The organism is Sphingomonas daechungensis (genome assembly GCF_014489495.1).
In the GTDB taxonomy this organism is placed as follows: domain Bacteria; phylum Pseudomonadota; class Alphaproteobacteria; order Sphingomonadales; family Sphingomonadaceae; genus Sphingomicrobium; species Sphingomicrobium daechungense.
In genome coordinates this window covers 1,285,970-1,342,301 of the sequence record NZ_CP060780.1, presented here as the reverse complement: position 1 = coordinate 1,342,301, position 56,332 = coordinate 1,285,970, and the positions used below count along the sequence as shown (strand labels likewise).

At 63.8% G+C, this 56,332-nt stretch carries 46 protein-coding genes and 22 pseudogenes (2 of these 68 cut by a window edge); 45 read left to right on the top strand and 23 right to left on the bottom strand.

Features of this window, described 5'->3' with window-relative positions:
- The 4 genes and pseudogenes from nusB to H9L15_RS07175 form a co-directional block, all read right to left on the bottom strand.
- Positions 1-97, bottom strand: the beginning of a protein-coding gene (gene nusB / locus H9L15_RS07185; RefSeq protein ID WP_187715664.1) for a transcription antitermination factor NusB. It extends 368 nt beyond the left edge of the window; only the first 97 of its 465 coding nucleotides appear in the window; it begins with the start codon at positions 95-97; its stop codon lies off the left edge, out of view.
- 267 nt (positions 98-364) lie between these two features.
- Positions 365-598: a hypothetical protein gene (locus H9L15_RS19490; RefSeq protein ID WP_317617616.1), complete on the bottom strand. Its 234-nt coding sequence runs from the start codon at positions 596-598 to the stop codon at positions 365-367.
- Between the two features lie 81 nt (positions 599-679).
- Positions 680-966, bottom strand: a pseudogene (locus H9L15_RS19485) (alpha/beta fold hydrolase); the annotation flags it as partial.
- 32 nt (positions 967-998) lie between these two features.
- Complete coding sequence (locus H9L15_RS07175) at positions 999-1,907, bottom strand: pirin family protein (protein WP_187715663.1); 909 nt, start codon at positions 1,905-1,907, stop codon at positions 999-1,001.
- Between the two features lie 267 nt (positions 1,908-2,174).
- Between H9L15_RS07175 and H9L15_RS17275 the strand changes: the two genes are divergently transcribed.
- The 3 genes from H9L15_RS17275 to H9L15_RS17265 are packed head-to-tail and all read left to right on the top strand — an operon-like array spanning position 2,175 to position 5,385.
- The gene (locus H9L15_RS17275; RefSeq protein ID WP_223276586.1) at positions 2,175-3,836 is read left to right on the top strand and encodes a beta strand repeat-containing protein; all 1,662 of its coding nucleotides are present in this window, start codon (positions 2,175-2,177) and stop codon (positions 3,834-3,836) included.
- A 26-nt stretch (positions 3,837-3,862) separates the two neighbouring features.
- Positions 3,863-4,189, top strand: a complete 327-nt coding sequence (locus H9L15_RS17270; protein WP_223276585.1) for a hypothetical protein — start codon at positions 3,863-3,865, stop codon at positions 4,187-4,189.
- Between the two features lie 17 nt (positions 4,190-4,206).
- Positions 4,207-5,385: an autotransporter outer membrane beta-barrel domain-containing protein gene (locus H9L15_RS17265; RefSeq protein ID WP_223276584.1), complete on the top strand. Its 1,179-nt coding sequence runs from the start codon at positions 4,207-4,209 to the stop codon at positions 5,383-5,385.
- Positions 5,386-5,391: 6 nt separating this feature from the next.
- Here H9L15_RS17265 and H9L15_RS07165 read toward each other — a convergent pair whose 3' ends face one another.
- Positions 5,392-5,679 (bottom strand): BolA family protein, encoded by a 288-nt coding sequence (locus tag H9L15_RS07165; RefSeq protein WP_187715662.1) that lies wholly within the window; start codon positions 5,677-5,679, stop codon positions 5,392-5,394.
- A gap of 59 nt (positions 5,680-5,738) precedes the next feature.
- Between H9L15_RS07165 and H9L15_RS07160 the strand changes: the two are divergent.
- From H9L15_RS07160 to H9L15_RS07150, 3 genes and pseudogenes are all read left to right on the top strand, one after another.
- Positions 5,739-6,286, top strand: a pseudogene (locus H9L15_RS07160) (J domain-containing protein).
- Between the two features lie 38 nt (positions 6,287-6,324).
- A pseudogene (gene nhaA, locus H9L15_RS07155) lies at positions 6,325-7,538 on the top strand (Na+/H+ antiporter NhaA).
- Entirely contained in the window at positions 7,535-8,569 is a 1,035-nt protein-coding gene (locus tag H9L15_RS07150; protein ID WP_187715661.1) for a histone deacetylase family protein, read from the top strand. Before nhaA ends, H9L15_RS07150 begins: the two are co-directional and overlap by 4 nt.
- Here H9L15_RS07150 and H9L15_RS07145 read toward each other — a convergent pair.
- From H9L15_RS07145 to sucC, 3 genes and pseudogenes are all read right to left on the bottom strand, one after another.
- A pseudogene (locus H9L15_RS07145) lies at positions 8,535-9,461 on the bottom strand (electron transfer flavoprotein subunit alpha/FixB family protein). The gene H9L15_RS07150 and the pseudogene H9L15_RS07145 overlap by 35 nt on opposite strands.
- Entirely contained in the window at positions 9,458-10,207 is a 750-nt protein-coding gene (locus H9L15_RS07140; protein WP_187715660.1) for an electron transfer flavoprotein subunit beta/FixA family protein, read from the bottom strand. The pseudogene H9L15_RS07145 and the gene H9L15_RS07140 overlap by 4 nt, the downstream one beginning before the upstream one ends.
- Before the next feature lie 21 nt (positions 10,208-10,228).
- A complete protein-coding gene (gene sucC, locus H9L15_RS07135) occupies positions 10,229-11,434 on the bottom strand; it encodes an ADP-forming succinate--CoA ligase subunit beta (RefSeq protein ID WP_187715659.1) in 1,206 nt (401 codons plus the stop codon).
- A gap of 215 nt (positions 11,435-11,649) precedes the next feature.
- On the opposite strand from sucC, the gene dinB reads away from it, so the two are divergent.
- From dinB to H9L15_RS07110, 5 genes and pseudogenes are all read left to right on the top strand, one after another.
- Positions 11,650-12,687, top strand: a complete 1,038-nt coding sequence (gene dinB / locus H9L15_RS07130; protein ID WP_187715829.1) for a DNA polymerase IV — start codon at positions 11,650-11,652, stop codon at positions 12,685-12,687.
- Positions 12,688-12,894: 207 nt separating this feature from the next.
- Positions 12,895-13,433, top strand: a pseudogene (locus H9L15_RS07125) (CarD family transcriptional regulator).
- 125 nt (positions 13,434-13,558) lie between these two features.
- Positions 13,559-13,867, top strand: coding sequence for a GIN domain-containing protein (locus H9L15_RS18720; RefSeq protein ID WP_187715658.1), 309 nt, complete (start codon positions 13,559-13,561; stop codon positions 13,865-13,867).
- Positions 13,798-14,280 carry a GIN domain-containing protein gene (locus tag H9L15_RS18715; protein ID WP_187715828.1) on the top strand — a complete coding sequence of 161 codons (483 nt, stop codon included), beginning with the start codon at positions 13,798-13,800 and terminating at the stop codon, positions 14,278-14,280. The genes H9L15_RS18720 and H9L15_RS18715 overlap by 70 nt, the downstream gene beginning before the upstream one ends.
- 34 nt (positions 14,281-14,314) lie before the next feature.
- Positions 14,315-14,965 carry a GIN domain-containing protein gene (locus H9L15_RS07110; RefSeq protein WP_187715657.1) on the top strand — a complete coding sequence of 217 codons (651 nt, stop codon included), beginning with the start codon at positions 14,315-14,317 and terminating at the stop codon, positions 14,963-14,965.
- Positions 14,966-15,192: 227 nt separating this feature from the next.
- On the opposite strand, the gene H9L15_RS07105 is transcribed toward H9L15_RS07110, so the two are convergent.
- From H9L15_RS07105 to H9L15_RS20280, 6 genes and pseudogenes are all read right to left on the bottom strand, one after another.
- On the bottom strand, positions 15,193-15,678 hold the full coding sequence (locus tag H9L15_RS07105) for a M48 family metallopeptidase (protein ID WP_187715827.1): 486 nt from the start codon (positions 15,676-15,678) through the stop codon (positions 15,193-15,195).
- Positions 15,579-15,965 carry a hypothetical protein gene (locus H9L15_RS07100; RefSeq protein ID WP_187715656.1) on the bottom strand — a complete coding sequence of 129 codons (387 nt, stop codon included), beginning with the start codon at positions 15,963-15,965 and terminating at the stop codon, positions 15,579-15,581. The genes H9L15_RS07105 and H9L15_RS07100 overlap by 100 nt, the downstream gene beginning before the upstream one ends.
- An 85-nt stretch (positions 15,966-16,050) precedes the next feature.
- Entirely contained in the window at positions 16,051-16,248 is a 198-nt protein-coding gene (locus H9L15_RS07095) for a hypothetical protein (RefSeq protein ID WP_187715655.1), read from the bottom strand.
- A gap of 9 nt (positions 16,249-16,257) precedes the next feature.
- Positions 16,258-16,722: a DUF898 domain-containing protein gene (locus H9L15_RS07090; protein ID WP_223276582.1), complete on the bottom strand. Its 465-nt coding sequence runs from the start codon at positions 16,720-16,722 to the stop codon at positions 16,258-16,260.
- Positions 16,719-17,117: a DUF898 family protein gene (locus H9L15_RS20285; protein WP_398286827.1), complete on the bottom strand. Its 399-nt coding sequence runs from the start codon at positions 17,115-17,117 to the stop codon at positions 16,719-16,721. Before H9L15_RS20285 ends, H9L15_RS07090 begins: the two co-directional genes overlap by 4 nt.
- Positions 17,054-17,314: pseudogene (locus H9L15_RS20280) on the bottom strand (DUF898 family protein); the annotation flags it as partial. The gene H9L15_RS20285 and the pseudogene H9L15_RS20280, both read right to left, overlap by 64 nt.
- A 120-nt stretch (positions 17,315-17,434) precedes the next feature.
- On the opposite strand from H9L15_RS20280, the pseudogene thrS reads away from it, so the two are divergent.
- The 4 genes and pseudogenes from thrS to H9L15_RS07065 form a co-directional block, all read left to right on the top strand.
- A pseudogene (thrS, locus tag H9L15_RS20275) lies at positions 17,435-19,463 on the top strand (threonine--tRNA ligase).
- A 123-nt stretch (positions 19,464-19,586) separates the two neighbouring features.
- Complete coding sequence (infC, locus tag H9L15_RS07075; protein WP_187715826.1) at positions 19,587-20,132, top strand: translation initiation factor IF-3; 546 nt, start codon at positions 19,587-19,589, stop codon at positions 20,130-20,132.
- Positions 20,133-20,134: 2 nt separating this feature from the next.
- The gene (locus H9L15_RS07070) at positions 20,135-20,353 is read left to right on the top strand and encodes a hypothetical protein (protein ID WP_187715652.1); all 219 of its coding nucleotides are present in this window, start codon (positions 20,135-20,137) and stop codon (positions 20,351-20,353) included.
- Between the two features lie 173 nt (positions 20,354-20,526).
- A pseudogene (locus H9L15_RS07065) lies at positions 20,527-23,294 on the top strand (TonB-dependent receptor); the annotation flags it as partial.
- Between the two features lie 223 nt (positions 23,295-23,517).
- On the opposite strand, the pseudogene H9L15_RS07060 reads toward H9L15_RS07065, so the two are convergent.
- A pseudogene (locus tag H9L15_RS07060) lies at positions 23,518-26,251 on the bottom strand ([protein-PII] uridylyltransferase).
- 366 nt (positions 26,252-26,617) lie between these two features.
- Positions 26,618-29,182: pseudogene (gene mutS, locus H9L15_RS07055) on the bottom strand (DNA mismatch repair protein MutS).
- Between the two features lie 174 nt (positions 29,183-29,356).
- Here mutS and H9L15_RS07050 point away from each other — a divergent pair.
- Positions 29,357-31,635: pseudogene (locus tag H9L15_RS07050) on the top strand (NADP-dependent malic enzyme).
- Here the strand turns inward: H9L15_RS07050 and H9L15_RS07045 are convergent.
- A pseudogene (locus tag H9L15_RS07045) lies at positions 31,632-33,720 on the bottom strand (RelA/SpoT family protein). The pseudogenes H9L15_RS07050 and H9L15_RS07045 sit on opposite strands and share 4 nt — an antisense overlap.
- Before the next feature lie 127 nt (positions 33,721-33,847).
- Here H9L15_RS07045 and H9L15_RS07040 point away from each other — a divergent pair.
- Positions 33,848-34,348: a winged helix-turn-helix transcriptional regulator gene (locus tag H9L15_RS07040; RefSeq protein ID WP_187715651.1), complete on the top strand. Its 501-nt coding sequence runs from the start codon at positions 33,848-33,850 to the stop codon at positions 34,346-34,348.
- A 51-nt stretch (positions 34,349-34,399) separates the two neighbouring features.
- Here H9L15_RS07040 and rpoZ read toward each other — a convergent pair.
- Positions 34,400-34,740, bottom strand: a pseudogene (gene rpoZ / locus H9L15_RS07035) (DNA-directed RNA polymerase subunit omega).
- A 128-nt stretch (positions 34,741-34,868) separates the two neighbouring features.
- Between rpoZ and H9L15_RS20270 the strand changes: the two are divergent.
- Positions 34,869-35,213: pseudogene (locus tag H9L15_RS20270) on the top strand (phospholipase D-like domain-containing protein); the annotation flags it as partial.
- A 122-nt stretch (positions 35,214-35,335) separates the two neighbouring features.
- Entirely contained in the window at positions 35,336-36,046 is a 711-nt protein-coding gene (locus H9L15_RS07025) for a phospholipase D-like domain-containing protein (RefSeq protein ID WP_223276581.1), read from the top strand.
- Here H9L15_RS07025 and H9L15_RS07020 read toward each other — a convergent pair.
- Positions 36,043-36,682: pseudogene (locus tag H9L15_RS07020) on the bottom strand (class I SAM-dependent methyltransferase). The gene H9L15_RS07025 and the pseudogene H9L15_RS07020 sit on opposite strands and share 4 nt — an antisense overlap.
- Before the next feature lie 157 nt (positions 36,683-36,839).
- On the opposite strand from H9L15_RS07020, the gene H9L15_RS07015 reads away from it, so the two are divergent.
- The 5 genes and pseudogenes from H9L15_RS07015 to H9L15_RS07000 all read left to right on the top strand — a co-directional run bounded on the left by H9L15_RS07015 (position 36,840) and on the right by H9L15_RS07000 (position 38,712).
- Positions 36,840-37,235, top strand: coding sequence for a DUF1489 family protein (locus H9L15_RS07015; RefSeq protein WP_187715647.1), 396 nt, complete (start codon positions 36,840-36,842; stop codon positions 37,233-37,235).
- A 69-nt stretch (positions 37,236-37,304) separates the two neighbouring features.
- A complete protein-coding gene (locus H9L15_RS07010) occupies positions 37,305-37,748 on the top strand; it encodes a thiaminase II/PqqC family protein (protein WP_187715646.1) in 444 nt (147 codons plus the stop codon).
- Positions 37,736-37,855, top strand: a pseudogene (locus H9L15_RS20265) (pyrroloquinoline quinone biosynthesis protein PqqC); the annotation flags it as partial. The gene H9L15_RS07010 and the pseudogene H9L15_RS20265, both read left to right, overlap by 13 nt.
- A 288-nt stretch (positions 37,856-38,143) precedes the next feature.
- A complete protein-coding gene (locus tag H9L15_RS07005) occupies positions 38,144-38,500 on the top strand; it encodes a hypothetical protein (protein WP_223276580.1) in 357 nt (118 codons plus the stop codon).
- A complete protein-coding gene (locus H9L15_RS07000; protein ID WP_187715644.1) occupies positions 38,497-38,712 on the top strand; it encodes a helix-turn-helix transcriptional regulator in 216 nt (71 codons plus the stop codon). Before H9L15_RS07005 ends, H9L15_RS07000 begins: the two co-directional genes overlap by 4 nt.
- Here H9L15_RS07000 and H9L15_RS06995 read toward each other — a convergent pair.
- Complete coding sequence (locus H9L15_RS06995) at positions 38,709-39,680, bottom strand: aldo/keto reductase family protein (RefSeq protein ID WP_187715643.1); 972 nt, start codon at positions 39,678-39,680, stop codon at positions 38,709-38,711. The two genes, H9L15_RS07000 and H9L15_RS06995, sit on opposite strands and share 4 nt — an antisense overlap.
- A gap of 95 nt (positions 39,681-39,775) precedes the next feature.
- On the opposite strand from H9L15_RS06995, the gene H9L15_RS06990 reads away from it, so the two are divergent.
- The 3 genes from H9L15_RS06990 to H9L15_RS06980 all read left to right on the top strand — a co-directional run bounded on the left by H9L15_RS06990 (position 39,776) and on the right by H9L15_RS06980 (position 41,652).
- The gene (locus tag H9L15_RS06990; protein ID WP_187715642.1) at positions 39,776-40,225 is read left to right on the top strand and encodes a GNAT family N-acetyltransferase; all 450 of its coding nucleotides are present in this window, start codon (positions 39,776-39,778) and stop codon (positions 40,223-40,225) included.
- Positions 40,226-40,351: 126 nt separating this feature from the next.
- Positions 40,352-40,975, top strand: a complete 624-nt coding sequence (locus H9L15_RS06985; protein ID WP_223276658.1) for an alpha/beta hydrolase — start codon at positions 40,352-40,354, stop codon at positions 40,973-40,975.
- Complete coding sequence (locus H9L15_RS06980; RefSeq protein WP_187715641.1) at positions 40,972-41,652, top strand: tetratricopeptide repeat protein; 681 nt, start codon at positions 40,972-40,974, stop codon at positions 41,650-41,652. Before H9L15_RS06985 ends, H9L15_RS06980 begins: the two co-directional genes overlap by 4 nt.
- Here the strand turns inward: H9L15_RS06980 and H9L15_RS06975 are convergent.
- Positions 41,637-42,389 (bottom strand): SIMPL domain-containing protein, encoded by a 753-nt coding sequence (locus tag H9L15_RS06975; protein WP_187715640.1) that lies wholly within the window; start codon positions 42,387-42,389, stop codon positions 41,637-41,639. The genes H9L15_RS06980 and H9L15_RS06975 overlap by 16 nt on opposite strands.
- 108 nt (positions 42,390-42,497) lie before the next feature.
- On the opposite strand from H9L15_RS06975, the gene H9L15_RS06970 reads away from it, so the two are divergent.
- Genes H9L15_RS06970 through H9L15_RS06955 form a run of 4 tightly spaced genes read left to right on the top strand, consistent with a single transcriptional unit; the run spans position 42,498 to position 44,502 of the window.
- Positions 42,498-42,914: a VOC family protein gene (locus tag H9L15_RS06970; protein WP_187715639.1), complete on the top strand. Its 417-nt coding sequence runs from the start codon at positions 42,498-42,500 to the stop codon at positions 42,912-42,914.
- Positions 42,914-43,642, top strand: a complete 729-nt coding sequence (gene gloB / locus H9L15_RS06965) for a hydroxyacylglutathione hydrolase (protein ID WP_187715825.1) — start codon at positions 42,914-42,916, stop codon at positions 43,640-43,642. Before H9L15_RS06970 ends, gloB begins: the two co-directional genes overlap by 1 nt.
- Before the next feature lie 46 nt (positions 43,643-43,688).
- Positions 43,689-44,090, top strand: a complete 402-nt coding sequence (locus tag H9L15_RS06960) for a hypothetical protein (RefSeq protein ID WP_187715638.1) — start codon at positions 43,689-43,691, stop codon at positions 44,088-44,090.
- Between the two features lie 10 nt (positions 44,091-44,100).
- Positions 44,101-44,502 (top strand): hypothetical protein, encoded by a 402-nt coding sequence (locus H9L15_RS06955; protein ID WP_187715637.1) that lies wholly within the window; start codon positions 44,101-44,103, stop codon positions 44,500-44,502.
- On the opposite strand, the gene H9L15_RS06950 is transcribed toward H9L15_RS06955, so the two are convergent.
- Positions 44,503-46,248, bottom strand: a complete 1,746-nt coding sequence (locus H9L15_RS06950) for an AMP-dependent synthetase/ligase (RefSeq protein WP_187715636.1) — start codon at positions 46,246-46,248, stop codon at positions 44,503-44,505.
- A 95-nt stretch (positions 46,249-46,343) separates the two neighbouring features.
- On the opposite strand from H9L15_RS06950, the pseudogene H9L15_RS18690 reads away from it, so the two are divergent.
- Together H9L15_RS18690 and H9L15_RS18685 are read left to right on the top strand one after the other, a co-directional pair.
- Positions 46,344-47,686: pseudogene (locus tag H9L15_RS18690) on the top strand (gamma-glutamyltransferase family protein).
- A 26-nt stretch (positions 47,687-47,712) separates the two neighbouring features.
- Complete coding sequence (locus H9L15_RS18685) at positions 47,713-48,072, top strand: gamma-glutamyltransferase (RefSeq protein ID WP_262984939.1); 360 nt, start codon at positions 47,713-47,715, stop codon at positions 48,070-48,072.
- Here the strand turns inward: H9L15_RS18685 and H9L15_RS06940 are convergent.
- Positions 48,069-49,098: pseudogene (locus H9L15_RS06940) on the bottom strand (quinone-dependent dihydroorotate dehydrogenase). The gene H9L15_RS18685 and the pseudogene H9L15_RS06940 sit on opposite strands and share 4 nt — an antisense overlap.
- Positions 49,099-49,193: 95 nt before the next feature.
- Here H9L15_RS06940 and H9L15_RS06935 point away from each other — a divergent pair.
- The 12 genes and pseudogenes from H9L15_RS06935 to H9L15_RS06880 all read left to right on the top strand — a co-directional run.
- A complete protein-coding gene (locus H9L15_RS06935; RefSeq protein WP_187715635.1) occupies positions 49,194-49,598 on the top strand; it encodes an SUF system Fe-S cluster assembly regulator in 405 nt (134 codons plus the stop codon).
- The gene (gene sufB, locus H9L15_RS06930; protein ID WP_187715634.1) at positions 49,595-51,076 is read left to right on the top strand and encodes a Fe-S cluster assembly protein SufB; all 1,482 of its coding nucleotides are present in this window, start codon (positions 49,595-49,597) and stop codon (positions 51,074-51,076) included. Before H9L15_RS06935 ends, sufB begins: the two co-directional genes overlap by 4 nt.
- Entirely contained in the window at positions 51,073-51,444 is a 372-nt protein-coding gene (locus tag H9L15_RS06925) for a hypothetical protein (RefSeq protein WP_187715633.1), read from the top strand. The genes sufB and H9L15_RS06925 overlap by 4 nt, the downstream gene beginning before the upstream one ends.
- Complete coding sequence (locus H9L15_RS06920; RefSeq protein WP_187715632.1) at positions 51,441-51,827, top strand: hypothetical protein; 387 nt, start codon at positions 51,441-51,443, stop codon at positions 51,825-51,827. Before H9L15_RS06925 ends, H9L15_RS06920 begins: the two co-directional genes overlap by 4 nt.
- A 1-nt stretch (position 51,828) precedes the next feature.
- Positions 51,829-52,570 (top strand): annotated as a pseudogene (gene sufC, locus H9L15_RS06915) (Fe-S cluster assembly ATPase SufC).
- Positions 52,567-52,863 carry a hypothetical protein gene (locus H9L15_RS06910; RefSeq protein WP_187715631.1) on the top strand — a complete coding sequence of 99 codons (297 nt, stop codon included), beginning with the start codon at positions 52,567-52,569 and terminating at the stop codon, positions 52,861-52,863. The pseudogene sufC and the gene H9L15_RS06910 overlap by 4 nt, the downstream one beginning before the upstream one ends.
- A pseudogene (locus tag H9L15_RS06905) lies at positions 52,860-53,605 on the top strand (SufB/SufD family protein). Before H9L15_RS06910 ends, H9L15_RS06905 begins: the two are co-directional and overlap by 4 nt.
- A gap of 8 nt (positions 53,606-53,613) precedes the next feature.
- Positions 53,614-54,796, top strand: a pseudogene (locus tag H9L15_RS06900) (cysteine desulfurase).
- Positions 54,793-55,248, top strand: a complete 456-nt coding sequence (locus H9L15_RS06895; RefSeq protein WP_187715630.1) for an SUF system Fe-S cluster assembly protein — start codon at positions 54,793-54,795, stop codon at positions 55,246-55,248. The pseudogene H9L15_RS06900 and the gene H9L15_RS06895 overlap by 4 nt, the downstream one beginning before the upstream one ends.
- 12 nt (positions 55,249-55,260) lie before the next feature.
- Positions 55,261-55,621 (top strand): annotated as a pseudogene (locus H9L15_RS06890) (HesB/IscA family protein).
- A 39-nt stretch (positions 55,622-55,660) separates the two neighbouring features.
- Positions 55,661-55,939, top strand: a complete 279-nt coding sequence (locus H9L15_RS06885) for a hypothetical protein (protein ID WP_187715629.1) — start codon at positions 55,661-55,663, stop codon at positions 55,937-55,939.
- A gap of 147 nt (positions 55,940-56,086) precedes the next feature.
- A protein-coding gene (locus H9L15_RS06880) for an HAD-IA family hydrolase (RefSeq protein WP_317617611.1) crosses the window boundary here: on the top strand, positions 56,087-56,332 show its start. Its footprint extends 327 nt past the window's final position; 246 of the gene's 573 nt are visible here — the first part of the coding sequence; it begins with the start codon at positions 56,087-56,089; the stop codon falls past the right edge of the window.

Sequence of the window (56,332 nt, the reverse complement as noted above, 5' to 3'; positions counted from 1 at the left end):
GCGCGATTGGGGTACCCTCCATCTCCTGCTGGTACAGGGCCTGCACGGCGGCAAGGCGCGCAGCGGAGCGCGAACGGGATCGAGCGGTCGTATTCATTTCTTGCGCTTAGCGGTGCTGGCTCAGGCGAGAAAGTCCCGAAGCGCGGCCGCCACCTGCTCGCTTGCTTCCCACGGCGCGAAATGGCCGGTCTCGGGAGCTTCACGACCCGCAGGTCGTCGACGAGGTCATCGAGCCCCTCGAGCTGCAGCGGAAGCAAAGCCGAGTCTTTCATCCCCCAAATGACCAAGGTCGGAACGTGAATCTTCGGAAACGCGCGGAGCAGGAAATCCGGCACCGGCATCGTAGCGTCCGTCGGCGGGATGATCAGCTTGCTGCCCGGTACCAGTTCAGCATCGGCAACATGCCGCCCGGCTGCGACCAATCCGCAATGTACCGCCGCTTCTCTTCCTCCGAAATCAGGCCAAGGTCGGCGTGCTTGGCGAAGCTCTTCTCGAAGAACGCCTCGTTGCCCATCGCTTCGATCGCCTTCTCCGCGCCGGGCGTGCGGAACCAGGTGATGTATTGGGACGCGGCGCGCTGACCGGCATCCTCGATCACGCTCTTCTGGAAGATCAGGGGATGTGGCGCGTTGACGATCGCGAGCTTGGTCAGCCGCGGGTCGTTGCGCAGAGCCGCGGGCCAGGAGATTGCCCCACCCCAGTCGTGACCGACGAGCGCAAAGCTCTCCAGCCCACCGTCTCGGCAAGGGCGAAGATGTCGTCGACCAGCTTGTCGGTCGCATAATCGCTTGCGTCCATTGGCCGGTCGGACCCGGCGAACCCGCGTTGGTCCGGCATGATCAGCCGGAATGTGTCTTCCAGCCGTGGCGCGACCTCGCGCCAGGTCCGGTGCGATTCCGGGAAGCCGTGAAGCAGAATGACCGCCGGCGCGTCCTCCGGACCCGCGAAAGCGACGTTGAGCGTCACGCCCGTGGACAGGCCGACCCGCCGAATCTCCGTCACGGATAGCTGACCGTCAGCGGCACCTCGGGCAACGGAATGAACTCGTCGTGGTCGTCGGGCGGAAGCGCGAACTCGCCTGCTCGCCAGGCCCGCTTGGCTTCGTTGATCCGGTCGCGACGCGAGGAAACGAAGTTCCACCAGACGTGGCGCTCACCGTCCATCGGCGCGCCACCGCACAGCATCAGCCGCGCGCCGCCTTGCGACGTCAGCAGCGGAAGAATGCCTGGTCGCAGCAGGGTCATATACCGTTGCGAAAGCGGCTCTCCGTCGATCGTCGCGTCGCCTTCGATCAGGTACAGTCCGCGCTCGTCCGCCGGGTGATCGATCATCAGCGCCGCGCCCGGGGACATAGTGATCGCGGCGTAAATCGTCGGCGAATGCTGGGTCACCGGAGACGCAAGGCCGAAGCCCTCGCCCATGATCAGCTGCAGGCGGACGCCATCGCCCTCCGCGACCGGCAGCGCCCCTGCGGCGGTATGTTCGAAACCCGGGTCCACTTCTTCCTTCGCCTGCGGGAGCGCCAGCCAGGTCTGGATCCCGTCGAGCGAAGGTCCGGCGGCCCGCTCCTCGGCCGGCGACCGCTCGGAATGCGAGATTCCGCGTCCGGCTGTCATCAGGTTCACGGCGCCCGGCTCGATCCGCTGAAACGTGCCGAGGCTGTCGCGGTGATCGATCGCGCCGGCGAAGAGATAGGTCACCGTTGCCAGGTTGATGTGCGGGTGTGGACGAACGTCGATGCCGTCCCCGACGCCGAGCCGTGCGGGGCCCATCTGGTCGAAGAAGATAAAGGGCCCGACCATCGTCCGCTGCTTGCTCGGAAGCGTCCGGTGGACCTTGAATCCGCCCAGGTCGTGGGTGACCGGGGCAATCGTCGCCGCAATGGCTGAATCGAGCGTGTCGTCCATGCCTCCCGCCCTACGCTTCCAAGCCGTCGCGGAGAAGTCCCGCGCAACTTTGCAAGTCATTTCATACCCTTAACGATTGTTCATGTGGCCTTCAGGCGGCCACGGCTTAGACCCACGCTGCTTGGGGGCGACAGGCGGCGGCCGCCGCTTGGCCCTTTCATTCCGTTTGGCTCGTGCCGGGAAACCCCGTTTCCCGGATCGCTGACTCACGTTCGAAAGACACGCCGGGGTTCGTGCGCCGCGGCAAGAAAAAAGGGCAATTTCCGCATGCGTCTTCTTCTTGCAACTACAGGTCTGGGGGCAATCGCAGCCGCAACGGCGGCAGTCCCGGCCAACGCTGAAACGGTCATCTCCACTGCAGTCACGACGCCGCAGTCGACCAGCGCTTCCGGCGACATCCGCATCTCGTCAACCGGTTCGGTCAAGCCAACCAGCGGCATCGGAGTCACACTCAACAGCAACAATTACGTGCGCAACGAAGGCACGATCCAGATCACTGGCGCCAACAATAGCGCAGGTATCGTCGCCAACCCGAGCGTGACTGGTGAAATCACCAACAGCGGCTCGATCACCATCGACGAAACGTACACTGCGACCGACACCGACAATGACGGCGACATCGACGGACTGTTCGCACAAGGGTCCGGCCGCTTCGGCATCCATGCGCTTGGCGCCTTCACCGGCAACATCACCAATAGCGGATCGATCACCATCGAAGGCAATCAGTCGGCCGGCATCGCTCTCGACGGCCCGTTGACAGGCAACCTGGTCAGCAGCGGCTCGATCACCATCCTCGGCAACGACAGCTATGGCATCAAGGCTGGGAACGTCAGCGGCAACGTCACCCTTTCGAAGGGTACGATCACGGTCCAGGGCGGCAACAGCGTCGGCGTCGCGCTGAACGGCAATATCGGCGGCGCGCTGGTCATTCAGAACACGATCCAGACCACGGGTTACCGCTACACCACCGTTCCGAACGACACGTCGAAGCTCGATGCCGACGACCTGCTTCAGGGCGGGTCGGCCCTCGTCATTGGCGGCAACGTCGCGGGTGGAATCCTCTTCGACAAGAAGCCCGCCGACAACATCCCCAACAACGATGACGAGGACGCCGACGGCGTTCCCGACGCGCAAGAAACCACCGCGACGATCATTTCGCTCGGAGCGGCGCCGGCGGTCGTCGTCGGATCGTCGACCCAGGCCACGACCATCGGCGCCGTCGCGAATTCGGGCGGGCGCGGGTTCGTCATGAAGGGCTCCGTGACTGCAAACGGCCTCTACAGCGGCGTCGCCGGCAACGGCATCGTGATCGGCGGACTTGGCCAGTCGGTGAACGTCACAGGCGGAATGACCATCTCCGGATCGGTCGGTGCCAGCGCGACCAACGCCAATGCCACCGGCATTCGCATCGGATCCGGAGCGACGGTGCCGGTGATTGAGGTTTCCGGATCGGTCGCGGCGGCTGGCGGCGGCACCGCATCCACCGGTGCAACGGCGATCGCGATCGATGCCGGCGCCAACGTCAGCACGATCAAAAACAGCGGCGCGATCCTTGCCGGCCGTGGCGGATCGGACGGAACGGCAACCGCGATCATCGATAATGCAGGCACCGTCTCGCTGATCGAAAACAGCGGCGCGATCAGCGTCGGCAATGCGGCGACGCTCGGCGACAAGGCAATCGCCTTCGATCTTCGAGCGAATGGTTCCGGCGTGACGGTCCGTCAGCTCGCCGTCGCGGCCACCGCGTCCGCGCCGACGATCGACGGCACCATGCTGTTCGGAAATGGGAACGACGTCTTCGATATCGCGGACGGCAAGGTCAACGGCACAGCGAAGTTCGGCGCCGGCAATAATCAGCTGCTGCTGTCGGGCGATGCGGTCATGAACGGGCGGTCGATTTTGGCGCAGGCTCCGACACGCTCCAGCTGAGCGGAACGTCGGCCTTCAACGGCAACGTGAATTTCGGTGGCGGTGCCGATACTCTGACCCTCACCGGCACGTCGATCTTCACCGGTCAGCTCAGCGGAAGCGCTGGTCTCGCGGTAAATCTCGGCGCGGGCACCAAGCTGCAGGCGACGAACCTCGGGACCGTCGGTCTGGCATCGCTGACGACCGGTGCAGGCTCAGGGATCGGGGTGACGATCGATTCCTCCACCACCAATCGACCCTCTACAACATCACGGGAGCAGCAAACTTCGGCGCGGGCACGTCCCTCGACGTCAAGCTTCTGTCGCTCGGCGGCGTCGCGGGGACATACAAGGTTATCCAGGCAGGCACGCTGACCGGCGCGGGCAATCTGGTGACTTCGGTCAACTCGATCCCGTTCCTCTTCGACAGCAGCCTGGTCACGACGACGCCCAACGAAGTGTCAGTGACCATCCGCCAGAAGACTGCGAGCGAGCTCGGCCTCAATGCGTCGGAAGGTTCGGTGCTCAACGCCGTCCTTGGCGCAGCGGACTCTGATCAGGGCGTCGCCGGCGTCTTCCTCGGAGCGAGCAACAGCACCGAGCTTCGGACGTCGCTTCAACAGATGTTGCCCGATCACAGCGGCGGTGCATTCGAGACCGCGACCAAGGGCTCGCGCCTGACCAACAAGATCTTCACCGACCCCGAAGCGCCTGTCATTCAGCGCGGCGCACTCGGCTTTTGGCTGCAGCAGGTTGCCTGGGGCAGCAGCAAGTCGATCGGCGCCACGTCGTCCTACGATGTCAGCGGCTGGGGCGCATCGGGCGGAGTCGAGACGAGCCTTGGGTCATTCGGGAACGTCGGAGGATCGCTCGCTTACCTTGCCGGGAGGGACAAGCGCGACGTTGCCAATGACGAGCTGGTCAGCAGCCAGTACGAAGGCGGCGTCTACTGGCGCGGCACCTGGGGCCCGATCCGAGCCTATGCGCGCGGCACGCTCGGCAGGCTGGACTTCGACGGGACGCGGTTCTTCAGCGGTGTGGTAAATGGCCAGACCGTCACACGTGAAGCGCAGGGCGAGTGGAAGGGCACCCTCTACTCGGTCGCAGCCGGCGTCTCCTACGACGCCCGGTTCGGCAATTTCTCGATCCGCCCAACCGCAACGATCGAGCATTTTTCGCTGAGCGAGAAGGGCTACACCGAGACCGGCGGCGGAACCGCGTTCGACCTGATCGTGGACAGCCGAAAGAGCGACGAGACCGCGGCCAGCGGAACCGTGGCGCTGGGCTATGAGATCGTCCGGGCGCGTGAAGCCGGCGACGGCTTCCTCCGTGTCGAGCTGGAAGGCGGGCATCGCCAGATCCTGAGCGGCAAGCTCGGCGCGACCACCGCTCACTTTGCCAATGGCACGCCGTTTACGCTGACTCCGGAAGATCGGACCAGCGGCTGGCTGGCCGGCTTCAGGCTGACGGGCGGCGGCGACGGACTGGCGGTCACCGGCGAACTCAACGCCGAGGACCAGCAGGACAAGGTCTCGCTTGGCGGCCGGCTCGGGCTTCAGTTCAGCTTCTAGCCTTCGTCAAGCCTCACCGGGTGCGCGCGCTCTGATCTGGAGCGCGTGCACCCGTTCCCGCATCAGGTCGCCAAGCGCCTTGTAGACCAGCCGCTGCCGATCGACCCGTGACTTGCCGGCGAAGGCGGCGCTTTCGATCTCAAGCGAGAAGTGGCTTTCGCCCGCGGCATTGTAGCCGCCGTGCCCGCGATGCTTCTCGCTGTAGTCGGTGAGCTGGATGAAAGTCGGCGAAAGCGCCGAATTGAGCCGCGCCAGCATTTCAGTTGCGACGGGTCCGGTAGCGGTCGTGTCCATCGCTCCTATATATGACGGCTGATCGAACGAGGAAGTGAGTGGCGTCCAATCATCCCAGAATGCATGGCCGGGTCGAAGGCGCGAGGGACCGTTGCGCGGTTCCCGGATGCGACCAGCCAGGCGAATTCAAGGCTCCGCTGCAAGCGGCCAATTTCGACGGTCCGGGACCTGGCGGTTCCTGTGCCTCGAGCACGTGCGCATGCACAACGCCAAGTACAATTACTTCGACGGGATGAGCGCCGAGGAGATCGCCGAGGCGCAGACGCCGTATGCGGGATGGGAACGCGCGACGAGGGCCTTCGCGCATGCCGGTTCCGATCCGGCGCCGTCGTGGAGCGATTTCGCGGACCCTCTCGACGCCATTTCGGGGCGATTCCGCCGGTCGCAGCCCCAAGCGGCGTCACGTTTCACGAAAGGCGAGCAGCGGGCCCTGTCCGTGCTCGGCCTTGGCGAGGACGCCGATCTGAAGTCGGTTCGAAGCCGCTATTCGAGGCTGGTCCGCCGCTTCCATCCGGATCGCAATGGCGGCGACCGAAGCCACGAAGCGCGGCTCGGCGAGGTGATTGAGGCTTACCAGCTTCTACGCAAGTCCGTAGCCTTCGCCTGACTCTTTCCAAGGCTCGGCCGCTCGCCCATTAAGCGGCGATGGCCGAAGACCCGAGTGCCCTCCAGAGACAGGAAAAATTCGCCGGCCTGCTGCTGATCGCGGCGGCGGCGGTGGCGCTGGTCCTCGCCAATTCCGGCGCAAGCCATGCGTATCATGCCGTCCTCGATGCGAAGGTCGGGCCGCCGATGCCGCACGTCGGCGTGATGTCGGTGCACCATTGGATATCAGACGGGCTAATGGCGATTTTCTTCCTGCTCGTCGGGCTGGAGGTGAAGCGCGAGTGGTACGATGGCCGCCTGGCTACCGCTGCGCAAAGGCGTCTCCCCTTTGTTGCCGCGGCAGCGGGCATGGCGGTTCCGGCTCTCATCTACCTCTTGGTCACCGGCTTCGAGCCGGCGCTGATGCGCGGGTGGGCGATCCCGTCCGCAACCGACATCGCCTTTGCCGTTGGCGCCCTTGCCTTGCTGGGCGCCCGGGCCAATCCAGCGGTCAAGCTGTTGCTCGTCACCATCGCCGTCGTCGACGACATTGGCGCCGTGATCATCATCGCCCTCGTCTACACCGCTGACCTGAGCGCGATCGCAATCGGCACCGAGGCGGTTATCCTCGCAGGCATGGCCGCCATGAACCTGTTCGGCGTGCGCAGGCTCTGGCCCTACCTGATCGGCTTCGCGCTGCTGTGGTATTTCATGCTTGCGTCGGGAATTCACGCGACGGTCGCAGGCGTGCTCGCGGCTCTTACAATACCGCTTGGCAGAGGCGAAAAGCGATCGCCGCTCAAGCGCCTCGAGCATGGGCTGCATCCATGGGTGATGTTCGGGATCATGCCGCTGTTCGGACTGGCCAGCGCGGGTGTAGCCCTGCGCGGCGTCGACCTTGCTAACCCGGTTCTGATCGGAATCGCCGCAGGCCTGTTCCTCGGCAAGCAGATTGGTGTGTTCGGCGCGATCTGGATCACGATCAAGGCGGGCGCCGCCTCGAAGCCGGATCATGCCCGCTGGTCCGAGCTCTACGGGCCTCGGTACTCTGCGGCATCGGCTTCACGATGAGCCTTTTTATCGGCGCCCTCGCCTTCCCGTCGTCGCCTGCGGAGGTCGAGGCAGCGAAGATCGGAACGCTGACCGGATCGCTCTTGTCGGCCCTGCTCGGCTACGCCGTGCTGCATTTCACCGCCCATCAGGCGGCCGACGAAGCGGAGTCCTCCGAAGCCCGGGAGATCTTCGGCGGCGACCAGCCGGAGGACGAACAATGAGATGCATCTGGGACGATCGGCAACGCGCGCATGTCCCGACAGGGGAGTTCTTCAACGGCGCCGTCTATCCGGCCGCGGAACACGAAGGACGGGTGACCGCAATTCTGGGACCCATCGGTTCAACCCGCGCGCCAGCGGATTTCGGTCTCGATCCGATCCTGCGGGTCCATTCCGTCGACTATGTCGACTTCCTGAAGTCGGCCCATGACCAGTGGCTGCAGGCAGGCCGCGAAGGCGACGCCTTTCCTTACACCTTCCCGGTCGTCCGGCGGCGGCCGCTTCAACTCAGCCGCATCGATGCCCTGCTCGGGCGGTACAGTTTCGACACGTCGACACCGATCGGCCCGGGAACCTGGGAGGCGTCCTATTGGGCGGCGCAAACCGCACTTGCCGCAACCGAGGCAGTGCTCGGCGGCGAGCGTTCGGCCTTCGCCTTTTGCCGCCCGCCGGGTCACCATTGCGGCCGCGATTACCTTGGCGGCTATTCCTACCTCAGCAACGCCGCCATCGCCGCCGAGCATGCGATCGCGGCCGGTGAGGCACGCGTGGCGATCCTCGATGTCGACTATCACCACGGCAATGGCTCGCAGGACATTTTCTACGAGCGATCCGACGTGCTTTACGTCTCGATCCACGCCGATCCGGTGATGGACTATCCGTACTACTGGGGTCACGCCGATGAGACCGGATCGGGTCTTGGCGAAGGCGCCAACCTCAACCTCCCGCTACCGCGAGGAACCGGATGGAGTGGGTACCAGCCCGCGCTCGCCGCCGCGCTTGAACGCATAGCGAGCCACGACCCTGGGCTGCTCGTCGTCTCCTATGGCGCCGACACCTACGAGGAGGATCCGATCAGTCATTTCAAGCTTAAGACCAGTGACTATGCGCCGATGGCGCAACGCATCGCTTCGCTCGGACTGCCCACCGTCATTGTGATGGAGGGCGGCTACGCGGTCGATGCGCTCGGCGACAACGTCGGGGGTTCCTCAGCGGATTCTAGAGCTTCTCGGTCAGTTCCGGGACGATCTTGAAGAGGTCGCCGACGAGACCGATGTCCGCGACCTGGAAGATTGGGCTTCCTCGTCCTTGTTGATGGCGACGATGACCTTCGAATCCTTCATGCCGCGAGGTGCTGGATCGCGCCGGAGATGCCGATCGCGATGTAGACCTCGGGAGCGACGATCTTGCCGGTCTGGCCGACCTGATAGTCGTTCGGGCATAGCCCGCGTCGACCGCCGCGCGGCTGGCGCCGACTCCTGCGCCGAGCTTGTCAGCGAGGGGATCGAGGAGAGCGTGGAACTGCTCCGACGAACCGAATGCACGGCCACCGGAGACGATAATCTTGGCGCTGGTCAGTTCCGGCCGATCGCTCTTCGACTCTTCGACGCCGACGAAGCTGCTGGAGCCGGAATCGCTGCCAGCGTCGACATTCTCGACCGAGCCGCTGCCGCCTTCGCGAGCAGCCTTCTCGAAAGCGGTGCCGCGCACGGTCAGCACTTTCTTGGCGTCCTTCGACCGCACGGTCGCAATCGCATTGCCGGCGTAGATCGGGCGGGTGAAGGTGTTCTCGTCCTCGACCGAAAGCACTTCGGAAATCTGCATCACGTCGAGCAAAGCGGCGACGCGCGGGGCGAGGTTCTTGCCCGTGGTCGTAGCCGGAGTAACGAACGCGTCATGCGTCTCCATGAGCTTTGCGACGACGGGCGCCACGTTCTCGGCGAGGCCGTGGTCTAAATGTGCGCCGTCGGCGACATGCACCTTGCCGACGCCGGCGATCCTGGTCGCTGCTTCTGCTACGGCACCGACATTGCTGCCGGCGACGAGCGCATGGACTTCGCCGAGCTTCGAAGCGGCGGTGACGGCTGCGAGCGTGGCATCCTTGATCTGGCCGCCCTCGTGCTCGACGTAAACGAGCGTCTTCATGCCACCACTCCCAACGTCTTGAGTTTGCCGATCAGCTCGTCCACCGAGCCGACCTTGTCGCCGGCCTGGCGCTTGGCCGGCTCGGCGACCTTCAGCGTTTCGAGGCGGCGCGCAATGTCGACGCCGATTTCTTCGGGCGTCTTCGTCGCCAGCGGCTTCGACTTGGCCTTCATGATGTTCGGCAGCGAGGCGTAACGCGGCTCGTTGAGGCGAAGGTCGGTGGTGATCACCGCCGGAAGCTTCAGCTTGTCGGTTTCGAGACCGCCGTCGACCTCGCGTGTGACGCTGACCTCGCCGCCCGACGGATCGAGCTTCGAAGCGAACGTGCCCTGCGGCCAGCCAAGCAGCGCGGCCAGCATCTGGCCCGTGGCGTTATTGTCGTCGTCGATCGCCTGCTTGCCGAGGATGACCAGCTCCGGCTGCTCTTCGCCGGCAATCTTGGCAATGATCTTGGCGACGCCGAGCGGCTCGACCTCTTCGTCGGTCTGGACGAGGATGGCCCGGTCGGCGCCCATCGCCAGCGCGGTACGGAGCGTTTCCTGCGCCTTGGCCGGACCGATCGACACCGCGACGATTTCTGTCGCGACGCCCTTTTCCTTGAGGCGGATCGCCTCTTCGACGGCAATCTCGTCGAAAGGGTTCATGCTCATCTTGACGTTGGTGAGATCGACGCCCGTGCCGTCCATCTTGACGCGCGGCTTCACGTTGTAGTCGATCACCCGCTTTACGGCGACCAGCACCTTCATCGCTTCACTCTCCCAGAATGCTCAGGCGGGAACCGCCTGGTTGACCTCGGCGACGATCTTCCTCGCCGCATCGCCAAGGTCGTTGGCAGCGATGATCGGAAGCCCGCTCATCGCCAAGATGTCCTTGCCCTGCTGGACGTTCGTGCCCTCGAGACGAACGACCAACGGCACCTTCAGGTCGACCTCGCGGGCCGCCTCAACAATGCCTTCGGCGATGATGTCGCAGCGCATGATCCCGCCGAAGATGTTGACGAGAATGCCCTTTACGGCCGGATCGCTGAGGATGATCTTGAAGGCCGCGGTGACCTTTTCCTTCGAAGCGCCGCCGCCGACGTCGAGGAAGTTTGCCGGGAACGCGCCGTTCAGCTTGATGATGTCCATCGTCGCCATGGCGAGGCCCGCGCCGTTGACCATGCAGCCGATGTTCCCGTCGAGCTTGATGTAGGCGAGGTCGTACTTCGACGCCTCGATCTCCATCGGGTCCTCTTCGGTGAGGTCGCGCAGTTCCTGGATGTCCGGGTGGCGGAATTCGGCATTGTTGTCGAAGCCGACCTTGGCATCGAGCACCAACAGCTTGCCGTCCTCGGTAACGGCGAGCGGGTTGATCTCAATCTGCGATGCGTCGGTGCCGATAAACGCATTGTAGAGCTGCGGAAGAAGCTTGCCCGCCTGCTTGGCGAGATCGCCGCTGAGCCCGAGCGCGGCAGCAACGGCGCGGCCGTGGTGCGGCATCAGGCCGGTCGCCGGATCGACCGTCAGCGTCTCGATCTTCTCGGGCGTGTCGTGAGCGACCTTCTCGATGTCCATGCCGCCTTCGGTCGAGGCGACGATGGCAATGCGGCCGGTTTCACGATCGACCAACAGAGCGAGGTAGAATTCCTTCGCAATGTCGACGCCGTCGGTGATGTAGAGGCGCTGGACCTGCTTGCCTTGCGCGCCGGTCTGGATGGTGACGAGCGTCTTGCCGAGCATTTCCTCGGCATTGGCGCGGACTTCCTCGACCGACTTGGCGAGGCGAACGCCGCCCTTGGCATCGGGCCCGAGCTCGCTGAACTTACCCTTGCCGCGGCCGCCGGCGTGGATCTGAGCCTTCACGACCCAGAGCGGTCCCGGCAGCTTCTTCGCGGCATCGACCGCTTCATCAACGGACATGGCGGCGTAGCCGGCGGGAACCGGCACGCCGAACTTCGCAAGCAGCTCTTTGGCTTGATACTCGTGGATGTTCATTTCGCGCCGCCCTTAAGCAGATTGGGCCTGCCGATGCAAAGTCGGCCTTTCGCCCGAATGTTCCCAATGTTCGCAGTAACGGCGGTCGTTTCTGGCTTTCGTCGTTCCGTACTTTGCACGTGAAGACACGCTAGACTCAGGTCGCGCCTGTAAGACAGAAGTTTCCGGCCGTGTCCGAGTCCGACAAGCCCGTCCGCAAGATCATCCATATCGACATGGACGCCTTCTACGCGTCGGTCGAGCAGCGCGATAATCCGGAGCTGAGGGGCAAGCCGGTGGCGGTCGGCGGCGGGCATCGCGGCGTCGTGGCGGCGGCGAGCTACGAGGCGCGCAAGTTCGGCATTCGGTCTGCCATGCCATCGGTCACGGCGAAACGCCGGTGCGCCGACCTCATTTTCGTGAAGCCCCGCTTCGACGTCTATCGCGAGGTGTCGCACCAGATCCGCGCGATCTTCGCCGATTACACCGACCTGATCGAACCGCTGAGCCTCGACGAAGCTTATCTCGACGTGACCGCGGACCGGCTAGGTCTCGGCACCGCCCGGGCGACGGCTGAGGAAATTCGCCGGCGCATTCGCGAGGAGACCGGGCTGACGGCTTCGGCCGGCGTGTCCTACTGCAAGTTCGTCGCCAAGCTCGCATCCGACCAGAACAAGCCAGACGGCCTGTGCGTAATCACGCCGGAACGCGCACAGGCCTATATAGCCGCGCTTCCCGTCTCCCGGTTCCACGGCATCGGCCCGGTGACTGCACGCAAGCTCGAAGGCATGGGCATCATGACCGGCGCCGACTTGCAGGAGCGTAGCCTAGCCGAACTGGAGCTGCGGTTCGGCAGCTCGGGACACTGGTACTGGCGGATCAGCCGAGGGATCGACGATCGCGAAGTCTGCTCCGACCGCCCCTACAAGTCGGTCAGCGCGGAGCGAACGTTCGACGAGGATTTGACCGATCCCGATAGGCTCGCAAGTGAGCTTGAGCGCATCGCCGGTTACGCCTGGGCGCGGGTCGAGCGCGCCGATGTCACGGGCCGGACGGTGACCCTCAAGGTCAAATTCGGCGACTTCACCAACATCACTCGCTCGAAAAGCTTCCCAGCGCCGATCGAGGAACTGTCGAGCTTTACTGAAGCCGGCCAGGTCCTGCTGGCAGCCCTGTTTCCCGTGCCCAAAGGCATCCGGTTACTGGGTCTTGGCCTACACAATCTTGTCGAGGGAGAAGTCGAACCGCCTAGGCAGCTCGGATTGGCGATTTAGCTGGGGATAGATTGGGTTAACAAAAGGCGTTGGGGTGGTTTTTCCAGATAAGTTGTGATATAAAATTGTAACAGAGGCCCCGCGACCGGCGGAGGCCATTTTTGCAGGACCGAAATCAGGCACGGAGCCGCGACCGCGACGGGTCGTTATGGGGGACGATACGAGAGAGACGTGTCGGCTCACAGTGTCGCAACGGAAAGGATAGCAATGGCAGCGAAAGCGCTCAGCTTCGATGTTGGCGATTATGTGGTGTACCCAAGCATGGTGTTGGCCGCGTTGTCGAACTGCAAAGCACCGAGATCGCCGGCACCCGGCTGGATCTGTACGTTTTGCGTTTCGAAAAGGAAAAGATGACCCTCCGCGTTCCCGTCCTCAAGGCGGACTCGGTCGGTATGCGCAAGCTGTCGTCCGACAAGACCATGAAGGACGCGCTCGAAACCCTGAAGGGCAAGCCCAAGGTGAAGCGCACCATGTGGTCGCGCCGCGCCCAGGAGTACGAAGCGAAGATCAACTCCGGCGACCTGACCTCGATCGCGGAAGTGACCCGCGACCTGTTCCGCCCGGACGATGCTCCGGAGCAGAGCTATTCCGAGCGTCAGATCTTCGAGGCCGCCTCCTCGCGCCTCGCGCGTGAGCTCGGCGCCATGGAGCAGACCGATGAAAAGGCTGCGCTGGCGAAGATCCTCGACATCCTCAACAAAGCTGCGGTGATCCACCACAAGCCGAAGGAAGTCGCGAACGCCTAAAGCGTTTCGCTTCCGCTGAAAGAACAAGGGCGCGTCCTTCCGGGCGCGCCCTTTTCTTTTGGACTTGCTCTATCGGCGTGCATTGGTGTATTAGGTCGCTAACACGGCAAAAATGGGAGGATCAGATGCGACGCGCGATTGCTCTTGGTGTCTTGGCTTCGGCGCTGGTAGCGGCCGGATGCAGCGCGGCGAGAAGCGCCGACGGCGGTCCGGTCATCGACCGCGATTACCAGGTCGGAAACTTCGACAGGATCGAGTTGGCCGGTTCGTACGACACTAGCGTGACGACCGGCAGCGCGCCGAGCGTACACGCGCGCGGCGACCAGAAGGCCATCGACAATCTCGAAATCACCGTCGAGAACGGATCACTCGTCGTCCGCCCCAAGCAGAAGATGAGCTGGGCTGGGGATCGCATCATGGCAAGATTGCGCTGACGGTAACGGTCCCAAGCCTTCGCGCCGCAGAGCTTGCCGGATCGGGGAACATCGACATCGACAAGGTCGCCGGCGACAGCTTCTCGGGCGCGATTGCGGGCTCGGGCAATTTGCAAGTCGGCCAGGTTGAGGTTGGCACCCTGAAGCTCGACATTGCCGGGTCGGGAAATGCACGGGCCAGCGGCGGCCGCGCAAAAAGTGCCGATTACGGAATCGCCGGGTCGGGCGGGATCGACGCCAAAGGCGTTGCCGCGGAAACTGCTTCGGTTTCCGTCGCCGGCTCCGGCGGCGTGCAGGCGCAAGCCACCGGCACCGCATCGGTTAGCATCATGGGATCGGGCGACGTCGACCTGACTGGCGGCGCCAAGTGCACCATTTCCAAGGCGGGTTCCGGAAACGCTCGCTGCTCATAGTGACATCTTAACCATGTCGGGCGAGAGTGGCGGCATGAAGACCGCCATTCTCGCCATCTGCGCTGCAGCCATCGCCCAGCCGGCGCTGGCCGCGGACCGGACGCTCAGCGTCACCAGCTTCAACAAGATCCGGATCGACGGGCCGTACAAGGTACGGCTCACTACCGGCGTGTCGCCGTTCGCGACGGTCAGCGGTTCAGCAGCGGCGATCGACGCCGTGTCCATCGACCAACAGGGGCAGACCCTGGTCGTGCGCGGCAATCCTTCGTCGTGGGCGGCTATCCCGGGAAGGGGACAGGTCCAGTCGAGATCAGCGTTGGGACGCAGGACCTCGCGGCGATCTGGGTCAACGGCCGGGCGCGCTCTCGGTCGACAAGGTCAAGGGCCTCAGCCTCGACATTTCCATCCAGGGTCGGGATCGGCCGCCATCGCCAACGCGAACGTCGACCAGCTCAAGGTCGGGATCAGCGGGGTCGGCACAGTCTCGCTCGCCGGGACGGCTCCGAAGCTGACGGCCATCGTCCGCGGAACTTCATCGCTCGACGCTTCCGGCCTCGCCGTGAAGGACGCGACGGTGGGCGCCGAAGGCCCGCCCAGGTCCGCGTCAACGTCAGCAATAGCGTCAAGATTGACGCGCGCGGGGTGTCGACCGTCGACTTGTCGGGAGGCGCCGCATGCACCGTAACGACACAGGGCTCGGCGGTGATTTCAGGCTGCTGACTTCAACCGATCCGGAACTTCACTCGCCTGCAATTCGTTACCCCTCCCAAGCCAAGAACATGGGAGCGAAGCGATGTATATCGGTATCGGCGGTCTCATTCTGTTGATCATCCTTTTGATCGTCCTGTTCTAGGAACAGCGCAGAATTTCGACTGGAAACTTAGGCGCGGCCGTCTCGTAACGGCCGTGCCTTCACTTTGAAATGCCGTCCTTCGGATCGCACATCCTCCTCAGAACGTTGAAGTCTTCCTCAGACAGCACGTGACGATAGGTTGTCTCTTTTCGCACGGAATCGATGAAGCGCTTGGCCCGAGTTCGGCTCAACGGGTGACTGTCAAGGAATTCGCCAGTGAGGCCCGGTTCCTCGCCCTGCTCCTTAGCGAGCTTCAGGAATAGATTGCCGGTTGGCCCTGGTGAAATGCTTGCTCTGCCGAGCATTGCAATGGCGTCGCTGTCCGCTTCCGTCTCGTGAGCACGACTATAGCTGAGCGAAAGCAGTTGCTCGGCATTGGAGACAGTGGTTCCAGCGAACATGCTGATCAGGGCTTCGATGCCGAGTTGGCGGATTAGCGCTTCCGTCACGTGCCGTCGGCGGACGTGAGCGATTTCGTGGGCAACGATGCCGGCGAGCGCATCAGGATCATCGACATCATCAAGCGCACCCTTGAAGACGGCGATGTTTCCCCCGGCAAGGCCACCGCATTGAAGATCGGAAAGTCGAGCGCAACAATCCTGACCCGATCAGGCCCCTCAGTAGCGCCCGGCTCCAGCGTTTCCGCAAGCTTTTCGAGCGCTGCCTGACCTGCCGGATCGTCGCATTTGCTGGATCCGAAATCCCCAACCATTGCATTGCCGAGCTTTCGCTCCCAGCTCATCGGAACGTACGGAGCGACCCAGTGCGGGGCGACGTATCCGATGCCGACAACGACCGCGGTCACAACGGCGCAAACGGCGATCGCCGGCATCAGCCCTATCCGATCGATCCATCTTCCGTAGCCATCGCCCTTGGGATAAGGGCAAGGAGGTCGTCTTCGACCGGTTTGTCGAGGATCAGGGACCAGCCGGGCGCGTCATTCCGGCCAAGCCGGATGCGCTGCGGATCCTCGCTGAGCTTGCCGATAAGCCGAAGCGGACCTCGTCGTCCCATCCGCTATCGCGGCTTAGCTTGAGAACGCCGTCACCCGCCGCCACGGTCACCGCATAGGATCGAGCACTCGTCCCGTCGAACAGGGACGCCTGCTGCGACACGCCCCGGACCTAAAAGGCGCCGATATCGAGAGCGTCGAGGAATCCCTCGGCTTCTCTCGGCGCGACGGTCTGCGACTGGATCAACTGGTCCACGTCAACCGTACCGAACGCGTTCAAATGGCTGGTGATGAACTGCCATTTGCGAAAATTGTAGACGAAAATGGCGAAGCCGATCGTGACGATTGTGAGACCGATCGTCCGCAAGTAGAACCCCATCCAGTCCTTGAAGTCGGCGTCGAACTGGAACGTGATGTCACCAATGCTCATCCATTCGACCGCGGCCTTGTAATAGTGCGTAAGGAAGTTGACGTACGCCACTCCCACCGCGCAATAGAACAACAGGGTAATAATCGGGGAGCCGCCAGGCGTGCCTTCCCTCGCGGTCGCTATCGCAGCGAAGCCGCTTATCAGGCTTCCGATCACGATCACCGCCCAGAAGATGAAGAATGGTCCCTTCGTGTCTTCCGGAGTCATATCGGAGTGAAAGTCGTAGGGCCGAACGACATCTTACGCCAGCGCTCGTTCCATAATTTGGCCTGTGCCCAAGGGTAGAAAATTCCGCCCAGTAGAAAGGTGACGAGATAATATCCGATCGCCTTTCGGGCGTAGTTCCACCCGCCGTCGTTGCTTCCTCCGCGAATTCCACGCCACCATGTCCGCGACAATCGGTACCGAATGGCCCGGAACCGGGCGAGCCCAAAGAGAAAGAAACCCCTATATATAGAGCGAGGACGGCCGCGAACATCCAGCCTGGCCCAACACGGACGGCGATCGCCGGCAGGCCGAGCGCAAAAAGCAGTCCAACGAGGCCAAGCAGCAGGGCAATGATCACGAAGCCGATGAACATCTCCAACCCGGAGCCGGTCCATTGAAGCTGATCGTCGATGAAACGAGTCCTGCTCCAAAGGTAGCGTCGCTCGCGAGCCTTCGCCCAGGATCGGTAAACGAACAGAGTGACGATAGTGAGTGCGGCGTTGGACGCCGCGATCGGAATGAACTCCCGAAGAGTTCCAGTAAACTCAATCGCACGGCCGTTATCGGCCGCCGCAGAAGCCGGCGCGTCCATGGAACTAAACCCCCGTTTGTCCCCCGAGCGCAGGCAAGCTGAAACAAGTTTCGCCGGTTGGCAAGTTGCACTTTGGCCTGCGGTTGAGGGTGCAGCGCAGCATCGCTACATGCACGGCGCATGACCAAGATGTTCAAGATCGCGCTTCCCGACGGTTCGGTGCGGGAGATGCCCGAGGGTTCGACGCCCGCGGACGTTGCTGCCGCGATCGGACCGGGGCTGGCCAAGGCCGCGCTTGCCGCCAAGATCGATGGCGAAGTGCGCGACATCATGCGCCCGTTCGAGGGAGATTCGAACCTCGCGCTGATCACTTCGCGGGATGAAAAGGACGCACTGGAGCTGGTGCGGCACGACTTCGCGCACGTGCTTGCGGAAGCGGTGCAGAACATCTTCCCGGGCACGCAGATTACCTTCGGCCCGGCGACCGACGACGGCTTCTATTACGACTTTGCTCCAGCGCCGGGGCGCGGGCCGTTCACCGACGAGGATCTGCCCGCGATCGAGGAGGAAATGCGGCGCGTGATTGCCGCCGACAAGCCGCTCGTCCGGGAAGTCTGGGACCGCGAACGTGTGCGCCAGTTCTTCATCGACCATGGTGAGACGTTCAAGGCCGAATGGGTGATGGAGCTTCCCGAGGGCGAGCCGATCACCATGTACAAGACCGGACATGGCCGGCCGACTGGATCGACCTTTGCCGCGGGCCGCACCTCGCGTCGACCGGCAAGCTCGATCCCAACGCGTTCAAGCTGACCCGCGTGTCGGGCGCGTACTGGCGCGGCGACCCCAAGAACCCGATGCTCAGCCGCATCTACGGAACGGCGTGGCTCAACAAGAAGCAGCTCGATGCCTATCTGGTCCGGCTGGAGGAAGCGGCTAAGCGCGACCATCGCAAGATCGGCCAGGAGATGGACCTGTTCCATCTGCAGGCGGAGGCGCACGGCAGCGTGTTCTGGCATCCGAACGGTTTCGTCATCTGGCGCGCGCTGGAAGCCTATATGCGCCGTCGCATCGACGAGGCGGGCTACCAGGAAATCAAGACTCCGCAGTTGATGGACGCGAGGCAGTGGGAGCGCTCCGGTCACTGGGGCAAGTATCGCGAGAACATGTTCGTCGTGCCGGACGAAATCCCGCACGCGCCGGAGGACGGACAGGAGGACGAGGCTCCGATCCTGTCAGGCGAAGCCGACCTGATGGCGTTGAAGCCGATGAACTGCCCGGGCCACGTTCTGGTCTTCAAGCAGGGCATCACCAGCTACCGCGAGCTGCCGATCCGCTTCTATGAGAATGGCAGCTGCCACCGGAACGAGCCGCACGGCGCGCTCCATGGGCTGATGCGCGTCCGGCAATTCACCCAGGACGATGCGCACATCTTCTGCCGCGAGGACCAGATCGTCGAGGAAGTTCGCGCGTTCTGCGAGCTTGCGGACCGCGTCTACAAGGACCTCGGCTTCTCAGGCTATGGCGTGAAGCTGGCGCTACGCCCAGACAAGAGGTTCGGAAGCGACGAGGACTGGGACAAGGCCGAAGCCGAGCTTCGAGACGCCGTTGTCGCGGCCGGCATGGCAACCGAAGAATTCGGCTGGAAGAGCTGCCCGGAGAAGGCGCGTTCTACGCTCCCAAGCTCGAGTGGCACCTGACCGATGCTATTGGGCGGACCTGGCAGGTCGGGACAATCCAGTCGGATCGCGTGCTGCCCGAGCGGCTCGACGCGACCTACATTGCCGAGGATGGTGCCAAGCATCGTCCGATCATGCTGCACCGGGCGATCTTCGGATCGTACGAGCGGTTCATCGGAATCCTGATCGAGCATTATGCCGGCAAGTTCCCGCTCTGGCTGGCGCCGGTGCAGGCGGTCGTCACAACTATCGTGTCGGACGCCGACGATTACGCGAAGCAGGTGGCGTCCCGGCTTGAAGCGGCTGGGATCCGGATCGAGACCGACCTTCGCAACGAGAAGATCAACTACAAGGTGCGCGAGCATTCGCTGAAGAAGGTTCCGCTGCTGTTAGTCGTCGGAAAGCGCGAGGCCGAGGAGGGAACGGTCGCCATTCGCCGTCTAGGATCCGAGGAAAGGCAGCTTGTCATGTCTGTCGACGAGGCGATCGCGATGATCGCCGAAGAAGCGATTCCGCCCGATCTGAAGCGTTGAGCCGCCTGACGACTCTTCGCCACAGGTGGCGGCAAAAATGACGCGCTCCGGGCGCTCGCACTTTCAAAGCGGGCGCGAAATGCTTACGTCGCGCGAATTCAACCAACATTCGGAGATTAGACTATACCCCCGCCCTATCCGCGCCGAGCGCAGACCCCGCCGCAATTCACCGGCCCTCGCTACAACGAATTCATCCAGTCCCAGAAGGTCCGGGTGATTGACGAAAACGGCGAAAACCTGGGCGTGATGTTTACGCGCGAAGCGTTCGAGCAGGCTCAAGAGGTCGGCCTCGACCTCGTCGAGATTTCTCCGAATTCCGATCCGCCCGTCGCCAAGTTCCTCGATATCGGCCGCTTCAAGTATGAAGCGCAGAAGAAGGCCAACGAGCAGCGCAAGAAGCAGAAGACGCAGGAGATCAAGGAGATCAAGATGCGTCCGAACATCGACGATCACGACTATGACGTGAAGATGCGCAAGGTGTTCGAGTTCCTTGAGGAAGGCGACAAGGTGAAGGTTACCATGCGCTTCCGCGGCCGCGAGATGGCGCACGGTGAGCTGGGGATGAACGTCCTCCGCCGGGTCCAGGAGCAAACCGCCGAAATGGCCAAGGTCGAAGCGCACCCGCGCATGGAAGGCCGCCAGATGCTGATGGTGCTGGCGCCCAAATAAGCATGGCCGGGCCGGGTTCGCTTACCTGCATCCGTTGCCAGGGGACGATGGAGCGCGGCTTCATCATCGACGAAGGCTATGGAAAGCGCACCGTCCCTCGCTGGGTGCTCGGCGAAGCCGAGACCAGCATTTGGACGGGCCTCAAGATTCGCGGCAAAGACAAGCTGGAGGTGACGACCTACCGCTGCAGGCGTTGCGGTTACCTGGAAAGCTATGCCTGATTCGGATTTGCCAAGCTAAGCTTACGCTACGGCATCCTCGCTGACCGACCCGGTCTGTTGCAATTGTGCAGCAACGCCGTGTGATTGTTGCAGTCATGCTTTCCTTGCAATTGCTGCTGGATTAGCTTGCCCCATCCACGCCGCAGGGAGAGCGGCGCACAGGGAGGAAATACATGCGCAAGTCCGTGTGGCTGCTATCGGCTGGCCTCGTCGCCCTTTCATGTCCCGCCTACGCGCAGGATAACCAGGCGGCACCGCAGCCGACCGAACCGTCAGCAACCGAGCAGGCGGGCGTCACCGACGAGGCTCAGGCTGCCGCCGACGACACCGGCGACTCGGGCGAGATCATCATCACCGCGCAGGGCCGCCGCCAGGTTCTCCAGGACGTTCCGATCGCCGTGACCGCGATCGGCGCCGGCGAGCTTCAGAACTCAGGCGTTACCGATATCCGCCAGCTAAACCAGCTTGCCCCTTCGCTGCTCGTCTCCTCGACCGGTACGGAAGCCAACGGCTCCGCCCGTATCCGCGGCATCGGCACGGTCGGCGACAACCCCGGCCTCGAAAGCTCGGTCGCGGTGTTCATCGACGGCGTTTACCGCTCGCGTTCGGGTATCGGCCTCAACGAGATGGGCGAGCTCGACCGCGTGGAAGTTCTTCGCGGACCGCAGGGCACCCTGTTCGGCCGCAACGCCTCCGCCGGCCTCCTGAACATCATCAGCAAGAAGCCTTCGTACAATTTCGAGGCTTATGGCGAAGCGACGCTCGGCAATTACGACCTGCGCCGCCTCGCGGGTGGCGTTACCGGCGGGCTCACGGACACGTTGGCGGCCCGCCTGGACGTCGTCTACGTCAAGCGTGACGGCTTCTACGACGACGCTGCGAACGACACGACGATCAACAATCGCAACCGCATCTTCACGCGCGGCCAGCTGTTGTTCGAGCCGACCGACGCCATCAGCTTCCGGCTGATCGGGGATTACACCTGGCGCGATGAGCGCTGCTGCGCCGCCGTCTATGTCAACGACAAGATGAACGACAAGGTCGACGGCCTGCTCGACCCGACCCAGAACAACATTATCCGCGTTCTCGAAGCGCTCGGACAGGATCCGGCCGGCTTCACCGACGGTTTCAACCGCAACGTATCGGTCACTCCGGGCCGTGGTTATAACGGCAAGACGAAGGACGGCGGCGTTTCGCTCGAGGGCAAGTTCGACCTCGGCGGAGCGGAACTGACCTCGATCACCGGCTGGCGCTATTACAAGGCCGACCAGGGCGGCGACTTCGACTACGGCACGGTCGATATCCTCTACCGGCCGGACGACGGCACCTCGTCACGCAAGTTCGAGACATTCAGCCAGGAAATTCGGCTCAACGGCACCTTGTTCAACGACAAGCTCGACTGGCTCGTGGGCGGTTACTACGCCAACGAAGACCTGACGCTGAAGGACCAGCTGCGCTTCGGCGACCAGTATGGCCGCTTCGCAACCTGCCGCCTGGTCACTGGCAGCCCGCTGTCACCGTTGTTCAACCCCGCCGCCGCCGGCTGTCTGGCCGCACGGCCACCGGCGTTCGGTGCTGCGAGCCCGCTGATCTACGCCGCGATTGATCGCCTCGACCAGATGGCGGACGTGGGCTCGACGGGGATACGTACAAGCAGAACAGCAAGAACTGGGCGCTGTTCACGCACAACATCTTCCATATCACCGACCATCTCGATGCGACCATCGGCCTTCGCTACACTCACGAGAGCAAGAAGTTCGATGCGACCTTCGGCAACGACAACACGGCCTGCACGCTCAACCAGGCGTCGCTGCTTCCGCTGATCGGCAATGCCGCTCTGGCTCCGACGATCCAGGCGATCCTCGGCCTCAGCTGCCAGGGCAACAGCACGGCAGAGCTCAACGGCGTGTCGATCAGCGACAAACGGTCCGAGCACAAGCTGACGGGAACCGGTGTGCTGTCCTACAAGCCGAACGAAGACTCGCTGATCTACGCCAGCTTCTCGCGCGGCTATAAGGCGGGCGGCTTCAACCTCGACCGATCGGCGTTGAAGATCCCGATCTTCACCTTCGCGTCGCAGGGTGGTGCTCAGGCGCTCGTCAGCCGGCTCCAGTTCGACCCGGAAAGCGTCGATGCATTTGAACTCGGCGGCAAATACTCGGCCGGCGGCTTCCTCTTCAACGTCGCCCTGTTCCGCCAGAACTTCAGCAACTTCCAGCTCAATACGTTCGACGGCACGGTCTTCATCGTGCAGAACATCAACGGCTGTAAGACGGATCTTGCCGGTGCCGACCAGGACCAGTCGAAGTTCCCGACCGCGCCCAACTACGATCCGGCCGCTTCGACGACCGGCTCGTGCAACAAGGACGACGTGGGCTGGGGTGTCCGCTCTCAGGGCGTCGAGCTTGAGGCGTCATACAGGATGGCTCGCGATCTTCACCTGACCGCCGGCTTCACTTACGCCGACACCAAATATCGCAAGAACCTCGTCGGCACCGACGACGGCGCTCCGCTCAACCAGGCGCTCCGCCGCCTGCCGGGCCGCCGCGTATCGAACGCACCGTCGACGGTCGTCACAGGATCCGCGTCCTGGACCCCGGCGATCGGCGGAGGCGGCGTGCACGGCCTGTTCTACCTCGATGCACGCTACAGCAGCGGCTACAACACCGGCTCCGACCTGTTCCCGCAGAAGTCACAGGACGGCTTCACGGTGGTCAACGGCCGCGTCGGGATCTCCGGCCCGGGCGACCATTGGGCAGTCGAACTGTGGGCGCAGAACCTGTTCGACAAGAACTATCAGCAGGTCGCGTTCAACTCGCCGTTCCAGGAAGGCGCGACCGGTGCTCCGTTCACCGACCCGCAGTTCCCGGGTGGCCGCCAGATCTTTTCGTCCTACCTTGCGGAGCCGCGCACCTTCGGCGTGACCCTCCGCGGGCGGTTCGCTGCGTCCAAGGCTCCGGCTGTCGAGCCGCCGCCCCCGCCGCCTCCGCCACCGCCGCCGCCGGCCACGCAGACCTGCGCGGACGGTTCGGTGATCCTGGCGACCGAGGCCTGCCCGGCCCCGCCGCCGCCACCGCCACCGCCGCCGCCGGCGCCGGAACGCGGCTAAGCCAGTTCATCAGTCAAAAGGGGGAAGGGCTCGCCGGAAACGGCGGGCCCTTTTTCTATGCGGCGGCGGCCGCTTCGCCGGTGTCTCGCGCCGCGGCAAGCAGTGCTGCCCTTAGCGGATCGATCTCGTCGCTTGCCAGGCGCTTGCCGTCGGCCCGGGTCAGATAGAAAACGTCGACGGCCCGTTCGCCATAGGTCGCGATATGAGCGGAGTGGATGATGTGGCCGCAATCATGGATTGCGCGGGCAAGTCCCGCCAACAGCGCGGGCCGGTCGCGGGCATTGACCTCGACCACCGTCGTTCGCGTGGAAGCCCGCTCGGCGATCGCTACCGAGGGGCAACGCGGAAGGCGGCGGCGCGCCCGGGACCAGCTCCGCGAGGAACGGTCGGCGGCGAGTGCGAGGCGAGGGCATCTTCCACCGACCGGATCAGCCGGGTGCGCATGCGACGGTCAGAATAGGCGCGGCCCTGACCGTCCTTCACGAGCAGATTGTCGAGCGCCATGCCGTCACGCGTCGTGTGGATCCGAGCGTCGATGATGTTCGCTCCCGCCGCCGCCAAGCCCGCGCAAATGCGGTAGAACAGCCCCTCCCGATCCGGTGTGAACACGCTGACGCGCGAAGAGCGGCTGACGGGGTCGTCCTCGATCACGACGTTTGGAACCGCATCGCCGATATGGGCTCCGGCGGAAGCAACCTGCCTTGCATTCGACAGCTGCCACTCCGGCGGTTCGGCGAGCCAGTAGCTGTCGGGCAAACGCTTCGAATAGGCCTTCGCCGCGCTGCTCTTCCAGCCGAGCGCCTGAGCCAGTTCGAGCTTCCGCTCGTCGACGAGCTCCTGCCGCCCCGCTGCTTGTGACCGAGGCGAAGCCGCTCCTCGGCCGCTTCGAACAAAGTACTGAGGAGCGCGCGCTTCCATTCATTCCAGACGCCGGGGCCTACAGCGCGAATGTCGACCACAGTCAGGATGAGCAGCAAACGCAGCCGCTCCGGGCTCTGCACCATCTGAACGAAGTCTTCGACTGTCTTGGGATCGGCAAGGTCGCGCTTGAACGCCGTCGCAGACATCAGCAGGTGGTGTCGAACCAGCCACGACACCGTCTCCGTCTCGGCGGGATCAAGGCCGAAGCGAGGCCCGAGCTTCATCGCAATCGCAGCGCCGATCTCGCTATGATCGCCGCCCCTTCCCTTGGCGATGTCGTGCAGCAGGACCGCGACGTAGAGCGTCCGACGTGAACCGACCTGCTTCTGCATGATTGCGGTGGACAGCGGGTGATCCTGCTTGAGCTCGCCGCGCTCGATCGCCGCCAGCAGGCCGATCGCCCGGATGGAATGCTCGTCGACCGTATAATGATGGTACATGTCGAACTGCATCTGCGCGACGACGCGGCCAAAATCGGGAACGAAGCGGCCGAACACGCCGGCCTCGTTCATCCACCGAAGCACCAGCTCCGGCGAGTTCACGCAGGTGAGCACGTCGAGAAACAAGGCGTTTGCGCGCGCCGACTTACGGACCTCGTCATCGATCAACTTGGCGTCCCGGGCGGCCGCCCGCATGGCGGCTGGGTGGATCTCGAGGCCTTCGCGCGCCGCCAGAGCGAATAGCTCCAGCAGCCGGCACGGATCCTCGGCGAAGAAGCGGTCGTCCGGAACCGACAGCCTTCCGCGGTCAACGACGAAGCCTGAAAGCCGCCGCGGCTTTCGCCGAATGGTGGGAAGGGCGAAGCGAAACCCCTTCTTCGCAAGCTGCTCGTCGAGCTGCGCAAGGAAGATGCCGGTGAGGTCGCCCACGGTCTTCGCGTTCAGAAAATAGAATTGCATGAAGCGTTCGACCGCGGATTTTCCGGGCCGGTCGGCGTAGCGCATGACTTCGGCGATCTGCTTCTGGTGATCGAAGCCCAGCCTCTCCTCGGCCCGGCCGGCGGCGAGATGGAGGTGGCAGCGAACTGCCCAGAAGAAGCGCTCGGCGCGCTCGAACTTCTTGAACTCGGCGGCGGTGAACAAGCCGACACGGACGAGGTCCGACGGCTCTTCGACTCCGTGAACGTACTTGCCGATCCAGTAGAGTGTGTGGAGGTCGCGCAGACCACCCTTGCCGTCCTTGACGTTGGGTTCGACGACGTATCGCGTATCGCCCATTCGCCGGTGGCGCTCGTCGCGTTCGGCGAGCTTGGCCGCGACGAATTCGGCGGCGGTTCCGGATACGATCTTCGTTCGGAAGCGCTTGACGGCCTCGTCGAAGATAGATCGCTCGCCCCAGATCAGCCGCGCCTCCAGAAAGGCGGTTCGAACGGTCATATCTGCTCTGGCGATAGTCATGAGTTCCGGGATCGACCGGATCGAATTGCCGACCTTGATCTTCAGGTCCCATAGCAGGTGAAGGACGGCCTGAACCGTCGCTTCCTGCTTCTGGGTCGGCTTCGCCGCGGTCAGGAACATCAGGTCGAAATCGCTGAACGGCGCCATCTCGCCGCGTCCGGTGCCGCCCAATCCGACGATCGACATCGGTTCCGGCACAGAGCCATTGGTGACGAAATCGAAAGCGAGGCGCAGGATCTGGTCGTGCAGATAAGCGGTCGCCCGCGCAGCCGCCCGTCCCCGATCCGGGTCAAGCGAGAGCCGCCGCGCTACCTCCGCGCGGCCCTGCTCCAATGCACCGCGCAGGATTTTTAACGCGAAGCCATTGCGCTCATTGCCCGCCGGCAAAGCGGCGAGGCCATCGGCAATCCCGCGGCGATCGATGATCGCGCGCCGGTCCGGAACGCTATCGTGAAGGCTGCGCGTCACGATTTCACATGTCTGTCGGTCGGCATGGAGCTAATCTAAGTGCCGGTCCGGCATGACGCCAGCGGCAAGGTTCGAGGCGAGAATGACTGAAGACAAAGCACGCGTTTCCGCCAAGGCGGCCTCGGCTGGAGCAGGAGCAGTCGGAGCCGGTGCGATTGCCACATTGGCACTGGGTTCGTTCGCCCTCGGCGCCATCGCAATGGGGCGGTTGCCATCGGCGCCGTTGCGATCGGCCGGCTCTCGGTCGGCAAGGCCCGGTTCAAGCGAATCGAGATCGACGAGCTGGCGGTTCAGAAATTGCGGGTCGAGAGCACGGAAGAGCTTCCAGCTGCGGGTGAGGCGACCGCGCTGGATCAGCCCGACGGCGGCTCAGTCACGTCGCAAGAGGCTCTTCAGGCGATAGAGCGACTCTAAAGCTTCGCGCGGGCTCATGCGGTCCGGGTCGAGTTCCTCGAGCGCCGTCACCAGCGGATCAGCCGCGACCTCCGGCTCCGCCGTCGCTGCAAACAAGGGCAGGTCGTCCAGACCGGCGGCGATTCCGCCGGTGGCATCGCGTCCCGCTTCCAGCTTGGCGAGCACCGACTTGGCGCGAGCAACCACCATCGGGGGAGCCCTGCCAGCTTCGCGACGGCGATGCCGTAGCTGCGGTCGGCCGCCCCGTCGGCGACTTCGTGGAGAAGAACGAGATCGCCCTTCCACTCGCGCGCGCGGACGTGGTGAAGCGAAAGGCAGTCGAGCCGCCCGGCGAGCCGCGTCAGCTCGTGATAATGGGTCGCGAAAAGGGTCCGGCACTTCAGCTGATCGTGCATTGCCTCGACCACAGCCCAGGCAATGGCGAGGCCGTCGTAGGTCGAGGTGCCTCGTCCGATCTCGTCGAGGATGACGAGGCTCTGCGCGGTCGCCTGGCTGAGGATGGCGGCGGTCTCGACCATCTCGACCATAAAGGTTGAGCGGCCACGGGCGAGATTGTCGGAAGCGCCGACGCGGCTGAAGAGCTTGTCGACGATGCCGACCCTCGCACTGCTGGCCGGTACGAAGCTCCCCGATTGCGCGAGCACGGCAACCAGCGCGGCCTGGCGAAGAAAGGTCGATTTGCCTCCCATGTTCGGACCGGTAATCAGCCACAGCCGGTCGTCCGGCCCGAGACTGAGATCATTGGCAATGAAGCGCTCACCCGATTCGGACAAAGCCGCCTCGACAACCGGATGCCGCCCGCCTTCGATCTCCAGGCAGGGCTGGTCAGTGATGTTCGGGCTGGTCCAGCCACCTTCAGCCGCACGCTGGGCATGGGAGGAAGCGACATCGATCCGCGCGATCGCTTCCGCCGTGGCGACGATGCGGGCCGTCGATGCGATGGCGAGCTGGGTCAGCTCTTCCGCATGCGCGGCCTCGGCGGCCAGCGCATGCGCGCCCGCCTCGACGACCCTGCTCGCCTCGTCGTGCAATTCCGGGGAGTTGAAGCGGACGACTCCGGCGAGCGTCTGGCGATGCGTGAAGCCGCTGTCCGGCGTCATCAGGCGATCGGCATGGCGCGCGGCGACTTCGACATGATAGCCGAGGACATTATTGTGCCGGATCTTCAGCGACGAGATGCCCGTCGCATCCCGGTAGCGGGCTTCGAGCATGGCGATCGCCCGGCGGCCGTCCGAAGCCGCGGAGCGCAGCGCGTCCAGGGAGCCATCATAGCCCTCGGCGATGTAGCCGCCCTTGCTTGCGTCAATCGGCGGGGACTCGACCAAAGCGCGGCGGAGATGATCCACCAGCGCATCATGACCCCCGAGAAGCGGCAGCAGACTTTCGAGAAGGCTCGGTTTGTCCGGCCCCCGAGCATTTCCTGGCGCAGCGCTTCGGCGGCCGCCAAGCCGTCGCGTAGGATCGCAAGATCGCGCGGCGAGCCGCGCCCAGCCGTGAGGCGAGCAAGCGCCCGCGCGAAGTCCGGCATGGCCTTGAGTGCGACTCGGGTGCGCTCGCGCCTGAGCGCATTTTCGTGGAGCCAGGCGACAAGCGCGAGGCGCTGTTCGATCTCCTGGCGGTCCGTGAGCGGTGCGGAAATGTCGGATGCGAGAAGGCGGCGGCCGGCCGCCGTCTGGCAACGATCGATCTCGCCGAGCAGGCTGCCGGCTATGCTTCCGGACACCGAGCGGCAAAGCTCCAGGCTGTCACGGGTCGCGGCATCGATCGCCACGTGGGCCGATCGCGAAACCCGCTTCGGCGCATCGAGCAGGATGCCTGCGTCCTTCTGGGTCGCGTCGAGATAGGCGAGCAATCCCCCTGCCGCCGCTAGTTCGGCGCGGCTAGGACTGCCGATGCCATCCAGCGTCGAGAGACCGAAACGCGCCTTGAGCGCTCGCTCGCCTGCGATGCTGTCAAACCCCCTTTGCCAGCGGAAGTGCGGATGCCGGGGATAAATGAATCTGCAATCGTCTCCGCCGGCGACAAGCGCGCCAGTTCCGCGGCGAGTTCGCCGGTGCCGCAGGCGATGAGTTCGAACCGGCCCGTCGAAATGTCGGCCGCGGCGATCGCCCAGTCCTCCCCTGCCCGCCCGATGGCCGCCAGCCAGTTGGCAGCGGACGATTCGAGCAAGGTTTCCTCGGTTAGGGTACCCGGAGTGACGAGCCGGATGATGGCCCGATCGACCAGGGCCTTGGAGCCGCGCGCCTTGCGTGCTTCCGCCGGGCTTTCGGTCTGTTCGGCGATGGCGACGCGATGTCCTGCGCGGATCAGCCGGGCGAGATAGGATTCGGCGGCATGGACTGGGACGCCGCACATCGGCACCGGCTCGCCTTCGGACTCCCCGCGCTTGGTGAGCGCGATGTCGAGACAGCCGGCGGCGACCTTTGCATCCTCGAAGAACAGTTCGAAGAAGTCGCCCATCCGATAGAACAGCAGGGCATCGCCAGCTTCGGCCTTGAGCCGCTGGTACTGCTGCATCATCGGTGTGGGTGCGTCCGCGCGCGCCATTCTGAAGCCGTAACCTCTAAAGACGCCATGCTGAACTTGTTTCGGCATCCATCGCGACGGTTTCCTGATTTTTCGGCGAGAGCCGTGTCCATGGATCCTGGCTTTCATCAGGATGACGGCGCGACCCCGTCCGCTAAGGCCCATCCCATGTCGGAGAGCAACGTCACATTCTCGGATCAGGAAGCGCTGGAGTTTCACTCGCGCGGGCGCGCCGGGAAAATCGAGATCATCGCATCGAAGCCGATGTCCACCCAGCGCGACCTCAGCCTTGCTTACTCGCCGGGCGTCGCCGTTCCGGTCCGCGCAATCGCCGAGGATCCGGGCAAAGCCTACGACCTCACGGCGAAAGGCAATTTGGTTGCAGTGATTTCGAACGGCACTGCGATCCTTGGCCTCGGCAACCTTGGCGCGCTCGCCTCGAAGCCAGTGATGGAAGGCAAGGCCGTACTGTTCAAGCGCTTCGCCGACGTCGATTCGATCGACATCGAAGTGAAGACCGAGGACGCGCAGCGCTTCATCGATGCGGTCGAGTTGCTCGAGCCGAGTTTCGGCGGGATCAACCTGGAGGACATTGCGGCGCCGGACTGCTTCGTCATCGAACAGACCCTGCGCGAGCGGATGAATATCCCGGTCTTTCACGATGACCAGCACGGCACCGCGATCATCACCGCCGCCGGCCTCATCAACGCCTGCCACCTGACCGGCCGCAAGTTCTCGGACATCCGCGTGGTCGTGAACGGCGCCGGCGCCGCGGCGATCGCCTGCACCGAGCTGATCAAGGCGATGGGCGTGCGCGGCGACAATGTCATCATGTGCGATCGGAAGGGCGTCATCAGCAAGGACCGCACCGACCTCGACCAATGGAAGTCCGCGCACGCGGTGGAGACCGACAAGCGCACGCTGGACGATGCGCTGGTTGGCGCCGACGTCTTCCTCGGCCTTTCCGCGGCCGGCGCGTTGAAGCCGGAGATGGTCGAGAAGATGGCGAAGGAGCCGATCATCTTCGCCATGGCCAATCCCGATCCGGAGATCTGGCCGCCGGACGCAAAAGCCGTTCGCCCCGATGCGATCGTCGCCACCGGCCGGTCCGACTTCCCGAATCAGGTCAACAACGTCCTCGGCTTCCCCTTCATCTTCCGCGGCGCGCTCGACGTCCGTGCGACGCGCATCAACGAGGAGATGAAGATCGCGGCGGCGGAGGCTCTGGCCGAACTGGCTCGCGAGCCGGTCCCGGACGAGGTCGCGGCGGCCTACGGGGACGCATGCAGAGCTTCGGCCGCGATTACATCATCCCGGCTCCGTTCGATCCGCGCCTGATGGAAGTTGTTGCTTCCGCCGTTGCGGAGGCTGCCGGCCGGACCGGGGTCGCGCAGAAGCCAGTCGCGGATATCGACGATTATCGCGCCGCCCTTCGCGCTCGCCAGAATCCGACCGTATCGGTACTCAGCCTCGCCTATGAAGCGGCCAAGGCCAACCCGAAGCGGGTTCTGTTCGCGGAAGGGGAAGAGCCAAACGTCCTTCGCGCCGCGATCGCGTTCAAGGAGGCCGGTTACGGAACGCCGGTCCTCGTCGGCCGCGAGGAAACGTATGACCTGCTCAAGGAGCATGGCGTCGAGAACCCGCGCGAATATGAGGTCCTCAACAGCCGCAACTCACCGCTGGTCGGGCGCGCGGTCGACTACATCTACAAGAAGCACCAGCGCCACGGCATGCTCCGCCGCGAGGTCGAGCGGCTGGTCAACCAGGACCGCAATTATTTCGCAGCGGCCATGCTGGCGCTGGGGAAGCGGATGCGATGATCACCGGCACGACGCGGCCGTTCAGCCAGTCGTTGCGGCAGATCCGGATCGTGATCGACGATGAGCCTGAGGCCACCCCGTTCGGGATCAGCGTGGTGGTCGCGCGACACCAGACGGTGCTGATCGCCGATACCGCCGTAACCGAACGGCCCGATGCCGAGCAGCTGGCGGCGATTGCCTTGCGGTCGGCGGGCTTCGCGCGGTGGATGGGCATTGAGCCCCGAATCGCTTTCATCTCCTACACGACGTTCGGCAATCCCCCGGCGTGCATATCGAGGACCTTCGCGGCGCGGTGAAGCTGCTCGACAGCATCAAGGTCGACTTTGAGTACGAAGGCGAGATGGGGCCGGACGTCGCGCTCAACCACGACATGCAGCAGCGTTTCTACCCGTTCAGCCGCCTGAGCGGACCCGCGAACGTGCTCGTCATGCCTGGACTTCAGTCGGCGAGCCTGACCTCAAAGCTGCTGCGTGAGCTTGGCGGCGAGAGCATCATGGGCCGTACCTGCTCGGGCTGGAAAAGCCGGTGCAGATCGCGCCGATGACGGCGACGGCATCGGACCTGGTGACCTTGGCGGTGCTGGCGGCGCGAGGCGTGCGCGAGCGCGGTCGCGCGAAGAAGCGCTAGGTCCGCTCGACCGAGCTGACGAGATCGTTCTCGCGCAGCGCGGCAATGATTGCGTGCAAGTGGGCGAGGTCGTGAACCTCGATATCGACCTGGAAGGTCATGAAGCTGCCGTCGCGGTGGACGAGATGCAGGTTGATGATGTTGGCGTGCTTGTTGCCGAGCACGCTAGCCATGGCGCCGAGCGCACCGGGACATCGCGGACGATAACCGTCAGCCGGGCCGCGCCGCCGTCTGAACCTTCGCCCCAGGCAAGGTCGAGCCAGTCCGCGTCCACTCCGCTCGCCAGCGTGTCGCAGCCGATCACGTGGACTTCGATCTCCTCATCCTCGCGGCGCAGCCCTACAATGCGATCGCCCGGATCGGGTGGCAGCATTGCGCGAGATGGTAGGCGACGCCGGGGGTCAGGCCCTTGATCGAAATGGCGGTGCGCTGAGCCAAAGGTCGTGGCGCAACGTCGCCGCCCGCGGAACCGGGCATCAGCGCTTCCATGACCTGCTCGTCGGTCACGCGCTTGCGCGCGATGGCGATCATGAGCTCGTCCTGGCTCTCGATCTTGAGCCGCTTCAGCGCCTGCTTCAGCGCGTCCTTGTCGAGCACTGCCGGGAGCCGCTCGACGATCTCGTCGTAGATCTTGCGGCCAAGCTCGACAGTCTCGTCGCGCTCCTTGTGGCGGACGAAACGGCGCACGCCGGAGCGCGCTTTCCCGGTCACTACGAACCGGAGCCATGACGGCTGCGGATGCTGGGCCTCGGACGCGAGAATCTCGACCTGGTCGCCGTTCTCCAGGATCGTCCGCAGCGGAACCACGCGGCCGTTGACCTTGGCGCCTACGGTGCGATCGCCAAGATCGGTGTGCACCGCATAAGCGAAGTCGACCGGCGTCGCACCCTTGGGCAACTGGATCAGCTCGCCCTTGGGGGTGAAGGCGAAGATCCGGTCCTGGTACATCGCCATGCGCGTGTGCTCGAGAAGCTCCTCGGGCGAAGCGGCATGATCGAGGATCTCGACGAGGTCGTCGATCCACGGGACCTTCAAGTCGGCGCTCGGTTTGTTTTCCTTGTATGCCCAGTGGGCAGCGAGCCCGCGCTCGGCCTGCTCATGCATCTCCTTCGTGCGGATCTGGATTTCGATCCGCATCTTGGAATCGTGGATCACCGAGGTGTGAAGCGAGCGATAGCCGTTGCGCTTCGGCGTCGAGATATAGTCCTTGAAGCGACCCGGAACCATCGGCCAGCGCTGATGGATCAGGCCAAGCGCCTGGTAACAATCGTCCTGGCTATCGACGATCACGCGGAACGCCATGACGTCCGACAATTGCTCGAAGCTGATGTGCCGTTCGGCCATCTTCTTCCAGATCGAGAAGGGGTGCTTCTGCCGCCCCATGACCTCGACGTTCAGGCCATGGTCGGAAAGGTAGAGCTGGAGGCCGAGCCCTATCCGGCTGACGAGATCGCCGCCGACCTCGGTCAATTGCTTCAGCCGGCGCATGATCGAGGCGTAGGCGTCCGGCTCCAGAACCTGGAAAGCCAAGGTCTGCATCTCGTTCATCATCTCGTACATGCCGATCCGCTCGGCGAGCGGGGCGTAGATATCCATTGTCTCGCGGGCGATGCGGCGGCGCTTCTCATCATTCTTGATGTGATGGAGCGTGCGCATGTTGTGCAGACGGTCGGCGAGCTTCACGAGCAGGACGCGGATGTCGTCGCTAAGGGCGAGGAAGAACTTGCGCAGGTTCTCAGCGGCGCGCTCGCTCTCCGACTGCGCCTCGATCTTGCTGAGCTTGGTCACCCCGTCGACGAGACGGGCAACGTCCTTGCCAAACAGCCGCTCGATTTCCTCCGGGGTCGCGATCGTGTCCTCAATCGTGTCGTGGAGGATCGCGGTCGCGATCGTCTGGTCGTCGAGCTTGAGGTCGGTGAGGATGCCTGCGACCTCGATCGGATGGCTGAAATAGGGGTCGCCGCTCGCGCGCGTCTGCGTACCATGCGCCTTCATTGAGAAGACGTAAGCGCGATTGATCAGGCCCTCGTCCGCATCGGGATCGTAGGACCTGACTTTCTCGATCAGCTCATACTGCCTCAGCACAGCCTTAAGATGGGCGACGGCACCCTTATTGTGCAAGCGCGAAAGGGCTTTCTCATGTGTCGGGGCGAGAACTATTCTTTTGCAAATGTTTGTGCTTACTTGGATTCGTTGAGGGAGAGCGCGAGGATTGCCCCAGGGTAAGGTCGTATCGGCGGTCGATCAGTTCCGCGAACAGGCACTAAAGTGTCCATTCCCTGCTGCCGTTGAGCTCATCGGCGAGAAATGGGCGTTCCTGATCCTTCGCGGCGCCTTCAACGAGCTTCAGCATTTCGAGGAATTCCAGGCCGGCCTCGGGATCGCGCGCAACATCCTGTCAGATCGCCTCGCGAAGATGGTCGCCGGCGGGATCATGCAGCGGACGCCCGACCCCTCCGACCGGCGCAAGGTCATCTATTCGCTGACGCCCAAGGGTGAAGCGCTGATGCCCGTCGTCCTGGCGCTTCGGCAATGGGGCGAAGATTGGGGAAGTGGACCGGCTGACATCGTGCTGGTCGACCGCAACACCGGCATTCCGGTGCAAAAAATCTGCGTTCAGTCCCAAGACGGCCAGCGGCTCCGCCATGACGATATCGTCTGGGCATCGCGCAGCGAAGCCGAGGTCGCGGCCCGCAAGGGTAAGGCGGCCTAAGAGAAAAGGGCCGGCGGACCGGCCCTTCCCAATTTCGTTCGGCTGAAAGCCTTACTCGTAGTCGCCACCGCTCGGAGTCGGGCGGGCGGAGCGGCTGCCGTCAGGCGCAGAGCCTCGGCGGCGTCGCTGAGCGAGGACAGCTCTTCCGTCTCGTCCTCCTCGTCGATGCGGACGCGCTGCAGGCCATTGACGATCGCCTCTTCCATCTCGTTCGGACGGATGGTGGTTTCGGCAATCTCGCGCAGAGCGACGACCGGATTCTTGTCGCGATCGCGATCGATCGTCAGGTCGGCACCCGACGAGATCTGGCGAGCGCGCTGCGCTGCAAAAAGGATGAGGTCGAACCGATTCGAGACCTTGTCGACGCAATCTTCGACCGTGACGCGAGCCATGTGCGCTCCGAAATGTGCTTGTAAGCGGGTTGGAAGAGAGGTGCGATTAGGGGTTGGGGGTCCAAAAGTCAAGGATTCCAGAGTCGGCGCGGCTTGCGCCGTCCCCGCCGCACCGGCACAGCGATGCCATGGCGGACCAGCCCAAACCCGCGACCGCGACCGCCGACCGGGTGCATGCGACCGTCGGCGGCGACCAGCTAGAGCTGATCGAGTCCGGCACCGAGCGGATCGAGACCCTTCTCCAGATCATCGCAGAAGCGAAGGAAAGCGTCCGGATCCTCTTCTACATCTTCGATAGTGACGATTCGGGCCGCCGCGTCCGCGACGCGCTGGTCGAGGCCGCCGGGCGGGGAGCGACCGTCCACCTGCTGGTCGACGGCTTCGGCTGCTCGACGGCCGAACCCGACTTCTTCCAGCCGCTCAAGGACGCAGGGGGCGACTTCTGCGTGTTCAACCCGCGATACGGGTCGCGCTACCTCGTCCGCAATCACCAGAAGCTGGTCGTTGCCGATGACCGGATCGGCCTGATCGGGGGGCCAATATCCAGGACAGCTACCTCACCGACGAGGGCGACAAGCGCTGGCGGGACTTGTGGGTGCGGATCGAGGGTCCGGCGATGGCACCGGCGGGAGAATATTTCGATTCGGTCTTCCGCTGGACCAAGCGGAAGAACGCGAAGCTACGGCAATTACGGCGGATCGTTGCCCGGCACACGCAGCACCGCGGCGTTTTGCAGTGGAAGTTCAGCGGGCCACTCAGCCGCAAGCATAGCTGGCCGGCCGCACTGTCGCGGGAGATGTCGGGCGCCAAGGAGATTGGCATCATCGCCGCCTATTTCTCGCCGCCCTGGTCGGTGATGCGGCGGCTCGGCCGGATCGCTCGCGGCGGAGGCAAGGTCCAGATCATCACCGCGTCCAAGTCCGACAACACTGCGACGATCGGTGCTGCACGCCACACCTATTCACGCCTGCTGAAGCGCGGGATCGAGATGTTCGAGTATCGGCCGGCCAAGCTCCACACCAAGCTCGCCATTGTCGACGACGTCGTCCACATCGGCTCGGCCAACCTCGACTTTCGCAGCCTCTACATCAATCTCGAGATCATGCTGCGGATCGACGACGCGAACTTCGCGGCCAGCATGCGGCGCTATTTCGATGGCGAGCGCGCGGACAGCGAGCAGATCACGCTCGCATTGCATCGCAAGCGGGCCACGCTGTGGCGGCGGTTCAAGTGGACGGTGTCGCACTGGCTGGTGACGTCGATGGACTACACCGTCACCAAGAGGCTGAACTTCAACGAAGGCTAGTTTGCCGACCCGTTCTTCCAGGCCCAGAAAAGGGTCGCGGGGGCACGTTGATCCATTCGAAGCCGCGGTCGATCTTGTCGAAGTGCGGCTTGATGAAGTCGAGCACCTTCGGGCTGAACTGGTAGACGAGAAAGGCGCCGCCGGGACGAATCACCCGCGCCGTCGCCTCGGCGATCGCGTCGCCGACACCGGGGGGAGGGTCGAGAAAGGCAGGCCTGAAAGGACGAAGTCGGCATCGGGAAGGCCGCGATCCGACAGGATCTTCTCGACGTCTGCGGCCGAACCGGTGACCGGAACCAGCCTTTCGTCGTCGATCGATTCCTTGAGGTAGCTGGTGAATTCCGGGTTGGTGTCGATCGTCACCAGCTTCGCGTCCGGCGCCATGCGCTCGAGAATTGGGCGCGTGAAGGTGCCGACGCCCGGGCCGTATTCGACGAACAGCTTCGTGTTTTCCCAGTCCACGCGACCGAGCATCTTGTCGATCAGGATCTTGCTCGACGGAATGATCGAACCGACCATCACCGGGTGCTTCAGGAAGCCACGGAGGAATTGCCAGCGCGGGCTTGGACTGCGCCGTGCGGAACGGCGAGCGAGGCGGCGGGGGCCCTTAAGGGTCCGGGCAGTCGAGGTTGGCAAATGAAGCTCCGTGCGGGAAACCGGCGGTTCGTTCGCAAATGCATCGCCTCTTGGCAAGGTTCCGCGGATTTTCCTGCGGCGGGTCGAAACGTTTCGTGCCCGCTTCCTACACCCGGATGTCGTTGATCTGGCACGGTTTCAGGCGCTAATGCGGGCTATGCCGCAGCTTCATTTGTCCAAGGTCGCATTCGGTTGCCGCGACCTCGACATGCTTCGGACGCGCATATCGGCGCGGTCGGAGGGCGGCGAGCTGCGCGTGCCAACGCGGATGCGGCCGAAGCGCGCGGCCGAGTTGGTCGGCGGCAATCTCTACTGGATCGTCAAGCACCGGATCATCGGCAGCAACCGCATCCTCGCCTTCGAGGACCGCGAGGACGCGCGCATCAACATTGTCTGTTCAAGCGAGCTGGAAGCGGTAGTGCCGATGCCGCGCCGGGCACACCAGGGCTGGCGCTACCTGGAGATGGATGCTTCGGAAGCCGCCGACGAGTCCGGCCTGGGCGAGCTTCCACCACGACTTTACGGGCGCCTCTCCGCGCTCGCGCTCGTCTGAATTGAAGTCGCCTTGCCGACGTTCGGAGCGCAAGCTATCGGCTGAAACGCACATTTCAGGAGGCCAAGCATGACCACCCAAACCGTTTCGTCCCGAATCGATGCCAAGGTCGCGGAGCGGGCTATGCTCAGCCATCCTTTCTACCAGGCCTGGACCGAGGGCCGGCTGCCGCTCGACACGCTGCGCGCCTATTCGCGGCAGTATTTCCACCACGTCGAAGCCTTTCCGCGCGCGGTCAGCGCCGTTCACAGCGCCTGCCCCGATCGCGACGGTCGCCGTATGCTGGCAGAGAACCTCGCCGAGGAAGAAGGTCTTGAAGCAGGCAAACAGGATCACGCCAGCCTGTGGCTGATGTTCGCCTGCGGACTTGGCGAAGGCGAGACAGCGGTTCGCGGGCAGAAGCTCAACCCGGAAACCTTGGCGCTCATCACGACTTTCCGCGCTCTGACAAAGCGGTCCTACGCCTCGGGCCTGGGCGCGCTTTATGCTTACGAGAGCCAATTCCCGGGGTAGCCAGCGCCAAGATCGAGGGACTGATCGAGCGTTACGACATCAAGGACGAGGAGACGCTTCGTTTCTTCCGCGTCCATGAAAGCGCCGACGTCGAGCACAGTCAGGTCTGTCGCCAGCTCCTCGACCGCTTGCCACAGGGCGAGCGTGAGGAGGCTGTGGCTGCGGGCGAAGAACTTGCCGGCGCATTGTGGAACTTCCTGTCGGGCGTCGAGCGGGAGGCAGAGCTCGTCCTTCAGTAGTCTGGCGAGCTTGACATGTAGTCAAGCGTCATTGACTTACCGGCTTGAGGTGAGTAAAGCGTCCTTGCCTTAAGGATAAGGATGCTTGTCATGATCGACTCGTTAAAGCGTTCTCCGTCGTGTTGGACGCCTGCCCAGCGCGCTCACAACCGCCGCGTGATCATTGCTTCGCTGGCCTATGTCGCCGCCCTTCTGCCGGTCGTGTACGTGGTGCGCCACGGGCTCGTCACCGACGGTTGGCGCATACCGCTCGCGCTTCTTCCGGCGATGCCGGTCGCCTTCATGTTCGGAAGCTACGCTCGCTACTTGTCGGAGGAGAAAGACGAGTACGTGCGGATGCTGGTGGTGAACCAGATTCTCGTTGCGACAACCGTGTCGATGGTCTGCGCAGTCTTCTGGGGCTTCCTGACCGACCTTGGTGGGGCGCCGCCGATCGCGACCTACTGGATCGCCGTACTCTGGATCGCCGTGCAGGGCGTCAGTGCCTGCATTGCCAGGATCCGGGGCGCGTGAACAACCGCCTGAAGGTGCTCCGCGCCGAACGCAACTGGAGCCAGAACGACCTCGCCGAGCGGCTCGACGTCTCGCGCCAGAGCGTCAACGCGATCGAGACGGGCAAGTACGATCCGTCGCTTCCGCTCGCCTTTCGGATCGCCGAATTGTTCGGCCTGACGATCGAGGAGGTGTTCGAAAGCCCGAGCCGGCGGCGCTCGGGAGCGATCTAGGCGGGCTCGCTCGCGCCCGCCATCGCTTCGTTGATGATCGCTTCGGCCCGGAGGAAAAGCTGCGTATCGACAACGACTCCCGACGCATGAGCATTTTCGAGAACCTGCTCGGGCCGCGAAGCGCCAATGATGGCGGACGCGACATTCGGCTCACGAAGAATCCAGGCGAGTGCAAATTGCGGCAGCGTCAGTCCCGCTTCCTCGGCTATCGGCTTCAGCCGCTGAACGGCGCGCAGCAGGCCCGGCTCCATCAGGCGCTTGATGAACCCACCCATTTCTTCACTCGTCGCTCGAGTGCCAGCGGGCGGCGGCTTGTCCGGATCGTATTTGCCTGACAGCACACCCTGCCCGAGCGGCGACCAGACGATCTGCGAAATGCCATTGTCGGCGCAGAGCGGAATGACCTCGTCCTCCGGCTCGCGCCAGACCAGCGAATATTGCGGCTGGCTGGACACGAACTTGGCGAGACCGCGGGAACTCGAAATCTCCAGGGCTTCGCGAATCTTGTCGGCTGGCCATTCCGAGAAGCCGATGTAGCGCACCTTGCCGCTTTCGACGGCACGGTTGAGCGCATCCATCGTCTCGTCGAGCGGCGATCCGCTGTCGTAGCGGTGACACTGGTAGAGATCGATCACATCCGTCTGCAGCCGCTGCAGCGACGCGTCGAGCTGCTTTTCGATCTGAGCCCGCGACAGGCCGAAGTCCGTGTCCGACATCGGGAAATAGACCTTGGTTGCGAGCACATAGCTGTCGCGATGCCGCGACTTCAGTGCTTCGCCGAGGAAGGTCTCGGCAGCGCCGCGGCCGTAGACGTTGGCCGTGTCGATGAAGTTGATGCCGACGTCGAACGCGGCATCGAGGCAGGCGCGCGCCTTGTCGGCCTCCACGCCGACCCCGTAGGTCAGCCAAGACCCCAGGGAGATTTCCGATACGTTGAGGTCACTGTCGCCAAGCTGCCGATATTGCATGGACCGAGTCCTTTCAGTCGCTCCCTTAGAAGAAAAGTGGGACGTTTGAACGTCGCTCAAGTTGCAAGCCGCCGTGCCTTCCGCGAGTTAGGGTCATGATCATTCGCCTCCCGAGGCCCGACGATAAGCGGCAGTGGCTTGCGTTGTGGGACGGCTACAACCGCTTCTACGAAAGGCACGGACCGACCGCCTTGCCGGATGAGGTCACCGAAACCACCTGGCGCCGATCCTTCGACGAGAACGAACCGGTGCATGCAATTGTGGCTGAAATCGAGGGCCGCCTCGTCGGCTTCACCCACTACCTTTTCCATCGGAGCACGACATCGATCGGACCCAACTGCTACCTTCAGGACCTGTTCGTCCTGGAGGAGGCGCGCGGACGAGGGGTCGCTTCGGCCCTGATCGATGCCGTGGGAAGAGCAGCGAAGGAGCAGGGCGCGCAGCGCGTCTACTGGCAAACACACGAGAACAACCAACGCGCCAGGGCGCTTTACGATCGCATCGCGGAGCGATCCGGCTTTCTCATCTACCGCATTACCCTCTAGGGCGGCGCCAATGGCAGACCTTCAGTTTCTCGATGCCGGCGACGGCCAACGACTGGCGTACCGCAAGCGGGATGGTCGCGGGCCGACTCTTGTCTTCCTGCCCGGCTATGCCTCGGACATGGAAGGATCGAAAGCAGTCGCGCTCGACGCCTTCGCAGCGAAGCAAGGTCTCGACCTTCTTCGCTTCGATTACTCCGGGACCGGCGCGTCCGAAGGCGTTTTCGAAGGGGCACGCTTGCGCGCTGGCTCGACGATGCGTTGCTGGTCATCGACCGATTGACGGACGGGCCGATCATCGTCCTCGGCTCATCCATGGGCGGGTGGATCGGCCTTCATCTTGCGCTGCGGATGCCGACGAGGGTCACTGCGCTGGTCGGCATTGCCGCAGCACCCGACTTTACGGAATGGGCCTTCCCCCAACATCTGAAGGATCGAATGTCTGCGGGCGAAACGCTGAGGCGTCAGCTTCCCGACGGAAGTGCCCAGGTGACGACGGCGGGCTTCTGGCAATCCGGCCAGGAGATGCAATTGCTCGGGTCCGAGTTGGCCATCGATTGTCCGGTCCGGCTGATCCATGGCGACTGCGACGATGTTGTACCTGTGGAGATCGCGTTCCGCCTCAAGGATCGGCTGCGTTCACGTGATGTGCAGGTGACCGTCATCAAGGGCGGCGGCCATCGCCTGTCGGAGCCGCACGAGATCGACGCGATCCTGCGGACCGTCGGCGCCTTGATGGAGCGCCCCCAATGATCCTCGCCTTCGTTGCCGCCGTTGCCGCCCAGGCGCCATCGGCTTGTCCCAATCTGGTGACTCCGCAGGCTTTCGTCTGCCGCGCGCTTCAGGCGAGCAATGCCGGCAATCCGGATGCGGCCGCGCAAGCGTTCGAACAGGCTGCGGCGGCCCAGACCGACGAGGCGGAAAAGGCGAAATCCTGGGCCGCGGCCGGGAATATGTGGATCGCGGCGAATCAGCCGGGGAAGGCCGCGCTAGCGCTCGACAAGGCTCTGACGGGCACTGGCCTCCAGGCCGAGCAGAGGGGCGAGGCGCTGCTTGATCGCGCGCGGGCTGCCGAAGCGCAGAACGACCTGCCAACCGCTCGCTCGAAGGTCACCGAGGCGGCCCGAACGATCTCGGACGACCCGTTCCTGTGGTACTTTTCCGCGGCTCTCGGAATCCGCGAGAACGACGCCGTCACCGCGAAGGCAGCGATCGGCAGAGCACTCACGCTCGAGCCGAACAATCCGACCATCCTGTTCGAGGCCGGTCATGTCTACCAGTTCGCCGGGGACCTTGCGGCTGCGCGCGACTATTGGTCGCGGGCGTCGGCGGTAGACCCGAATGGCAAGTCGGGACAAGCGGCGCGGGAAGCGCTCAAGATGCTCCCCGCGCCGGCCGTGACGAAGGTTCCCGATCAGCCGAGGTCGTAGTCGATCGTCGTCACCACGCGGACCTTCTGGAACGGCGAGCTGCCGCCCGACGATTCGCAGTCATCGCAGTCTTCGCCGTCACGGGCGCCGACCGAGAAATAGCCCTGGCTGGCCGTCTTCATCTTGCCGACCGATACACCGCTATCGCGCGCGAATTGTTCGGCGCTCTGGCGGGCGTTCTTGTTGGCTTCGGCAATCATCTCCGGCTTCAGGTCATTCAGCTTGGTGAATGTGAAGCTGACGTTGCTTCCACTGCCCACCAGCTCGACGCCGTCGCGCAGTAGCTCGGCCTGGCGTGCATAGGCGGCGCGGACCCTCGCAATGTCGTTCGTTCGCAGCTGGATCGAGCGGCTGACCGTCAGCTTTTGCGGGCCGACCGGCTCGCCGTCGCGATCCGTCGGTTGCTCACGGCTCATCGACACGTCGTAGTCGGTAATCTCCTGCGGCTTGAACCCGGAGCGCTGGAAGAAGGCGCGCACCGACTGCGCTTGCTGATCTACGGCCTGCTGGACCGGCGCGAGCTCCGTCCCTTGGTGCGAAAAATTGACCGACCAGGTAGCCAGGTCGGCGGTCACGTTGCGCTCGGAAACGCCGCGGACGGTGACCGTCCGGTGCTCCGCTAGCTTGTAGCGGCGGAGGCCGTCGCCCAACGCGTAGCCAGCAGTCGTCAAACCCAAAGCAAATATCCCCACCGCGCCCAAAAGGACGGCGCGGCTGTCCTGCAGCTTCTGGATCATGGAAAGTTACCCTGCGTTCGTCGTAAAGCTGACGATCACCGGACACCATCGCCGGTCAGTATCGTCGACGAACCGTGCTTTTATAGCGATGAGTTGAGTGAGGCCAAAATGAAATTTCTCCATTCCATGATCCGCGTGTCGAATCCCGACGACACTGTTGCATTTTTCCAACTGCTCGGACTCGAGGAGCGCCGGCGAATGGACAATGAGGCTGGGCGCTTTTCGCTCATCTTCCTCGGCGTTCCGGGCGATCCCGGCGGGGAAGTCGAGCTGACTCACAACTGGGACGAGATCGGTTATGGCGGCGGCCGCAATTTCGGCCACCTCGCCTATCAGGTCGACGACATCTACGAGACCTGCCAGCGCCTCATGGAGAATGGCGTGACCATCAACCGTCCGCCACGCGACGGGCACATGGCCTTCGTCCGCTCGCCCGACAACATCTCCATCGAGCTGCTCCAGAAGGGCGAGCGCCTGGCACCGGCAGAGCCGTGGGCGTCGATGCCGAACACGGGCGAGTGGTGATGGGCCGTCTGAAAGTCACCGCAGTCCCTGTCCTCAACGACAATTACGTCTGGCTGATTTCCGATCCGGATACCGGCGAGACCGCTGCGGTAGATCCCTCAGTTTCGGAACCGGTGTTGGATGCTGCTGCGGCAGCGGGCCTCAAGATCACGCAGGTGCTCAACACCCATTGGCACCCCGATCATACCGGAGGAAACGACGGCATCCGGGACGCGACCGGCTGCACCGTCACCGGTCCGGCCGAGGCCGAACGCGTGAGCAAGCTCGACCGGATCGTGTCCGAAGGCGACCGCGTCACGGTTGCCGGAACGGAGGCGGTCGTCTGGAACATCCCGGCGCACACCAACGGTCACATCGCATATTATTTCGAGGACGAAGGCATGATCTTCGTCGGCGACACGATGTTCGCCATGGGGTGCGGCCGCCTGTTCGAGGGGACGGCGGAGCAGATGTATTCGAACATGCAGCGGATCGCCTCGCTCCCCGATGACGTCCGCATCTATTGCGGCCACGAATATACGCTCGCCAATGCTCGCTTCGCGTTGCATTCGGAACCGGAGAATACTGCCGTCCAGCAGCGTTTGCAGGCGGTCGAGGCACTCAGAGAGCGCGGCGTCATCACCCTCCCGACGACGGTCGCCGAGGAACGGGCCACCAACCCCTTCGTTCGCGCATCAGACGTGGCAGAATTCGCACGCCGCCGCGGTGACAAAGACAGCTTCCGTTAAGCTCGACAGGCGCTCAAGGAAGACACAAACTCTCGGGAGTCATGCCATGCGAGCACTATCGCTCCTTCTTTCCGCCGCGGCCCTTGCGAGTTGTGCCACGCAGCCGCCATCCCCGACCGAGGCCGCCGAATCCCAGGCGAAGCTGGCCTCGCTGACCGCCGGAAAGGTTGCGGGACAGCCGCTCACCTGTCTGCCGCCGGGTCTCCGCTCGGCGAACATGGAAATCATCGACGACAGCACCATTGCCTACCGCGAGGGCTCGCGCCTGTACGTCAACCATTTGCGCGGCTCCTGCAGTAATCTGAAGTCTGGATTTTACACATTGGTCGTCCGCAGCGGCGGATCGGGCCAGTGCAGCGGAGACATCGCCGACGTTACGGACGTCCGCACCGGCATGACCGCCGGGAGCTGCGCGCTGGGCGAATTCGTTCCCTACAGGCAGCAGTAGAGAGGTCGACTTGCGCGTCCTCGCCATCGCCGCCTGCGCCACCCTCGCCGCCTGCGCGGCCCAGCCGCCGAGCCCGACGGAAATCGCGAAGTCGCAGGCAGAGCTCCAGAAGCTGATCGGCGGCAAGGTGGCCGGCAAGCCCATCACGTGCCTGCCGCATTATCGGGCCGACGACATGGTGCGGATCGACGACCGCACGATCGCGTTCCGCCAAGGCAGCACGGTGTTCGTCAACCATCTGAACGGCGAATGCTCGAACCTCAAGAGCAGCTTCTACGCGCTCGTCACGCGAGGGAACGGAATGGGACTGTGCAACGGCGACATCGCCCAGGTTCGCGACCTGTCGAATGGAATTACGGTCGGCGCCTGTGCACTCGGGGATTTCATCCCCTACAGCACGCCCCGGCCCTGATCAGTGGTAGAGCGCGTCGAGGCGCTCGCCGTACACCTTCTTGATGACATGGCGCCGGATCTTCAGCGACGGGGTCAGCTGCTCATTGTCCGTCGTGAACGGCTCGTCCGCGATGATGAACCGACGAACCCGCTCGATCACCGACGTATCGCCGTTCACCCGGTCGACCGCCTTTGACAGGATCTGCTGGAGATCCGCCTTCCTGGCGAATTCGGCTTCCGGAACCAGCAGCGCGATCAGATATGGACGGCGGTCGCCGTAGACCATCGCCTGGGCAATCTCCGGCTGCAGGGTCAGCATGCCTTCGACGCGCTGTGGCGAGATGTTGTCGCCCTTGTCGTTGACGATCAGGTCCTTCTTGCGATCGGTGATGACGATACGGCCCTTCTCGTCGAGATGGCCGACGTCGCCCGTGGCCAACCAGCCGTCCTCACCGAGCACGCGCTTGGTCTCGTCGGGGTTGTTCCAATAGCCGTGCATCACGAGTTCGCCGCGAACCATGATCTCGCCGTCCTCGGCGATGCGGACTTCGCAGCCTTTCACCGGCGGTCCGACGCTATCCATGCGGATTCCGGCGGCGGGGCGGTTGCAGCTGATCACCGGGCCGGCTTCCGTCTGGCCGTATCCCTGGAGGAAGGTTAGACCGAGCGACTGGAAGAACAGGCCGACTTCCGGATTGAGCGGAGCGCCGCCGGACACCATCGCCTTGATCCGGCCGCCGAAGCGTGCCTTCACCTTTTTGCGCAGGGTGAGCGACAGGATGCCGTCCATGGGCAGGTCGAGCGGATTGCTGCGGCCCTCGTACCTCTTGGCACCGATCGAAAGCGCGCGACGCAGCAGATAATTGGAGAGGCTGCCGCTCGACTCGATCGTCTTGAGAATCCGCGCCCGCAGCATTTCGAATAGGCGCGGCACAACGACCATGATGGTCGGGCGCACTTCCTCGATGTTGGCCGCCAGCTTCTCGAGGCTTTCCGCATAATAGATCTGCGCCCCGAGCCCGACGGGGAAGTGCTGGCCGCCGGTGTGCTCGTAGGCATGGCTCGCGGGAAGGAACGACAGAAAGATCTCGTCGTCCCAGCCGAAGTCGGTCGAGATGACGTCGGCCGCACCTTCAATGTTGGCGAGGATCGAGCCGTGATGCTGCATCACCCCGCGCGGCGCGCCGCCGGTCCCGCTGGTGTAGATGATGCAGGCAAGGTCGCTTCGCTTCACCGTCTGCATGTCATTCTCAAGCGCCAGGAGGTCGGCATCGCCGGAGACGAGTTCGTCCCAGTGATGGAAATCGACCGTCCCCGGCGCCTGCCCGGTCCGAAGGTCCTCGATGCCGATGATGTGGTGGCATTCGGAGCTGAAAAGCACTGCGGGAATGAGATTGCGGGCAAGCTTCTGGGTCGACACGATCGCCGCCTTGGCCCCGGAATTGCCAAGGATGTGGGTGTGATCTCGTGTCGTGTTCGTCGTGTAAGCCGGAACGGTAACAGCTCCCGCAGCCATGATTCCGAGATCGGCAATCAACCACTCAGGACGATTTTCGCTGACCAGCATGACCCGGTCGCCAGGCTCGACGCCGATGCGCTTGAGGCTATCGGCGAACGCACCGACCTGGCGAGCGGTGTCGCTCCAGCTAATCGGTCGCCACTCGCCTTCTCGCTTCGCCCACAGGAAAGGCGCGTCGCCCTTCTCGCGAGCGCGCGTGAGAAACATCGTCACGAGGTTCGGGAACTGTTCGAGCTGCCGCGCCATGACTCCCCTTCACGATTGCGGAAGCGCTTCTTAGCTGAAACGGCCGTGAGCGCCAGCGCGTGGACGATTCCCGGTCGTTCGGCTAGCGAGCCCCGATGCGCCTGACCCGCCTGTTACTTCCGCTTCTCGCCTGCGTCTGGCTTCCGGCGTGCGCGACTCCGACCACTGCGCAAGCTCCCGTGGCCGAGGCGGCTGCCAAGCCAAAGGCGGAAACGGCCGAGCCGTTCGTCATCGCCGCGAATCCCCTCGCGGCGCAGGCGGGACTGAACGTCTTGAAGCGCGGCGGCAGCGCGGTCGATGCGGCAATCGCCGTCCAGGCCATGCTGTCGCTGGTGGAACCGCAGAGCTCCGGAGTCGGCGGCGGCGCATTCTTGAACTACTTCGACGCGTCCACCGGCAAGATCACTATCTACGACGGCCGCGAAGTCGCACCCGCGCAGGCGACATCGACCATGTTCCTGCGCCCCGACGGGACGCCGCTACCCTTCGACGAGGCGGTGGTCAGCGGCCGGGCGACTGGCGTTCCCGGGCGGTAAAGATGCTGTCCGTCGCGCATGCCGACCACGGCAAGCTCCCCTGGAGCAGCCTCTTTGGCGATGCGGAGCGAACTGCAAGCGGAGGCTTCATCGTCAGCCCGAGGCTCGCGAGGATGATCCACGCCAACTTCGCCGAAAATCGCGCGCCAGACGTCATCGCTTACTTCTCGAAGCCTGACGGCACGCTCCTGAACGCGGGCGACCGGCTGGTGAACAAGTCCTACGCCGACTTCCTGAGTAGGCTGGCGGCGCAGGGGCCCGCTGCTCTCTATTCGGGATCGACCGCCGCCAGGATCGTCGAAAAGGTCCGGCAGGGCGCCTTGCCGGGGTCGCTGACCATGGCCGATCTCGCGGCCTATCGTCCCGTAAAGCGCGTGGCGATCTGCCGCCCCTACCGCGCTTACGAAATGTGCGTTCCGCCACCTCCGTCCAGCGGAGTCGGCCTGATCCAGTTGATGAAGATGCTGGAACTCACCGACATCGGCGCGCGCGGACCAGCGGATCCCCAGTCCTGGTTCCTGTTCGCCGAAGCCAGCCGGCTGATGTACGCCGATCGCGACCGGTATGTCGGTGACGTCCCAAACGTCCCCGTCGAGGGATTGCTCGACCCGGCCTACATCGCGTCGCGCGCAAAGCTGATCGGCCCGGTCGCCGGGCCTCCGCCCCGTGCCGGCATGCCGGCTGGCGCGCTGGTTGCAGCGAACGACGGTACATATGAGCCGACCGGCACGTCCCACCTCATCGTTCGCGACGCCGCCGGGAATGTCGTATCGATGACCACCACCGTCGAGAGCATTTTCGGTTCGGGCCGGATGGTCGACGGCTTCTTCCTCAACAACCAGATGACGGACTTCGCATTCAGGCCGGTCGACGATCAGGGCGCCCAGCCGTCAACGCGGTAGCGCCCGGCAAGCGACCCCGTTCGTCGATGGTGCCCACCATCCTCCTGACCCCTGACGGCAAGTTCGCCGGAGCGATTGGATCGGCCGGCGGCAATGCCATCATCGCCTACGTCGCCAAGTCATTGGTTGCCGCGATCGAGTGGAACATGCCGATGAGCCAAGCGCTCGCGGCGCCGAACCTCGTCGCCCGCGGCGCGAACTTCCAGGGCGAGGTGACCAAGTTTTCGCCCGAGATTCTCAACGGACTTCGCCAGCGCGGCATCGACTTGAAGCCGGGCCAGGGTGAGGATTCGGGACTGACCGGCGTGATCATTCGCGATGGGCGAATCGACGGCGCCGCAGACCCGCGCCGCGAAGGCGTGGTCCTGAGCCTGCCACAGCCCTAGGCGGCGGTTCCGATCACTTCGGAAATGCTGGAATAGCCTTCGCGCTGCAGCCGTTCGGCCAGGCCGCCCGCAATGACTCGGCCGATGTCAGGGCCGTCGAAGACCATTGCCGAGTAGAGTTGCACGAGGCTCGCCCCCGCCGCGATCCTCTCCCACGCGTCGTCGGCAGTGGCGATTCCGCCCACCGCAATCAGCGGGATCTCACCGCCGCTCGCATTGCTGAACGTGCGCAGCGCAGCAAGCGCGAGGCCCTTCAACGGCTCGCCCGACAGGCCGCCAGTTTCGTTCGCGTGCCGTGACTTCAACGCCGGCCGGGATATTGTCGTGTTGGACACGATCAGCGCGTCGACATGATGGTCGAGTGCCGCGCGGACGATGCGCTCGTGATCGCCCGTATTGAGATCGGGCGCGACCTTCAGAAAGACCGGCTTCGACGTTCGGACCTCGTCGACCGCCGCCAGCAGCTCGCGGAGCTCGCCTTCTTCCTGCAATCCCTCAGCCCGGGCGTGTTCGGCGAGCTGATATTGACCGTCAGAAAGCGTGCAACCGGCTCCATTCGCCGGACGCCCAGGCATAGTCCGCGATGCGGTCTTCGCTGTCCTTGTTCGCGCCGATGTTGACGCCGATCACTCCGTGAAGGTGTGTCGTGTGCCGGAGCCGATCGAGCGCGGCGAGCTGTCCGCCATTGTTGAAGCCCATGCGGTTGATCACCGCTCGATCCTCGACCAGCCGAAACAGGCGCGGCTTCGGATTGCCCTTCTGGGGCTTCGGCGTGAGCGTTCCAACCTCGACGAAGCCGAAGCCCAAGCCAAGCATCTGTTCCGGCACCTCGCCGTCCTTGTCGAAGCCGGCCGCGAGCCCGACCGGCGACGGGAAATCGAGGCCTGCGACCGACGTCCGCAGAGAATCCGGGAAGCGCGCCGGATCCAGCTTGGGCGTCATCTTGAGTGCGGTAATGGTGAGGCGGTGGGCCCTCTCGGCATCGAGAGCGAAGGCCAAAGGCCTGATGAGAGGGTAAAGGCGCACCTTTGCTGCTTAGGCTCTCCCCGATGCATCGTCACCAATCCGGTTGAGTTTTCGCGCGCAACGCACTAAATCGGACGCAAATAGTCCGAATTGATATGCGCCTGACCCATCTCGCCGATTATGCGGTCGTGATCATGACTGCCGCCGCCCGCCGGGAGGCTGGTGCGCGCCTGAGCGCGAGCGAGCTGGCTCAGGAGACCGGAGTTCCGTTGCCGACCACCCAGAAATTGATGGGCCGCCTCGCTGCCGAAGGGCTGCTGACCAGCGTCCGAGGTGCGGCCGGCGGGTTCACGCTCGCTCGGCCCGCCGAGGCGATCTCCCTCGCCGATGTCGTCGAGGCGGTCGAAGGGCCGATCGCAATGACCGTCTGCTCCGGGCACGAGGGCGTATCGGACTGCGCGCTCGACGCTCATTGCAAGGTCAAGCCGCACATGGGCGTCGTTGGCAATGCCATCCGCGGTGCGCTTGGCGCGGTCAGCCTGACGGAGCTCGCGCAATGACCGAGCAGACCGCCGTCCGAAACCAGGAAGCCCATGCGGCTGCTGAAAAGCTCGCCGAGTACGAGTGGGGTTTCAGCACCGAGATCGAGCAGGAGTTCGCGCCCAAGGGCCTGAACGAGGACACCGTCCGCTTCATCTCCGGCAAAAAGAACGAGCCGGAATGGATGCTCGACTGGCGCCTCAAGGCCTATCGCGCCTGGCTGGAGATGGAGGAGGTCGACTGGGCCAAGCTCGAGATCCCCGAAATCGACTACCAGGACGCCTATTATTACGCGGCGCCCAAACAGAAGCCGAAGCTGGCCTCGCTCGACGAGCTCGATCCGGAGATTCGCCGCACCTACGAGAAGCTCGGCATTCCGCTGGAAGAGCAGAAGGTGCTCGCCGGCGTCGAAGGTGCGCCGCGCGTGGCGGTCGATGCGGTGTTCGACAGTGTCTCGGTCGCGACCACGTTCCGCGAGGAGCTGAAGAAGGCGGGCGTCATCTTCCTCAGCATCAGCGAGGCGATCCGCGAATATCCGGAGCTCGTGAGGAGGTATCTCGGCTCGGTCGTTCCGCAGCGCGACAATTACTTCGCCTGCCTCAACAGCGCGGTCTTTTCCGATGGTACCTTCGTCTACATCCCCGAGGGCGTGCGCTGCCCGATGGAACTGTCGACCTATTTCCGCATCAACGCGGAGAATACCGGCCAGTTCGAGCGCACCCTGATCGTCGCCGACAAGGGCAGCTACGTCAGCTACCTCGAAGGCTGCACTGCGCCCATGCGCGACGAGAACCAGCTGCATGCGGCGGTGGTCGAGATCTTCGCGCACGAGGACGCCGAGGTGAAATACTCGACGGTCCAGAACTGGTACCCGGGAGACGCCGAGGGCAAGGGCGGCATCTTCAACTTCGTCACCAAGCGCGCGCTTTGCAGCGGCGCGCGGTCGAAGGTCAGCTGGACCCAGGTCGAGACCGGCAGCGCGATCACCTGGAAATATCCGAGCTGCATCCTCAAGGGCGAAGGCAGTGTCGGCGAGTTTTACTCCGTCGCGCTGACAAACAACCGCCAGCAGGCCGACACCGGCACGAAGATGGTGCATATCGGCGCCAACACGCGCTCGACCATCGTGTCGAAGGGCATCAGCGCGGGCAAGTCGAACAATACCTATCGCGGGTTGGTGAAGGTCCTCCCGAACGCGGAAAACGTGCGCAATTTCACGCAGTGCGATTCCCTTCTGCTCGGCGACAAGTGCGGCGCACACACCGTGCCATACATCGAAGTGAAGAACCCAACCGCAACGATCGAGCACGAAGCGACGACGTCGAAGATCAGCGAAGACCAGCTCTTCTACGCGATGAGCCGCGGCCTCGATCAGGAAGCGGCGGTCGCGCTGATCGTCAACGGGTTCGCGCGCGAGGTGCTGAAACAACTGCCGATGGAGTTTGCGGTTGAGGCGCAGAAATTGCTGGGGATTTCGCTAGAGGGCAGTGTCGGATGATGACGTTTGCTCTTGTGGCAGCCTTGGTCACTCCAAATCCAGTGGAACTCGTCGATACTACGAGGAGACTTTCCATCCCGCAGCCAATCTTCTGGGAAATGCAGCCCTATCTCAACTGCTTGATCGAGCAATCCAACGCTCAGTTAAAAGCGATGGGCGGTGCCACAGAAGAGAAATTTCCGGAAATCAAGAGAGTCGCCATCGCAGGTTGTCAGACTGCGCGGGCTTCAACGAAAGCCGCAGCAGTGAAGGCACTACGAAATTCCGATGTCCGCCGGGCAGAAAGATCCGACTACGTCGAGAGAACTTTGATCGCCGTGGAAAACCACGTCTTGGATGCCCCACATCGCGCGGAGCCTGTTCAATGATGCCGCTGTTCTTCCTCGCCGCGATGTCCGCTGACCTGGATGCGCTCGACCAAGCAGTCGCGCATTGCGATCGCGGCACCGCCAATCCTGCATTCTCGGCGGAGGCTGGTCGGCGCTCGGCGTTCCTGCTTCAGACGTATCGAGAGCAGGAGGCGATCGTAGCGGCGCGCCTCGATCTTTCTCAACGCCGCGCCACACTTCGCGATGCCGGCGCGATCAAGAGCGCGGACGAGAAGAAACTGTCGCTGGAAGAAGCGGCGATCGAGGACCGCCAGCGCGCGCTCAACGATCAGCGCATGCTCGAAGGCATTCGCCAGGACACTATGGATTCAATGCGCCGCTACTTCCTCATGAATTGCCCGGCCGGAAGAACCGACAAGTAATATGCTCGAGATTTCCAACCTTCACGCGACCGTCGCCGACAAGCCGATCCTGAACGGCATTTCGCTATCCGTTCCGGCGGGCGAAGTGCACGCGATCATGGGTCCGAACGGATCGGGCAAGTCGACGCTCGGCTACGTCCTGGCGGGCGCCCAGGCTACGACGTAACCGATGGCAGCGTGACCTTTGCAGGCCAGGATTTGCTCGCGCTGGAACCGTTCAAACGTGCAGCGGCGGGCTGTTTCTCGGCTTCCAATATCCGGTCGAAATCCCCGGCGTTTCCTCGCTGCAATTCCTGCGCGAAAGCCTCAATTCACAGCGCCGTTCGCGCGGCGAAAGCGAGCTGACCGGCGGCGAGTTCATCAAGCTTGCGCGCGAACAGGCGTCGCTGCTCGGCATGGACGTCGAGATGCTGAAGCGCCCCGTCAACGTCGGCTTTTCCGGCGGCGAGAAGAAGCGCGCCGAGATGGTCCAGATGGGCATCATGAACCCGAAGTTCGCGGTGCTCGACGAAACCGACAGCGGGCTCGACATCGACGCACTTCGCGCCGTCGGCGCAGGCATCAACCGCATCATGCGCGCACCCGACAAGGGCGTGCTTTTGATCACGCACTACCAGCGGCTGCTCGACTATGTGACGCCGGACAAGGTGCACGTTTTGTATCGCGGCGAAATCGTTCGCAGCGGCGGACCCGAGCTTGCGCACGAGCTTGAGCGCGAAGGCTATGCGGAGGCGGTTGCGTGACCAGCTTCGCGATCATCCTGGGATGCATCGTGTTCATGATCGTTGTCGCGTCCGTGCGCGGCAATCCCGGCCGCGCGATTGCGGATACGACGATCCTGGTGATGATCCTGGGAGCAATCGCGCTGGTCCATTTCGTGCTCGGTCAATTCATCGACACGGGCTTCGTTGCGAAGTCGATTGCGATCGCGTTTGCCGCAGCATTCGCGCTTGACGCGCTGTACGGATTGCTTGCGCCCGAACGGCAAAAGCGACGCGACAAGAAGCTGCGGCGGTTGATGAAGAGGCGCGCATGACGGCACCCTTTCCCACCCGCAAACAGGAAGAATGGCGCTACGCAGATCTCGACGCGCTGAAGCCCGTCTGGGACCAGTTCGCCGAGCCGCGCACGCTGACAATTGCTGCAGGCGAAAGCGCGGAAGAAGTGTGGCTTCCTTCCGGCGACGACGTCCAGTTGAAGCGCCTTGCGATTGCGCTGGGAGCGGGTGCAGATGCACGCATTTTCGTGCTCAACACCGCGCCGGTCTACGGTCGCGTCGAAATCGAAGTGAGCCTCGAAGCGGACGCCAATTTCGAGCTGTTTGCGGCGAACATCGGAGACGGCCAGTCGACCAACGAAATCGTCACCAACGTGCGCCATCTCGGCGAGCGCGGGAGGTCGCGCCAGACGGTTCGTTCGGTGCTCGGCGGCAAGGGCGTGGGATCGTATCTCGGCAAGGTCGAGGTGGCGCGTGGTGCGCAGCGGACCGACGGCGAACAATCGGTGAAGGCGATGCTGCTGGACCGCGGCGCGACGGCGAACTGCAAGCCCGAGCTGGAGATCTACGCGGACGACGTGAAATGCGCGCACGGGCAAGCGTCGGTGAACTCGATCCGATGCAGATGTTCTATGCGCAATCGCGGGGTCTCGATCCCGCAAGCGCACGCGCACTGTTGCTCGAAGGCTTCGTCATGGGCCTCTGGGACAACGTAAAAAATGCTGCGCAGCATGAAGCGATTTGCTGCGCTGCTCGGGATGCCCTGCGGAGGGTCGCGTGACTGCTCCAGTGCGTCTTTCGCCAAACAGCGCATTGGACGTGCGATCGCAATTTCCTGCGGTCGGCGATTGGCATTATCTCGACAGCGCAGCGACTGCACAAAAACCGCAGGCAGTGATCGACGCGATTACCGAGGCATATGCGCGCGATTACGCCACGGTGCATCGCGGCGTGTACCAGCGGTCGAGTGAAATGACCGGCCGCTACGAAGCCGCGCGCACGGCCGCGTCGAAGTTGGTTGGCGGTCAGCCGAACGAGCTCGTCTTCACGCGCGGCGCAACCGAAGCGATCAACCTTGTCGCTCGCCAGTTGCCGAAGGACGGCCGGAATCGCGTGCTGCTGTCGCAGCTCGAGCATCACAGCAATATCGTGCCGTGGCAGCTCGCCGGATATGAAGTCGATGCCGTGCCGCTGACTCCCGACGGCTGCATCGACCTCGACGCTGCCGAAGTGATGGTCACCGACGAGCATCGCGTGATTTCGTTTGCACATGTCTCAAACGTGCTCGGCTCGATCCTCGACGCGAAGCGCGCCGCGGAGATCGCCCACGCGAAAGGCGCCCTGCTGCTGCTGGACGGCTGCCAGGCCGTCCCTCGACTGCCTGTCGACGTCGCTTCGATCGGCGCCGACTTCTACGCCTTTTCCGGCCACAAGCTTTACGGCCCGACCGGCATCGGCTGCCTCTGGGCCGGTACGACCTGCTGAATGCGCTGCCGCCCTGGCAGGGCGGAGGATCGATGATCGACCGGGTCACTTTCGAGCGAACGACCTTCCTCGACGCACCGATGCGCTTCGAGGCCGGGACGCCGCACATTGTCGGAACGGTCGGGCTGCATGCCGCCATCGACTGGGTCGAGGGTCTCTCGCTCGAGGCCATCCATGCGCACGAATCGGCGCTGGTCGCCGAGGCTCGTGCGGCCCTGTCCGGCATTGATGGCGTAACGCTTTACGGACCGGAGGACAGCGCCGGAATCGTCAGTTTCAACGTCGACGGGGTGCATCCGCACGACACCGCCACCATATTGGACGACGTGGGCGTTGCCGTCCGCGCCGGGCATCATTGCGCACAGCCGCTGATGGATGTCCTTGGCGTTCCGGCGACCGCTCGGCGAGCTTCGCGGCGCACAGCGACAGCTCGGACATCGAGGCACTGGTGTGCGGGATCGAACAGGTGAAACGGATTTTCGGGTGAACGAGGAACGGAAGATCGAGGCGGAAGAAGTGGAAGCGGTAACGCCGCCGCCGCGCGCCCGCGTTACCGAGACGTTCGAGCGCAAGCGCGACTATCTGACCGGCTTCCTGTCTGGCGAGACCAAGCCAGTCGACGAACCGCCCGCGAACGAGGATCTCACGAGCAACGTCATCGACGCACTGAAGTCGATCTACGACCCGGAGATCCCGGTCGACATCTACGAGCTTGGCCTCATCTACGACGTCGTGATCAGCGAGGATGGCGATGCGGTCGTCACCATGACGTTGACGACGCCGCATTGTCCGGTGGCGGAGTCGCTTCCGAACGAAGTCGAGCTTCGCGTGCTCTCGGTGCCCGGCATCCGCGATGCGGAAGTGAAACTGGTCTGGGACCCGCCATGGGACCCATCGAAGATGAGCGACGAGGCCCGCCTAGAACTGGGTATGCTGTGAGCGGTATGTGTAATGGATAGGGAAACGAAAGTCCGCGCCCCGCGTCCGGCCGCGATCTCACTGACGGATTCCGCGCGCGACCGGATCGCCGACCTGATGAGCCGTGCACCGGCGGACGCCATCGGCGTGAAGCTTTCGACTCCGCGTCGGGCTGCTCGGGCCTAGCCTATTCGGTCGACTATGTGACCGAGGCCAGCGCGATGGACGAGAAGATCGAGACGCCCGGCGGACCTTCTATGTCGATGGAGCCTCGGTGCTCTACCTGGTTGGATCGGTCATGGACTGGCGCGAAGACGACTTTGCCGCCGGCTTCGTGTTCGACAATCCGAATGCGAAGGGCGCGTGCGGCTGCGGCGAAAGCTTCACCGTCTGATCCAAAGGCGTTATTCTCCCCGATGAAGGGAGCGCGCCCATGTCTCTGCTAGCCCTGCTCGGCATAGCCGCCTCGGCCCACGTCGTCACTCCGCCGTCTCCGCTCAGTCCCGGTCCGCTGGGCAAGGACAAATGCGCCAATGCCACAAGTCGCCAGGCCGGAGATCCGGCGGCTCTCAAAGGCGATCCAGCCAAGCCGAGAAAGCTGACGGAGCTTCCCGACGCACAATCCTATGCCGCGGTCTATCGCCTGGTCGACGGTTGTGCGGTGCCCATTCTCTACCGCGACGTTCGTGAGGTGCGGCCGCCCAGGCCCTGACCATTTGCGAGAATGCGGAAAGGGCTAGGCGCTCGCCATGCCCGCGAGCGTCTCAGCCGAATTCAGCCACATTCGCGACTGGATCTTCGACCTCGACAACTGCCTGTACCCAGCGGGAGCCAGCTGTTCGAGCTGATCGACGAGCGGATGACCGCCTACATCGAAAGGCTTCTCGGCGTCGATGCGATCGAAGCGCGACGGGTCCAGAAGATGCACTTCCATGGATCCGGCACTACGCTCGCTGGACTGATGAGAGATCACGACGTCGATCCCCATCATTTCATGGGCGACGTACATGACATCCCGCTCGACCGTCTCACCCGGGACGACCGGCTTGTCACGGCGCTGAGCCGGCTGCCCGGCCGCAAGTTCATCCACACCAATGGCAATGCC

Bases quoted from the DNA above. Each gene is read 5' to 3' on its own strand.
- H9L15_RS07070 (WP_187715652.1), top strand. From the start codon at position 20,135: ATGGCCGGGCCGGGTTCGCTTACCTGCATCCGTTGCCAGGGGACGATG.
- H9L15_RS07165 (WP_187715662.1), bottom strand. From the start codon at position 5,679: ATGGACACGACCGCTACCGGACCCGTCGCAACTGAAATGCTGGCGCGG.
- H9L15_RS06885 (WP_187715629.1), top strand. From the start codon at position 55,661: ATGTCTCTGCTAGCCCTGCTCGGCATAGCCGCCTCGGCCCACGTCGTC.
- H9L15_RS06925 (WP_187715633.1), top strand. From the start codon at position 51,073: ATGATGACGTTTGCTCTTGTGGCAGCCTTGGTCACTCCAAATCCAGTG.
- H9L15_RS06950 (WP_187715636.1), bottom strand. From the start codon at position 46,248: ATGGCGCGGCAGCTCGAACAGTTCCCGAACCTCGTGACGATGTTTCTC.
- H9L15_RS07150 (WP_187715661.1), top strand. From the start codon at position 7,535: ATGAGATGCATCTGGGACGATCGGCAACGCGCGCATGTCCCGACAGGG.
- H9L15_RS20285 (WP_398286827.1), bottom strand. From the start codon at position 17,117: ATGGACCGGCTCCGGGTTGGAGATGTTCATCGGCTTCGTGATCATTGC.
- H9L15_RS06980 (WP_187715641.1), top strand. From the start codon at position 40,972: ATGATCCTCGCCTTCGTTGCCGCCGTTGCCGCCCAGGCGCCATCGGCT.
- H9L15_RS07010 (WP_187715646.1), top strand. From the start codon at position 37,305: ATGACCACCCAAACCGTTTCGTCCCGAATCGATGCCAAGGTCGCGGAG.
- H9L15_RS06920 (WP_187715632.1), top strand. From the start codon at position 51,441: ATGATGCCGCTGTTCTTCCTCGCCGCGATGTCCGCTGACCTGGATGCG.
- H9L15_RS07090 (WP_223276582.1), bottom strand. From the start codon at position 16,722: ATGACTCCGGAAGACACGAAGGGACCATTCTTCATCTTCTGGGCGGTG.
- H9L15_RS17275 (WP_223276586.1), top strand. From the start codon at position 2,175: ATGCGTCTTCTTCTTGCAACTACAGGTCTGGGGGCAATCGCAGCCGCA.
- H9L15_RS07015 (WP_187715647.1), top strand. From the start codon at position 36,840: ATGCCGCAGCTTCATTTGTCCAAGGTCGCATTCGGTTGCCGCGACCTC.
- gloB (WP_187715825.1), top strand. From the start codon at position 42,914: ATGGGCCGTCTGAAAGTCACCGCAGTCCCTGTCCTCAACGACAATTAC.
- H9L15_RS06970 (WP_187715639.1), top strand. From the start codon at position 42,498: ATGAAATTTCTCCATTCCATGATCCGCGTGTCGAATCCCGACGACACT.
- H9L15_RS07140 (WP_187715660.1), bottom strand. From the start codon at position 10,207: ATGAAGGTGCTGGTCGCCGTAAAGCGGGTGATCGACTACAACGTGAAG.
- H9L15_RS18685 (WP_262984939.1), top strand. From the start codon at position 47,713: ATGGTGCCCACCATCCTCCTGACCCCTGACGGCAAGTTCGCCGGAGCG.
- H9L15_RS06995 (WP_187715643.1), bottom strand. From the start codon at position 39,680: ATGCAATATCGGCAGCTTGGCGACAGTGACCTCAACGTATCGGAAATC.
- H9L15_RS18720 (WP_187715658.1), top strand. From the start codon at position 13,559: ATGCGACGCGCGATTGCTCTTGGTGTCTTGGCTTCGGCGCTGGTAGCG.
- H9L15_RS07100 (WP_187715656.1), bottom strand. From the start codon at position 15,965: ATGCCGGCGATCGCCGTTTGCGCCGTTGTGACCGCGGTCGTTGTCGGC.
- H9L15_RS06935 (WP_187715635.1), top strand. From the start codon at position 49,194: ATGCGCCTGACCCATCTCGCCGATTATGCGGTCGTGATCATGACTGCC.
- H9L15_RS07175 (WP_187715663.1), bottom strand. From the start codon at position 1,907: ATGGACGACACGCTCGATTCAGCCATTGCGGCGACGATTGCCCCGGTC.
- H9L15_RS06975 (WP_187715640.1), bottom strand. From the start codon at position 42,389: ATGATCCAGAAGCTGCAGGACAGCCGCGCCGTCCTTTTGGGCGCGGTG.
- sucC (WP_187715659.1), bottom strand. From the start codon at position 11,434: ATGAACATCCACGAGTATCAAGCCAAAGAGCTGCTTGCGAAGTTCGGC.
- dinB (WP_187715829.1), top strand. From the start codon at position 11,650: ATGGACGCCTTCTACGCGTCGGTCGAGCAGCGCGATAATCCGGAGCTG.
- H9L15_RS06990 (WP_187715642.1), top strand. From the start codon at position 39,776: ATGATCATTCGCCTCCCGAGGCCCGACGATAAGCGGCAGTGGCTTGCG.
- sufB (WP_187715634.1), top strand. From the start codon at position 49,595: ATGACCGAGCAGACCGCCGTCCGAAACCAGGAAGCCCATGCGGCTGCT.
- H9L15_RS07110 (WP_187715657.1), top strand. From the start codon at position 14,315: ATGAAGACCGCCATTCTCGCCATCTGCGCTGCAGCCATCGCCCAGCCG.
- H9L15_RS06960 (WP_187715638.1), top strand. From the start codon at position 43,689: ATGCGAGCACTATCGCTCCTTCTTTCCGCCGCGGCCCTTGCGAGTTGT.